Here is a 54,904-nt window from a genome sequence, read left to right on the forward strand (position 1 = left end):
CCCCCCCGGGCCTACTCAAAAAATAACACCGCCCCCCGCCCCCCCCCCCCCCCCCGCTCACGGGGGCGGTGCTCATCCCCGCCCACCCCCCCTTTTTTTGCCCCGGCCGGCGCGCGGCCCCCCGGCGGGGGCCCCGCGGCAAGTCACGGATGTACTGACAGTCGCGCGAGAAGCGCGCCGGAGCGACAGACCCCGACAAGCCGAAGCAGCAGATTGCTGCCGGCCCGGCCAAAACGCTCCCGATCAGGCTACCAAGCATGGGAAGGCGGGATTTTGTCCCGCCTTTTTGCTGTTTGGATTTAGACCGACGATTGGCGAAACCGGCGACACGGCGTCCTTCTCCCCGTCTCTATACGGGGAGAAGTGCCCGGCAGGGCGATGAGGGGCAGCGCGACGTATCAGGACTGCCCTTCGCCAAGCCAAGCACGATATCACGACGAAGGCTGGCGCTGCCCCTCATCTGGCTGCCGCCATCTTCTCCCCGTATAGAGACGGGGAGAAGGACGCCTTCGCCGAAGATTCCGCCAATCGCCAATGTTGCTCAGCCCAACGTTGCTCAGCAAGATTGGCGAGTTGCACTCAACCTACCCACTCCAGCGGCACATGCCCCGGGTCGGCCTCGACCCGTTGCAGCCAGGCGGCCACCGCCGGATAGGCGTCGAGCTGAAACCCACCCGTCTCGGCCGTATGCGTATAGGCATAGAGCGCGATGTCAGCGACGCTGAGCGCATTGCCGGCGAAGAAGCTGCTCCCGGCCAGGTGCTTGTCCATGACGCCGAGCGCCTTGTTGCCGCGCTCCAGCGTCACCGCCAGCCGATCGGGTGTCGCGTCTTTCGCGCGTTCTGGAAAGGTCAGCAGCGCCCTGCGCACGGCGATATAAGGCTCGTGGCTGTATTGCTCGAAGAACAGCCACTGGTAGGCCAGCGCGCGTTCATATCTGTCCGCCGGCAGAAACCGCGTGCCTTCGGCGAGGTAGAGCAGGATGGCGTTGGATTCGGCCAGCCGGCGGCCGTCGTCGAGTTCGAGCAGGGGCACCATGGCGTTCGGGTTCTTGGCGACATAGTCGGGCTTGCGCGTGTCGCCGGTATGCGAGCTGACCTCGACATTGGTGAAAGGGATGCCGAGCTTGGCCATCAACAGGCGCGGCTTGTAGCAATTGCCGCTGTCGATCATTCCATAGAGTATCATCGGTGCTCCCCCTTGCTCGCAACCACCCGTCTCAGGGCTGATCCAGCCTCAAGCCTCTATCTCGGCAGCGGCGGCTTCATCCAGTGATTTGTTTTGGCGTAACCATCAGCGTCGCTGATGCATTTATCCGAACAACGGAATGACGTTGCTATCCCTGCCGAGCAGCCTGTCGGTCGACAGCGGCTCCTCGTCGAACAGCATGCCGGCCAGCGCCGGCCGGGCGAGGTAAAAACCCTGCAGCAGGTCGACGCCGCCATCCAGCGCGACGCGCAGATGCGTGGCGTTCTCGACGCCTTCGACCAGCACCTTGGCGCCACGGTCGTGCAGCGTCGAAACCAGCGGCCGGAAAAACCGCTCGGCGGCGGCATGGCGGCAGAATTCGGCGAACCAGGTGCCGTCGATCTTGACGATGTCGGGCTGCACGAGGGCGACCCTTTCTTCCGTCGAATGCCCGGTGCCAAAATCGTCGATGGCGATGCGGACGCCGTCGCGCCGCATCTCACGCGCCAGGCTGACAAGCACCTTGTCGCCGGCCGCCTGCTCGGTGATCTCGCAGACCAGCATGCCGGGATGCAGGCCGAAATCCGCCAGATGCCTGGTCATCAGCCTGATTTCGGCCAGCGCCCGTGCGGGGTCATCGTTGATCAGCGGATTGTAGTTGAAGAACAGGTCGAGCCCGTCGACGCCGATGTTGCGGAAGTTGCGCAAATGCAGCACCCGGCACATGGTTTCGACAAACAGCCGATCCGCAGTCGGCACATCTTCGAAGAAGATTTGCGGCGCCATCGGCCTGCCTGCACGATGCGGCTCGATCAGTCCCTCGACCGCGACGGCGGCGAGAAACCTGCCGCGGGGCGCGAAGACCGGCTGGTAGGCGCTCCTCAGCCGGAATGCGCCGTAGACGCCATATTCGATGCCGACCTCGTCGGCAAAGATCGCCTCGCCGACCTTGCGCCGCATGTCGGCTTGCCCGGTCACGATGCCACCCTGCGGCCAAAGGCCCGCATCGGCCGTCGCGATGGCGAAACGGCCGCAGAAACCTTCTCCGTATCGGCCGACACCGCAGCCGCCTGCCCGCTCTTTTCGAAGACGCGGAAGCTGGTCGGCGCAAGCTCGGGGCGCGCCAGCACATAGCCCTGCACCATCGAGGCGCCCGACTTTTCGGCGAGCTCGAGCTGCCAGCCCGTCTCGATGCCCTCGAACACCGTACGGATGCCTTGCTCTTCGAAGCTCGTCACCATGGCGGTCAGCAAGGCGAAGCCGGCACCGGATTCCATCAGCGTCATGATCCAGTCGGCATCGAACTTGACGATGTCGGGCCTGAGTTCCTTGATGCGATTGATGTCGGACTCGTCGGCGCCGTAATCGTCGACCGCAATGCGCAAACCATTGCCCCTGAGCGCCTCGACGAAATTGTAGAGCGTTTCCTGCGATGCCGATTTCTGCTCGGTGACCTCGCAGACGACGCGGCGCGGATCGATGTCGGCCTCGTGCAGCACCAGCCGCATGTCGCGCAGCGCCTTGTCGGCGATGCTGCGGTCGGTGAACACCGATGGATCGAAGTTGATGAAGATCGAGGCGTCTCGCGGCAGGCAGGCGCCGGCGTTCAGAAGGTGCAGCGTCCTTGTCAGCGCCTCGATATGCAGGCGGTCGACCGCCGGACAGCTGTTGAAGAAACTCGTTGGCGGCTGCGGCTCGCCTTCGCGGAACGGCCGGATCAGCCCCTCGAACGCGACGACGGAAAGCTTGCCCTTGTTGAAGGCGAAGATCGGCTGGAACGCGCTTTGCAGCGTATAGACCCCCCAGACACCGCTGGCGGTGCCGTCATCATGGCGGATGATATGGGCAAGCCCGATGCTGCGCGTCACGGTTCCTCGCTGTGCGAGACTGGCGGACCGGCTACGGTCCTGCCGTTCAAGCTTTTACCGATCGTTGATGAATTTATTGTTGCCAGCATTGCGCGCTGGCTCATTCGACAATGCCTGCGCTGGGCTTGCGCTTGGCAAAACGATGCGACATGAGAGGCGCCGCGGCGCCTTCGCCGCGCCGGTCCTTTCTGGAGATATTTCTCATGGCCTTTCTTGCCGACGTCCTTTCCCGCGTAAAGCCTTCCGCGACCATCGCAGTGACGCAGAAGGCGCGCGAGCTGAAAAACGCCGGCCGTGACGTGATCGGGCTGGGCGCCGGCGAGCCGGACTTCGACACCCCCGACAACATCAAGAACGCCGCGATCGAGGCCATCCGCCGCGGCGAGACGAAATATCCGCCGGTCTCCGGCATCGTGCCGCTGCGCGAAGCGATCGCGAAAAAGTTCAAGCGCGAGAACAATCTCGACTACCGGCCGGACCAGACCATCGTCGGCACCGGTGGCAAGCAGATCCTGTTCAACGCCTTCATGGCGACGCTGAACCCCGGCGACGAGGTGATCATCCCGCGGCCCTACTGGGTGAGCTATCCCGAAATGGTGGCGATCTGCGGCGGCACCTCGGCCTTTGCCGACACCTCCATCGACAACGGCTTCAAGCTGACGGCGGCCGTGCTGGAAAAGGCGATCACGCCGCGCACCAAATGGCTGTTGATGAACTCGCCGTCCAACCCGTCGGGCGCCGCCTATACCGAGGCGGAGCTCAAGAGCCTGGCCGACGTGCTGTTGAAGCATCCCCATGTCTGGGTGCTGACCGACGACATGTACGAGCACCTGACTTATGGCGACTTCGTCTTCAAGACCATCGCCGAGGTCGAGCCAAAGCTCTATGAGCGCACGCTGACCATGAACGGCGTGTCGAAGGCCTATGCCATGACCGGCTGGCGCATCGGCTATGCGGCAGGCCCGGTGCCGCTGATCAAGGCGATGGACATGATCCAGGGCCAGCAGACCTCCGGCGCCTGTACCATCGCCCAATGGGCGGCGGTCGAAGCGCTGAACGGCCCGCAGGATTTTATCCCGAAGAACAAGGTGATTTTCCAGGGCCGGCGCGATCTCGTCGTCTCGATGCTCAACCAGGCGCGCGGCATCACCTGCCCGTCGCCGGAGGGTGCGTTCTACGTCTATCCCTCCTGTGCCCAGCTGATCGGCAGGAAGACCAAGAGCGGCAAGGTGATCGACAGCGACGAAACCTTCTGCTCGGAACTGCTCGAGGCCGAGGGCGTGGCGGTCGTTTTCGGCTCGGCTTTTGGCCTCGGCCCGAACTTCCGCATCTCCTACGCCACGTCGGAGGCTCTGCTCGAAGAGGCCTGCACGCGCATCCAGCGCTTTACTGCCTCGCTGGCCTGAGACGTTTCAGCCGCCATACTGCTCGTCGCTGACCTTCTCCAGCCAATCGACATGCACACTCTCGAGTGCCTCCTGCATGGCGATGTGGGTCATCGCCGATTTGGGCGCGGCGCCGTGCCAGTGCTTTTCGCCGGCCGCAAAGGAGATGACGTCGCCGGCCCTGATCTCCTGGATCGGGCCGCCCCAGCTTTGCGCGAGACCGGCACCGGACGTGACGTAGAGCGTCTGGCCGAGCGGATGCGTGTGCCAGTGGGTGCGGGCGCCGGGCTCGAAACTGACCAGCGTGGCGCGTAGCCGCGCCGGCGCCTCTTTCTCGATGATCGGCGTCTGCAAAACCCGGCCGGTAAAATATGTCTCCGGCGCAACGATCGTCGGCACGCTGCCGCAGGCAATAATCTTCATCGTCGCAAGTCCTCGATCCAATCCAGTGTCTAGAGCCTACCACTTTCGTCCGACGCCGGCTGCATGTCCTGCCGGCTGCGGGCAAGGCGCGGCCAAAACAGGCCGGTGCGCCTGCGGTAGGCGTCGTAGGCGTCGGCCAACCTTGTCCGCGAAAATTTTCGTTCTTCGTCCAAGGCTGCGATCACATAGATCGTAACGATACCGGCGACCGGCACCACCGCCCAGACCGACCAGGTCGCGATGCCCCACCCGATCCAAAAGATAATGTAGGATGTGTAGAACGGATGCCGGACATGGAGATAAGGGCCTTCGGTCACCAGGCTGTCGGGATTGTCCGGATCGAATGCGAACCGCAGCCGCGCCTTGCGGGAGACCGAGATCGCCCACCAGAACAGCGCCGAGCTTGCCAGTTCGATGGCGAGCCCGCCGATCTTCGCCGCCACCGGCTGCCGCTCGATCCAAAGCAGCGCAAGAAAGAACAGCGCCGTGCCGACCACGACGGCCGAAATGATCATGGCGCCTTGGGACATGCTCGGCGACTGGAAATGCGCGCGCATCGACCAGGCATATTGGCCGAGCGTGGCGATGCTGCTGATCGAGACGAGAAGGTCGAGCGTGGATTCCATCATCAGGGTCCCGGGGTTAGCTGTGGTGGATTCGTTCATCATACCCGGCAGAAACCGAGAAATCATTTCTTAACCACCGTTCTAAACAACATGGTGACCTCGGCATGCGATGTTGACCTGGAGACAATCCCAAGGTCCAACCAGATATGGCCGTTTCCCACCGCACGATCCGCACGCCGCAAGCGGATTTGCGCCTCAGCCAGTCGTCGGGACCCGGCATCCCGCTTGTCCTGATCCACGGCTCGGGCAGTTCGCGCGCCGTATTCGCCCGCCAGTTCGACAGCCCGTTGGCCGCTGCCCATCGGTTGATTGCTTTCGACCTGCCCGGCCATGGCGAATCCTCGGACGCCCGTGATCCGGCGACGGACTACACCATCGCCGGCCTTGCCCAATCGGCGGCTCAGCTCCTCGATGCCTTGGGCATCGGCCGCGCCGTCGTCTTCGGCTGGTCGCTTGGCGGGCACGTGGCAATCGAACTCGCGAGTTTTCACCGCGCCATCGGCGGGCTGATGCTGACCGGCGCGCCGCCGGTATCGAAGGGTCCTTTCGGCATGCTGCGCGGCTTCCACGCGCATTGGGACATGCTGCTGGCGTCCAAAAAGACGTATTCCGAACGCGATGCCGAGCGCTTCGAGACGCTGTGTTTCGGCGACACCGCCGATCCGTCCTTCCGCCAAGCCATCCTGCGCACCGACGGCCGGCTGCGCGCCGCGGTGACGCGCGGCATGCTCACCGGCAAGGGCGCCGACCAGAGACAAGTGGTCGAGCAGGCGGCGATTCCGGTCGCCGTCGTCAATGGCGAGAACGATCCGTTCGTCCGGCTCGGCTATTTTGAGACGCTCGCATACGGCTCGCTGTGGGAGCATTGCCACGTCATCTCCGGCGCCGGGCATGCGCCTTTCTGGGAGCGTGCGGACCTGTTCAATCGGTTGCTCGCGCGCTTTGCCGAGACGGTGGCGGTGCAGCGCGTCGACGCACCCCCGCTGGCGTCGCGCCTAGCCGGCACCGGCTGAACCCAGCCCCTCAACTTCAAATCCCTTCAACTTCAAATCCCTTGCCCTCCCGGCCTGCCCGTGGGACGATGCCCTTTGGGTAGGTGGCAAATTGAAAAAAGCCTCGCCCGCGACGGCCGACAGGCCGGCCGCCGCTCACAGGGAAACGCCTGAGTGGAGGTCAGCCATGGGTACTCGCGCCGGAGGACGACGCACGGGACCGAAATGCATTGCCATAGTCGGTCCCTTCGCCAGCGGTAAGACGACACTTCTCGAAGCCATACTCGCCCGTACAGGCGCCATTCCCCGCCAGAATCCCGTTTCGTCCGGAAATACCGTTTCCGATCATTCGCCCGAGGCGCGCGCTCACGGCATGAGCGTCGAGGCGACCTTCGCCACCACCGAATTCATGGGCGAGCCGTTCACCTTCGTCGATTGTCCCGGATCCATCGAATTCTCCTTCGAAGCCGAGCCGGTGCTGGCCGCCTGTGACGTCGCCGTGGTCGTTGCCGAGGCTGACGAGAAGAAGATCCCTGCCCTGCAGCTGATCATGCGCAAGCTCGACGATCTCGGCGTGCCGCGCATGCTGTTCCTGAACAAGGTCGACAAAGCGATAGCAGGCGTGCGCGACACGCTGAAGATGCTGCAGCCGGCAAGCTCGGTGCCATTGCTGCTGCGCCAGATCCCGCTGCGCAAGGACGGGGTCGTCATCGGCTCGATCGACCTCGCTTTGGAGCGCGCCTACATCTATCGCGAATATGCCGAGAGCGAGGTCGCCCAGATCCCGAGCGACGACAAGGCGCGCGAGCTCGAGGCGCGTTTTTCCATGCTGGAGACGCTCGCCGACCATGACGACCGCCTGATGGAGCAATTGCTGGACGAGATCGAACCGCCGAAGGACGCGATCTTCGACGATCTTGCCGCCGACCTGCGCGACGGCATAGTGACGCCGGTGCTGATCGGCACCGCCGAGAAGGGCAATGGCGTGCTGCGCCTGTTGAAGGCGATCCGTCACGACGCACCCGACATCGAGGCGACGCGCCAGCGTCTCGGCGCGCCCGACGGCAATGCCACCGTGGTCCAGGTGATGAAGACCATCCACACCGCGCATGGCGGCAAGCTGTCGGTCTCGCGCATCCTGTCCGGCCAGGTCGCCGACGCAGCCGAGCTGTTCCTTTCCACCGGCGAGACGGCAAAGGTCTCCGGCATCTACAAGATGCTCGGCAAGGACCAGGTCAAGCTGATTTCGGCCAAGGCCGGCGACACGGTCGCGCTCGGCAAGCTGGACGCCGTCAGGACCGGCCAGACGCTGAGCTCGACCAAGGGCGGCATCAAGCCGCTGGTCACGCTGGCGCCGCCGCAACCGGTCTTCGCCTTCGCGCTGCGACCGAAGGAGCGCAAGGACGAGGTCAAGATGTCGGCGGCCATCCAGCGCCTGGCCGAGGAAGATCCCTCGCTCAACCTGCATCACAACCAGGATTCGGCCGAAACCGTGCTGTCCGGTCATGGCGAGATGCATCTGCGCGTCGTGCGCGAGCGGCTGGAAGGCAAGAACCAGATCCCGATCGAAGGCCATGTGCCGGCCGTGCCCTATCGGGAGACGATCCGCAAAGCGACGCAGCAGCGCGGCCGCCACAAGAAACAATCGGGCGGCCACGGCCAGTTCGGCGATGTGGTGCTGGAGATCAAACCGCTGCCGCGCGGGTCAGGCTTCCAGTTCACCGATACGATCACCGGCGGCGTCGTGCCGAAGACCTACATCCAGTCGGTCGAGACCGGCGTGCGCGATTATCTGAAATCCGGCCCGCTCGGCTTCCCGGTCGTCGATGTTGCCGTCAACCTCTCCGACGGCTCCTACCATGCGGTCGATTCCTCCGACATGGCCTTCCAGATGGCAGCGAAGCTGGCGATGAAGGAAGGCATGGCCGCGTGCTCGCCGGTGCTGCTCGAGCCGGTAATGAAGGTCGAGATCGTCACGCCGTCGGATGCGACGTCGAAGATCATCGCGCTGATCCCGCAGCGGCGCGGCCAGATCCTCGGCTACGACGCGCGGCCCGATTGGCCGGGATGGGACGTGGTCGAGGCGACCATGCCGCAGGCCGAGATCGGCGACCTCATCATCGAGCTGCGTTCGGCCACAGCGGGTGTCGCCAGCTACCGGGCCGTCTTCGACCACATGGCCGAACTCACCGGCCGGTTGGCCGACGAAGCGCTGAACACCAACGGCAAGGCCGCCTGAAACGGCAGCTGGCGGCCAGAACACAAGGGACACACAAGGAAACGGCGCCCGGACCATCCGGGCGCCGTTTCGTTGCGGACCGTCTTCGTGGGAGGCGAAACGGCAGGTCCGCCGCATACTTGCCGCCGGTGCCCGGCGGCGGAGGAAGGTTCGGACGCGGTAGCCGCCTGAGCCCGGATCGTCCGAGTGATGCCCCCATCCCCCGGACGAACCACACCGCGTCCTATGTTCTGCTTAATCGATTTGGCGCGCCCGCGGCATGTTACCCGAGGTTACATGTCACTGTTACGCGGCCGTTCCGGCCGATTTTCTGGCGATGTGTTGGTTTCAGGCAACAAAAAAGCCGGATCAATGAAGACCCGGCTGAGTTTGATTGGAAGTGCCTGTTAAGGCTAACCTCCAGAGGGGAACACTCGAGAGCGCTAATGGGAGGAGAACGCGCTCAGGAGATGATCTATATATGTGCTCTTCATGCCCAAGAAACAAGCATCTATTTTGCAACACACACATGCAAAAAGGCGTCGGCTGTGGTCTAATCCGTCCCGAAGCCCAATAGGACCAGTTGAATCGCTGAAATGCAGCGTGCGGCAAGGGAAAAATCGATCTGCAGCCGCGAATCAGCAGCGATTCCTGCTCGGAAAGTCGAAAAACGCAGGATGACGTAGAATCGTGCAGCACGCGTTTGTTTTTTCGGCAGCCAGACCTTGCTGGTGCATGTCGCCTAAAAGCCCGCCATCGAGCTTGACCTGAGGGTGCAGCGGTTTGGTTTACATGCCAAGGACAAGACCTGAAGCGCGTCGCAGGAGACCGTTCAAGGGCGCGCCTTGGAGCATGATCCCGGTCGAACAGGAAGATAGAGCTCCAACCCGATTCTATCGGGATGGAACAGGCTCTAGGTAAGGAGACCTCCATGCGGGCCGCTTCGGCGATCGCCGGCAGCGTCATCTTCCTTGCTGCAGCGCCCGGCGTGGTCGCCGGACTGGTGCCTTGGCTGCTGACCGACCGCTATCGCCTGCCCTGGTCGAGACTGCCCGGTTTCGTTCCTGTGGGCTGGCTGCTGGTTATCGCCGGCACAGCCATACTGCTGCATGCCTTCGCCCGGTTTGCCCTGGAGGGCCTGGGTACGCCCGCCCCGGTCGCGCCGACCGAAAGGCTGGTCGTCGGCGGCATCTACCGCCATGTCCGCAACCCGATGTACGTCGCCGTGCTGTCGATCGTCCTCGGCCAGGCGCTGCTGTTTTCGAGCTGGACGGTCGCTGCTTATCTAATCATCGCCGCGGCCGCCATGATCTCCTTCGTGAAACTATATGAGGAACCGACGCTTGCCCGCCGCTACGGCGACGAATACGAAGCCTACCGCCGCGCCGTACCAGGCTGGCTGCCCCGCCTGACACCTTGGCGCGGCTGAAGCAGCCTCGAAGGCTGCGTCACCACGGCAGCGGGCCGTCCTCGTTCGAGAACGTGCCCGTCGGACCGTTCGCGTCGAGAAGCGCGAGGCGCACGGGCTCCCGCGCGGCCTGTTCGACGGTGCGCGGACCTTCGAAGTTGTTCAGCTCCGTCGCGGTGTAGCCCGGGCACGCAGCGTTGACCTTGATGCCGGTCTCCTGGAGCTCGATGGCGAAGGCGAGCGTCATCGCGTTGACCGCCGTCTTCGACGGGTTGTAAACGGCGCCAAACGAAGTGCGGTACGGAAAGGCCGGATCCGCGTTCAATGTCTGCGAGCCGGCGCCGCTCGATACGTTGACGATACGTGCCGCCGGCGCCTCACGAAGGAGCCGCAGCATCGCTTGCGTGACGGCGATGACGCCAAACACGTTCGTCTCGAACACCGCGCGTACGTCGTCGAGAGAGGCAACACTCGGGCGGCCCGAGTTGATGATCTCCTCGAGTGGCCTGCCCGGCTTTCCCGCATGGGAGATGCCGGCATTGTTCACCAGCACGTCGAGGCGGCCGAGTTCGATACGGATGCGCTCTGCCGCGGCGGCGATCGACGCCTGGTCGGTGACGTCGAGCTGCAGGGCGTGGGCATCCCCTCCGATGCTCTTTGCGGCTGCCTCCGCATGCTCGAGCCTGCGCGATCCTACGAGCACGGTGAGGCCGTTCGCCGCGAGATCCTTGGCGATCTGAAGACCGATGCCCTTGTTGGCCCCGGTGACCAGGGCGACGGGTTTGTCCTGCATGGTAATCTCCTTCTGTGCACCGACGTGTGGCCAACACCGCCTTGCCGTGCTAGATACAAGTCAAACGGAACCACGTTCCATATATATCCGGAACAAGGTTCCGTTTGCAAGAGGCAATTTGATGGACGAAAAAGCGCCGAACGGCAAAACGAAAGATCAAGGCGATGGTCTGGAACCCCGCGACCGCGCGGATCGCCACGTGCGCGCCGACGCACGGCGCAACATCGACGCGTTGCTCCGGGCGGCCATGGCGGTGTTCGCGACCTCCGGCGTGGAGGCTCCGGTGCGAGAGATCGCGGAAAAGGCTGGCGTCGGCGTCGGCACCGTCTACCGCCACTTTCCACAGCGCTCGGACCTGATCGTGGCCGTCTTCCGCAACGAGGTTGACGCCTGTGCGGACGCCGCGCCGATCCTGGCCAGGAAGCATGAGCCGGGTGAAGCGCTGGCCCTGTGGATGCAGCGCTACGTGGATTTCATCACGGCAAAACGCGGCCTCGCGGCAGCCTTGTACTCAGGCAATCCGGCCTTCGAGACTTTGCCTGCCTATTTCAACCAACGGCTCCGGCCCGCGCTCCAAACATTGCTAGAGGCAGCGGCCGCGGCCGGCGAGGTGCGCGCCGATATCGAGCCGGGCGACCTGTTGGGGGCGGCCGCCAGCCTTGCCATGCCGGCACATGGTGGCGGCCCTGCCCAGGCGCGGCGCATGGTTGCCCTACTCGTCGACGGTTTGCGCTACGGCGCCAGCACGCGGGCGGATACGCGTTCCTAAATCAGAACGACCAGCTGCGCGCCTTGGCGATGATGAAATCGCGAAAGACATGCAGCTTCGCCTGGTTCTTCATCGCGTCGGGATAGGCGAAATAAGTATCGAAGGACGGCACCTCGGTCTCGGGCAGCAACTGCACCAGCCCCGAATCCTTGCTGACCACGTAATCGGGCAGCATGGCGATACCGGCGCCGCCCTGCACCGCCCGCTTGATCGATAGGATGTCGTTGATCTGCAGCGTCGGCACCCTTTGCCCGCCTTCGAAATCGCCGACCGTCTCCAGCCAGTTCAGTTCCGACAGGTGCGCCGGCACCGGCACGCCGAAGGTGACGATGCGATGGGCCTTCAGCTCGGCGATCGAATTCGGCTTGCCGTGTTTGTTCACATAGGAGGGCGCCGCGTAGAGATGGAAATGCACGGTGAACAGACGGCGCTGAATAAGGTCCGGCTGCTGCGGCTGGCGCAACCGGATGGCGCAGTCGGCCTGGCGCATCGTGAGGTCGAGTTCCTCATTGGCCAGGATGAGCTGCAGGCTGACCTCGGGATAGAGCTCGATGAACTCCTGCACGCGCTCGGTCAGCCAGCCGGCGCCGAGGCCGACCGTGGTCGTCACCCTGAGCACGCCGGAGGGCCGGTCCTTGGTTTCGGTCAGTCGCGACTTGATGGTTTCGAGCTTCATCAGCACGTCGTGCGCCGTGCGGAACAGCATCTCGCCCTGCTCGGTCAGCACCAGGCCGCGAGCGTGGCGGTTGAACAGCGGGACGCCGACATCATGCTCGAGCGCGCTGACCTGCCGGGAGATCGCCGATTGCGACAAATGCAGTGTTTCCGCCGCATGCGTGAACGACCCCGCTTCCGCTGCGGCGTGAAACACGCGTAGCTTGTCCCAATCCAACGCCATGATTTCCCCTCGTCCTGTTTTCTGGCGTCCGCCTGTTATGGCGTCTGAATGAAAAATCAGGCTTTTGCGCGGCTCTTCTCAGCCGCTTGTCGAACAATCACTCCGCCGCTTCGCGGTGAACCTCGATCCCTGCCAGATATTTTTCCGCCTCGAGCGCGGCCATGCAACCGAGCCCGGCAGCCGTCACCGCCTGGCGGTAGATATCGTCGGTCACGTCGCCGGCGGCGAACACGCCCGGCATGTCGGTGCGGGTCGAATCCGGCGCCGTCCACAGATAGCCGTTCGGCTTCTGCTTCAGCTTGCCGGCAAACAGCTCGACCGCCGGCGCGTGGCCGATCGCCACGAACACGCCGTCGACCACCAGATGCATCTCCTGCCCAGTCACCACGTTGCGCAGCTTCAGCCCTTCGACCGAAGGCGGCATCGGCGCCTTGCCGGGCCGGCCGGTGACCTCGTCGACCACCGTGTCCCAGATGACGCGGACATTGTCTTTCCGCAGCAGCCGCTCGCGCAGGATGCGCTCGGCGCGGAAATCGCTGCGCCTGTGGATGACGGTGACGCTCTTGGCCAGGTTGGAGAGATAGAGCGCTTCCTCCACCGCCGAATTGCCGCCGCCGATCACCGCGACATCCTTGCCGCGGTAGAAGAAGCCGTCGCAGGTGGCGCAGGCCGAAACGCCAAACCCCATGAAGGTCTGTTCGCTCGGGATGCCCAGCCATTTCGCCTGAGCGCCGGTGGCGATGATCAGCGCGTCGGCGGTATAGATCGTGCCGGAATCGCCCTTGGCGCGGAACGGCCGCACGTTGAGGTCGACCTCGGTGATGATGTCGTTGACGATGTCGGTGCCGACATGCTCGGCCTGCCTGAGCATTTCGCTCATCAGCCATGGACCCTGGATCGGTTCGGCGAAGCCCGGATAGTTTTCGACGTCGGTGGTGATCATCAGTTGCCCGCCCTGCTGCAGGCCGGCGACCAGCATCGGCTTGAGCATGGCGCGGGCGGCATAGATCGCCGCCGTATAGCCGGCAGGGCCGGAGCCGATGATGAGAACAGGCGCGTGCTTGGTGATCATGAAAAGCCTCTGCGGGGGAGCAGCCATGGATTGTGGCATGAACTCTCGTCGATTGTTGCGCGTAATGTAAGTGTTGCCTGCGACGCCAGCAAGGCAAGTTGCCGTTCGTCCCCGGAAAGCTTCGGCGCCGGCGACGGCGACAAGCAACCCGCAGCAAGATGATGCGAAAATCCTCGATCCAGCGGATGAAATAGACAGCAAAGTCGTTTAACTACAAAGTCGCGAAAGATTCTTTCGCGTCACCACGGAAGCCGCACGGAAGCCACCATGCCGATCAAGGCCGATCTCGATGCCCTCGACTGGAAGATCCTGCGCGAGCTTCAGCAGGACGGACGCATGACCAATGTCGAACTGTCGGGCCGCGTCGGCATTTCGGCGCCGCCGTGCCTGCGCCGCGTCCGGCGGTTGGAAGAGGCCGGCATCATCCGCGGCTACCGCGCACTGCTCAACGCACCGGCGCTCGGCCTCGACGTCGTCGCCTTCTGCCTGATCGGCCTGCATCACCAGGCCGACGCCGAGCTCAAGACCTTCGCCGAGCGAACCCGCGGCTGGCCGATCGTTCGCGATGCCTGGATGGTGTCGGGCGAGTCCGATTTCCTGCTGCATTGCGTAGCGAGCGACCTCGGCACCTTCCAGACCTTCGTCATCGAGGAACTGGCCTCGGCCCCAAATGTCGATACGGTGCGAACCGCGCTGACCATCCGGCGGATCAAAGACGAAGGGCTGGTGGCGTTTTCGGCTTGAGAGACCAGGCAAGGCGCCTGAGAAACAAAAAACCGGAAACAAAAAACCCGCCTCGGGAGCGGGTCGTCGGTGGGAATCATCACCATACCCAAATTAGTAGCATAGCTGCCGGCACAAAGCAAGAACAAAATGTGGCGACCTCGATGAATTTGCCGATCTCCCCCCTTTCGGGGGAGATTGCAGCTTCGCCCACGGCATCAACTCCGAATGCCCGATCACCCCGCGTCGCAGAGGCGCTCTTCGACCATTTCGCACAAATGGTGATAGAGGCACAGATGCCCCTGCTGGATGATCGGCGTCGAGGTCGAGGGTACGTTGAGCAGGATGTCGGAGAGCGGCTTCAGCTTGCCGCCGGTGTCGCCGGTCAGGCTGATCACCGTTATGCCCATCATGCGCGCCTGTTGGGCGGCGGCGAGGATGCTTGGCGAATTGCCGCTGGTCGAGATGGCGAGCAGCACGGCGCCCGCCGAGCCATGCGCCTCGACCTGGCGTGCAAACACCGTGTCGAAGCCGTAATCATTCCCCCAGGCGGTCAGCACTGCCGCGTTGGCCGGCAGCGCGATGACGTTGTAGGCCTTGCGCTCCCTGAGGAAGCGGCCGACCAACTCGCCGGCGATGTGGATGGCGTCGCTGGCCGAGCCGCCATTGCCGGCTATCAGCAGCACCTTGCCCTGCGAAAGCGCGGCGACGACGGCGTTGACCGCCCGCTCCATCTCGCTGGTCAGGTCGCGCTCCACCATCGCCGAAATCGCAGCCGCCGAGCGGACCAGGTAATCGTTCAGTTCGGACATGAAACCCTCAGTTCCCGGCGCGCAATCTGCCGATGGTGCCGGTCGTGCTCTTGCCGGCGACGAGATCGACCAGCACGACGCGCCCGCCGGCCTTCTGCACGACATCGGCGCCAACCACCTGATCGACCGTATAGTCGGCGCCCTTGACCAGTATGTCGGGGCTCAGCGCCTCGATCAGCGAAAGCGGCGTATCCTCCTCGAAGATGACGACGGCGTCGACCGAGGCAAGTGCTGCCAGCACGCAGGCCCGGTCATGCTGGTCGTTGACCGGGCGTCCCGGCCCTTTCAGCCGGCGCACCGAGGCATCGCTGTTGAGGCCGAGCACCAGCCGGTCGCACTGGCTGCGCGCCGCATGCAACAGGCTGACATGGCCGGCATGCAGGATATCGAAACAGCCATTGGTGAAACCGACGCTCAAGCCCTCGTCCTTCCAGGCCCCCACCAGCCGCGCCGCGGCGGCGGCATCGAGGATGGCATCCTTGTGGGCAACCGGGCCGTGCGAGCGAAACAGCGCACCGGTGAGTTCCTCGATCGTCAGCCGCGCCGTGCCGCGCTTGCCGACGACAACGCCGCCGGCTGCGTTGGCGATGGATCCGGCCATGACGCGATCGGCCCCTGCCGCCAGGGCCAGCGCGAAGGTCGCGATCACCGTGTCGCCGGCGCCCGAAACGTCGAACACTTCGCGCGCCTGCGTGGCGATATGGCGGGCGTCGTCCGCACCGACGACGCTCATGCCCTTTTCGCTGCGCGTCGCGACGACGAAATCGAAACCGTGCGCCGAAATCAGCTGGCGCGCCGCCGCCTCGATTTCGTCGTCGGCAAACACTGCGCGCCCGACCGCCTCGCCGAGTTCTTTGCGGTTGGGCGTGATTGCCGTCGCGCCGGCATAACGCGCATAATCGCTGCCCTTCGGATCGACCAGCACCGGCTTGCCCGCTTCCCGGCAAATCGAGATCAGCTCGCCGGCGACGCCGCCGAGCAGCACGCCCTTGCCATAGTCGGACAGGATGACGATGTCGGCGCGCGCCAGCGCTTCGCGAAAATGCCCGACCAATGTCGCGCGCTCGGCATCGCCCAGCGGCTTGATTTCCTCTTCGTCGAAACGCAGCACCTGCTGGTTGAGCGCGCTGAACCGGCTTTTGGACGAGGTCATGCGATCGGCATCCTGCGCCAGCCCGCCGGTGTCGACGCGAAATTCGCCGAGCATGCGCATGACGTTCTTGCCGGCCTCGTCAGCGCCGATCCCCGAGACCGGTATCGCGGCAGCGCCGAGCGAAACGATATTGGCGACGACATTGCCGGCGCCGCCCATGGCCAGCGTTTCGCCGCGCCCGTGCAGCACGGGGATCGGCGCTTCCGGCGAAATGCGCTCGATCACGCCATTGACGAAACGGTCGAGGATGAAATCGCCGACCACCAGCACGGTGGCGTTGCCGAAGCGCGAGATGGCGCGGTGAAGAGGTTCGGGTGAAGGAAGCTTGATCATGTCAACGCGCGGGAGAGCCGATTTCAGTGACAGGGAAACTCGATTGGCAGGGCCGGCCGTTCAAGGCGATGCCGATATACCGCAATTTCAGCCGACGCAACGGTAGGCCTTCGACCGATCGCGGCGGCGAGACAGTGCGTCAGCTTTTCTGCAACGCGACATGCATGCCCAGCCCGACGAGCACCGTACCGCCGGCGCGCCGCATCAGGCGCTGCGCCCGGCTCGACTGCCGCAGCCTGGCGATCACCGCGCCGGCCAGCACCACGCAAACAATGTCGGCCGACGAGAACATCAAATTGACGATCGTTCCAAGCACGACGAACTGCAGCCAGACCGGAAACGCTGCCGAGGCATCGATGAATTGCGGCAGGAACGCCATGAAGAAAATCGCCGTTTTCGGGTTGAGCACCTCAACGGCAACGCTCTCGAAAAAGGCGCGGCGGGCAGATTTCGGCTGAATTCCCGGCAAGACGGCATCGCCTTGCGCCTTGGCGCGAAACAGCGAAACACCGAGCCAGATCAGATACAGCGCACCGACCAGCTTGACTGCCATGTAAAGCACCGGCACGGCATGGAAAAGCACCGACAGGCCAACAGCGGCGGCGAAGACATGAACGTAGCCGCCAAGATGGATGCCGAGCGCCGCCATCAGGCCGGACCAGCGGCCGCGCGCCATGGTTTGCGCGGCGGCATAGAGCATGGCGGGGCCGGGGATATAGGCGAAGATCGCCGTGGTGGCAAAAAAGGCGACAAGCAGTTCGGTTGACGGCATTGCCTTGCTCCTGTCGCCGGTCGGCCGGCAGGCCGACTGAAACGTGACCTTTGCGGCGCCACTATGGCGCTCATCCGGCCGCCCGCCACCTGCTTTGTCGACAGCCCGGCCCGCCTCCCCTATAAGGCCAGAATCCCACAAGGGCTACAACCGGCACAAGGTACCAGAGGCTTTCATGATCATCGTCACGGGCGGCGCCGGCATGATCGGTTCCAACATCGTCGCCGCGCTCAACGCCGACGGTTTCAGCGACATCCTCGTCGTCGACGACCTCACCTACGGCCACAAGATCGCCAACCTCGCCGATCTCGAGATCGCCGACTATCTCGACAAGGACGATTTCCTGGCGCGGATGGAGGCCGGAGACCTCGGCCGCATCGAGGCCGTCTTCCACCAGGGCGCCTGCTCGACCACCACCGAATGGAACGGCAAGTTCATGATGGAGGTCAACTACACCTATTCGAAGCGCCTGCTGCACGCCTGCCTGGCCCTGCGCGTGCCCTTCCTCTATGCCTCGTCCGCTTCGGTCTATGGCGGCGGCGCCGAGTTCCGCGAGGAGCCGCAATACGAACGCCCGCTCAACGTCTATGCCTATTCGAAAAAGCTGTTCGACGACTATGTCCGCCGTACCGTATTCGATACGGATCATTCGCCGGTGGCGGGCCTGCGTTATTTCAACGTCTACGGACCGCGCGAGGCGCACAAGGGCGCCATGGCCTCTGTTGCCTTCCATTTGTTCAACCAGGTCGAACGCGGCGAAAACCCCAAGCTGTTCGGCGCCTATGACGGTTTCGGGCCCGGCGAGCAGAGCCGCGATTTCATCCATGTCGGCGATGTCGCCGACGTCAATCTGTGGCTGTGGAGACGCGGTTCGAGCGGCATCTTCAACTGCGGCACAGGCAAGGCCCAGCCCTTCCGCGCCATTGCCGAAACGGTGATCGATACGCTCGGCCAAGGCCAGATCGAGTTCATCGAGTTTCCCGACCACCTCAAGGGCAGCTACCAGAGCTTTACGCAAGCTGATATGTCCCGCTTGCGCGCAGCCGGTTACAATGGCCAGTTCCGCACAGTGGAAACCGGCGTCAGAGACTATGTCGAATGGCTGAAAGCCCAACGATCCTCGTGATCGGCCCACGCTGGGTGGGCGACATGGTGATGGCCCAGTGCCTATTCTCGGCGCTGAGGGAGCTTCATCCGGATGCCGCCATAGACGTGCTGGCGCCGGCCTGGGCAGCGCCGCTGGTCAAGCGCATGCCCGAAATCCGCCAGCAGATCGACGTGCCGCTGAAATCCGGCGCGTTCGAATTCCGCATCCGAAGGCGCTTCGGCCGCCTGCTGCGCGGCCGCTACGACATGGCCTTTGTCCTGCCGGGAAGCTGGAAATCGGCGCTGATCCCGTTCTTTGCCGGTATTCCGCGCCGCGTCGGCCATCTCAAGGAAATGCGCTATGGGCTGCTGACCGACATCGTGCCGTTGCCCGATCGCCTGAAACGGCGCACCGCGCAGGCCTATTTCAGCCTTGCCCGGGGCGGCGCCTTCCGGGCCCCGAAGCTTGCGGTCGATCAAGCCAGCCAGGCGGCACTGCTCGGCCGTTTCGGGCTGACGCCGGGGAAATTCGTGGCACTGATGCCGGGCGCCGAATTCGGCCCGGCCAAGCGCTGGCCGAGCGAACACTATGCCGGGCTTGCCCGCGAGATGATGGCGAAAGGGTTTGGCGTCGCACTGTTCGGATCGAAGAACGACGCCCAGGTGACGGCTGAAATCGCCGCGCTGGCGCCGGGCGCCGTCGATCTCGCCGGCCAGACAAGGCTCGAGGATGCCATCGACCTGATCGCGGCGGCGAGGCTCGCCGTCTCCAACGACAGCGGGCTGATGCATGTCGCCGCCGCCGTCGGCACGCCGGTCGTCGCCGTCTACGGCTCGACCTCGCCTGAGAACACGCCGCCGCTCGCCGAGCGCCGCGAACTGGTCTGGCTCGGCCTGTCCTGTTCGCCCTGCCACAGAAAGACCTGCCCGCTCGGCCATCTCAACTGCCTGAAGACGCTGGAGGTCGAACGGGTCGTGGCTGCGGCGGAGCGGCTGCTGGAAATGCCGGCCGCCGCATGAAGGTGCTGATCGTCAAGACGTCGTCGATGGGCGACGTCATCCACACCTTCCCGGCGATCGAGGACGCGCGCCGCGCTCGGCCGGATATCTCCGTCGACTGGTGTGTCGAAGAGGCATTTGCCGGCATCGTGGCGCTGCATCCAGCCATCCAAACCATCCACAGCGTGGCGATCCGGCGCTGGCGCAGGAAGCTGCTCGAGCCCGGCACATGGCGGGAAGTGGTCGGCTTGCGCCGCGCCTTGAGAGATTGCCGCTACGACCTCGTCCTCGATGCACAAGGCTTGCTGAAATCGGCTCTGGTGGCACGGCTGGCGGCAGCGCCGATCGCCGGGCTCGACCGCTCGAGCGCCCGCGAGCCTTCGGCGAGCCTGTTTTATGGCCATCGCTACGCCGTGCCGCGCGGCCTGCATGCCATCGAGCGCACGAGACGGCTGTTCGGGCTGGCGCTCGGCTACGAGCCGGATTTTTCCAGGCTGGAATCGGGCATCGTGCCGCCAGCCGGTAGATCGATTTTTGTCGGCGAAAAGACCGCCTTCCTGCTGCACGGCACCAGCCGCGAGGACAAGAAATGGCCGGTCGCGGACTGGATCGAAACCGCCCGCCTGCTGGTGGGCACGGGAATGACGCCGGTCACCACCTGGTCGAACGACCGGGAAAAGGCGGTTGCCGAGGCGATCGCCGGCGCCGTTGCGCAGACCGTGGTGTTTCCCAGGTCGCCGCTTGCCGAGATCGCCGCTGTCATCGGCGGCTCGGCGCTGGTCATCGGCGCCGACACCGGCCTGACCCATCTCGCCAGCGCTTTCGGTCTGCCGACGGTGGCGGTGTTCCTGGCGACGGAGCCCGGCCTGACGGGGCCACGCGGGCCATTCTCATCGACGCTGCTGGCGAGGCCCGGCCGTAGCGTCACGCCGCCGGAGGTGATGGCGGAAGCCGAGAGATTGCTGGCGCTTAAATTACAAGGCGCTGCATAGGACCTTTTCAGAATTCGCTCTGGCGAGTCGAATAGCGTGGTTTTCGAGAACCGGAGCGGAGCGTACTTAAAGTACGTGAGCACCGGAAGCGCAGAAAACCGCGCTAGTCGGCCGCCAGAGTAGAATTATCAAAAGGTCCTAGATGAACTGCACCTGGACGATCTCGTAGCCCCTGGCGCCGCCCGGCGCATTGACCTCGATGGCATCGCCGACTTCCTTGCCGATCAGGGCACGCGCGATCGGCGAGGAGATCGAGATGCGGCCGGACTTCACGTCTGCTTCCTGGTCGCCGACGATCTGGTAGGTCTTTTTCTCCTCGGTATCCTCGTCGACCAGCACCACGGTGGCGCCGAACTTGACCTTGTCGCCGCTGAGCTTGGTGACGTCGATCACCTCGGCCCGCGCGATCAGGTCCTCGAGTTCGTTGACCCGGCCCTCATTGAGGCTCTGTGCCTCTTTTGCCGCGTGATATTCGGCATTTTCGGAGAGGTCGCCATGCGAGCGCGCTTCGGAAATCGCCTCGATAATACGCGGCCGCTCCTGTTGCTGGCGCCAGCGCAGTTCTTCCTTCAATGACGCGAACCCCTCGCCTGTCATCGGGACCTTGTTCATAATGCCTGACCTTTCCTGCCGCCGCCCCCGCAATCGGGAGCGACCTTGTCGATGGTACAAAAAGAAAACGGTCCGGCAGCCTCGCTAACGGAACCGTCTCACCACAATCTTGCAAGATATAGCAATCTTCGCGGGTTTTTCACGTCCAAAAAGTCGGATTTTGAAAAATCATCCACCGATGGCGCGGCTGACCTAACGTCAAGGAGCGCATCACGTGTACCGTGAGGCCAATTCCGGTTCGGGGCAGCATGTGCAGCATAGCAAAAAACCGGCTGCGATCGCCGCAGCCGGTTATGAGCAGCGTTCCGGAGGTCGGATTAGCTCCTCATGAAGTGATCGATCTGCTCAGAAAGCATGCCGTATTCGCGAGATCCCTTGCCCGTGCGCTTCTCGATTTCGCGGAGCTGTTCCTGGGCGCCGGCAAGATCGCCGATCTGCAAGTGCGCCTCGCCGAGATATTCGCGCACCAGCGTGTAATTGGGGTCGATGCGCAGCGCTTCCTCGTAATAGCCGAGGCCGACGGTGATGCGGCCGGAATGGCGGTGCGAATAGCCGAGATAGTTGAGGATGCGCGGGTCCTGCTTGTTGGCGGCGAGGCTGAGCACGGCGATCGCCTCGTCATAGCGTCCATCCATCGCCAGCGCGCGACCGGCATCATAAATGCTGTCGTCGTCCAGCATGCCTTGCTTCGGCGAGACACATTTCTTCTGCTTCTTGTCCCAAACCGCCCCCTTCTTGCACTGCGTCTGGCCGCCATCGCTGCCGCCCCCTCCGCCTTCACCGGCCGAAAACGCCGGAGCCGCAATCAGCGGTAGGGCGGCGATGGCCATGGCGTAAGTCAGCAATCGTCTGCGCATTACACTCTCCTTTGAACCTGACAATGCAACACTAACGCCGGGCCGAAGCCGTTTCGTCCCCGGAAAATGCCATCCTATCTCAAAACCGCGATCTATCCCAGGAATGCCATCTTATCCCGGGAACAGAGGGCATCGGAAATCATGCTTTACGATTAACGCCGACGCGCAAGAGAACGTGACGAGCGCTGCAAATCCGCTATCATCGGGCCGACCGAGCACGAAGCAGGGAGACGGCCGGTGCAGCAACGCGTTGAACGAGACTGGGAGCTTTCGATCGGTCCCGACACCGTGCGCCTGTTCATCCTCAAGGCGAAGGCGCTCAGCGCCGCCGTCAACGAAGACTATGCCGACGGCGCCGAGCACGAGGTGGAGCTCGACGGCAACGCGCACGACAACCACCATCATGACGGCCTAGCCGAGGAAAGTTCCGAAGATCTCACCGAGGAGGAACTGCGCGAGCTGATCGACGATCTCAATGTCGACGAAGCGGCCGAACTGATTGCGTTGGCCTGGGTCGGCCGCGGCGACTATGACGCTACGGAATGGACGGACGCGCTGACCGCCGCCCGCGAGCGCGCCAACAAGCGCACGGCAAAATATCTGCTCGGCATGCCGCTGCTGGCGGACTGGCTCGAGGAAGGCCTGGAAGCGATCGGCGCGTGACGGCGCGGTTACCGATTGTGATCGGCCGCCCCCCTCGCCCAAGGCAACTTCCCGGCATTCCGGCCGTTGCGACGTAATGGCGGCGTTTGGCTTTTTCAGATTGGGCAGATTGCTGCTGGCCGTTGCGGCTACGCCGCTGGCGGGACCCGTTTTAGCCAAAGCGCCCGAGCTGCCGCAAACTGCACCGGTTCCGCAGCTCAACCAGCAAGTCACTCCGCCGCCGCCAACCGAGATCCCGGTCCCCGAACCGCGCCCGGAGGACGCCCCGGCGGCTGAGCCGCCCCAGGCCACTCAGCCGCAAAATGGCCAACCCAGGACCGAGCAGCCGGAGCCGCCACCGATTGCACCGCAGCCGCCCGAAAAGCCGGCACGGGCTGAGCCGCCGGCAAGCCCACCAGGCGCGCCACCAAACCCGGCCGAGGCAGACAAAAAGGCGGAGCAAAAAATCCTTCCAGATCCTCGATCGGCCGCCATTGCCGGGAAAGAAATGCCGGGCGAGGAGTTGGCCTGCCGCAGGCGGCTGAAGTCGATGGGCGTCGATTTCGAGGAGCGCAAGCCCGAGCATGATACGGCGGTCGGTTGCTCGATCCCCTACCCGATCGTGCTGAAGACGCTCGGCAAATCCATCGCCGTCGGCCCGGAGCCCGAGCTGAATTGCCAGATGGCGGAAGCGGCCGCACGCTTTGCTGCGTCCGTCATCCAGCCTGCCGCAAAGGCCGAGTTCGGCACGGATATCAAATCGATCGGCCAGGCCTCCGCGTTCGTCTGCCGGCCGCGCCACGCCGGCGGCAAACTGTCGGAGCACGCCTTCGGCAACGCGCTCGACATCGCCAGCTTCACGCTCTCCGACGGCAAAGAGATCGATGTCGGTCCAGCGCCGCCACAGAAGGACGCGAAATTCCTGGATACAGTGCGCAAGGCGGCCTGCGGGCCGTTCAAGACCGTGCTTGGCCCCGGCAGCGATGCCGATCATTCGCTGCATCTCCACTTCGACCTCGAACCGCGCCGCAATGGCGGCACGTTTTGCAAATGATGTCGGGCGCCGATGGCGGGCGCCGCAATTTGGCCGCAGGCGTGAACGGCGCCGCTGATTTTTCCTTTACTCTTCAGGTTTAGAGTCTGTGCCATCTGGGGACAGGAACCCTTCCGATGGCCGGGCTACTTCGCGCTACGCTTGCCGCTGCGCGGCACACAGAATGCGCGCGCATAGCCGGCCGGCTTGCCGCCCTGCTTGCCATTGCGGCGGTCTCGGCCTGCAATACCGGCAGCGTGCTGTCGCTGCAGCCGGCCGTCGATGTCGGCAGCCAGACCGCTGCCGTCCCGCCCAATTCCGACCCACAATATTCCGGCCCCCAAGATTCCGGCCCGGAATATTCCGGCATGCAGCGCCTCGTCCCGTCCAACCCCTATATGACGGCCGCCTATCCGCGCATGGATAACCCGATGTCGCCGGCCGAACAGATGCCGGCCGCAGAGATCGATTGCCGCAAGGAACTGAAACGCCTCGGCGTCGTCTACACCGACGTTGCGCCGATCCATGAAGGCCAGTGCGGCATCGACTATCCGGTCAAGGTCTCGGCCATCGGCAGCGTCGAGATGAAGCCGGCCGCAACGCTGACCTGCGACATGGCCGCTACTTTTGCCGGCTGGACCAGGAACGAACTCGTCCCGTCGGCCCGCTGGCGCTATTTTTCAGGCGTCAAGACCATCCACCAGGGCTCGAGCTATTCCTGCCGCAGGATTGCCGGCGAAGGTGTTTTGTCGGAACACGGCAAGGGCAATGCGCTCGACGTGATGAGCATCGAGCTCAACAATGGCGACGACATCGACGTCCGCAAGCCCGGCCTGTTCGCCTTCCGCACACGCGGCTTCCTCAACAATGTGCGCGCCGACGGCTGCCAGTACTTCACCACCGTGCTCGGCCCCGGCTACAATTACGACCACCGCAACCATTTCCATTTCGACATCAAGAACCGCAAGAACGGCTATCGCGCCTGCCGGTGATTGCGGCCCCTGCCCAAGACCTGCTGCGCCGATTAAGATGGTGCGCAGACGCTTGGGTGGTGCCTCTTGAGCCAACGAAGCCTTCGACGACGTGCAACGACCTGGCTGGTGGCATGCTGTGCCGCTTATCTCTCGCTCGCCTATTTCGCCGCGCCTGAGTTCTGGACGTTGCGGGACCGCAATTTTCGCAGCCGCCAATTCGAGATGGTGACGCATACGCCGCAAGGCATTCCGGGCGATCCGATCAATGTCGGCCTTGTCGGCACCAAGAAGGAGCTTGTCCATGCTTTTGCCGTCGCCGGCTGGGATACGGCAGACGCGGTCACGCTGAAGACCGCCATCGAGATCGGCGAAAGCGTGCTGTTTAACCGCCCCTATCCCGACGCGCCGGTCAGTCGGCTGCTGTTCGAAGGCCGCGCCCAGGACCTCGCCTTCGAAAAGCCGGTCGGCGACAGCGCCGACCGGCGCCACCACGTCCGCTTCTGGCAGACCGATGCGACCGGAGACGACGGCCGGCCGCTTTGGCTTGGCTCGGCAAGCTTCGACCGCGGCGTCGGCCTCAGCCATGACACCGGCGCGATCACCCACCACATCGGCCCCGACATCGACGCCGAGCGCCATGCGCTGATGCGCGACCTCTCCGCCGCCGGCATGCTGATCTCGACCAGCGAGACACCAGGCGTCGGCGCCACAAAGACCGGGCGCAACGGCGAAGGCGATCCCTATTTCACCGACGGCAAGGCCATCATCGGCGTCCTGCTGCAACTGCCGTAGGCGCGCAATCGGCCTTCCCGTCTGACAACCATTTCGTCCCGACGGGCTCAGGGCACGGTGATCACGATCTTGCCAAACGGTCCCGTCTCCAGGCGCTCAAATGCCTGCGGCACCTCGTCGAAGCCAAACACCTTGTCGATCACCGGCTTGATCGCGAGCGTCTCGATCGCCTGGTTCATTCGCTCGAAAGCGCGGCGGTGGCCGATCGATATGCCTTGTACGACGATCCGGTTGCGCAGGAACGGAATGATCGGGAAACTGAGCTCCATGCTGCCGAGAAGGCCGATGAGCGACAGCCTGCCGTCGGCGCCCAGCGCATTGAGCGAGCGCCGCGCATTGTCGCCGCCGACCATTTCCAGCACATGCCTGACGCCGGCCCCGTTTGTCAGTTCGCGCGCCGCCTCGTCCCATGCCGGCTGGCTGCGATAATTGATCCCCTTCCAGGCGCCGAGCGCCTTCGCCCGCTCTAGCTTCTCGTCGCTGCTCGAGGTGACGATGGCGCGCAGGCCGAAGGCAGCGGCAAATTGCAGCGCAAACAGCGACACGCCGCCGGTGCCCTGGATGAGAACGGTTTCGCCCGGGATCGGCTTGGCCGCCTCGACCAGCGCGAACCACGCCGTCAGCGCCGCGATCGGCAGCGTCGATGCCTCGACGTCGCTGAGCGACGGCGGCGCCGCCACGGCGGCATCCTCATGAAAAAGCACATGCTCGGACAGCGTCCCGGGCAGTGACGAACCCAACGTATGCTTGTGCAGCACGGGCGGCGCGTCGCCGTCCGGCCAGTCGGCGATCACCTGGCCGAGCACGCGCTGCCCGATGCCAAAGCGGCTGACCTTGCCGCCGACGGCCACCACCTCGCCCACCGCGTCCGATGTCGGCACGAACGGAAAGCTGAGGTCCGGTATCAGCACGCCATCGACGATCATCCTGTCCTTGTAATTCAGCGATACCGCTGTGACGCGTACCAGAAGATCGTGCGGCCCGGGTTGGGGCAGCTTTCCCTCAGCCGGCTTCAGCCTGGACAGGCCGAAACCGTTCATCTGCCAGGATCTGTTTTCGGTGCTCATTTGGTTCGCGCTCCGTGGTTGATGGTTGCGCGAGACATTTACGCCGTTTCACTATGGAGAAAAGTGCTTCCATGTGGCATGTTCTGCAACAGATTAAGGAGCAAAACTCTATAATAGGAGCGCTTCATTGGAATCGGCCAATTTGCAAGGCATCGTCGCATTCGTTCATACGGTGGAGGCCGGCAGCTTCACCGGCGCCGGCGCACGGCTGCATGTCACGAAATCGGCGGTCGGCAAGTCGATCGCACAGCTGGAACAGCGATTGGGCGTTCGCCTGCTCAACCGCACCACCCGCAGCCTCAGCCCGACCAGCGAGGGCCTGAGCTATTACGAAGCCTGCGTCAGGGCATTGGCCGAGATCGAAGCCGCCCAGTCGCTGTTGGCATCGCGCAAGCAGGTGCCTTCCGGCCGGCTGCGCGTCGACCTGCCTTTGGCTTTCGGCCGCCGGTGCGTCGCCCCGCTGCTGTTCGGCATTTCCAAAAAATTCCCGGATCTGACGATGGAAATCTCTTTCAACGACCGGCGCGTCGACCTGATCGAGGAAGGCATCGACCTGGCGGTGCGTATGGGCGACCTGGACGACAGCTTGTCGCTCGCCGCGCGCCGCATCTATGCCCAGCGTTCGGCCATCTGCGCCGCCCCCACTTATCTCGACGCCCATGGCAGGCCGCAATCGATCGAGGACCTGGCCAGGCACAGCCTCATCGGCTACGGCCGCGACGGCACGGTCCATCCTTGGACCGTCAGGCATGCCGACGGCCGCCTCGAAAAGTTCGCGCCCAAGGCGCGGCTGGTGCTCGGCCATGGCGAACCGATGCTCGATGCGGTACTGGCCGGCTGCGGCATCGTCTATCTGCCGACATGGCTGACGGCCGACAGCATCAGGCGCGGCGAACTCGAAATGGTTCTGTCGGACTGTCTTGTCGAAAACACCGTGGTGCATGCCATCTGGCCGGTAACACGCAACCTCGCGCCAAAGGTGCGCGTCGTCGTCGACGCCCTGATCGAGCATTTTTCCGCGCCGCCCTGGGATGCCGCATGAGGTGCCGCCTGATTGCCCGGCTCGCTAAATTTAAAAAGCGCGACCGTTCTATTTTCGAAAACCGCGCGGCAATGCTATGGACCCGGCATGCTTTATGCTGAAATTGCCATCGTGGTCGTCCTCATCTGCGTGAACGGCCTTCTGTCGATGTCCGAGCTCGCCATCGTCTCGTCGCGCCCGGCGCGCCTCAAGACGATGATCGACCGCAACATCAAGGGCGCCGGCCGGGCCCTGGCGCTCGGCGCCAATCCGGGAAAATTCCTGTCCTCGGTGCAGATCGGCATCACTTTGGTCGGCGTCCTGTCCGGCGCCTTTTCCGGCGCCACGCTCGGCGAGCGGCTGGCCACCTTCCTGGCGTCGGCCGGCATCCGCGAAAGCCTTGCCGACCCGCTCGGCGTCGGCATCGTCGTTGCCATCATCACCTATGGCTCGCTAGTCATCGGCGAACTGGTGCCCAAGCAGATCGCATTGCGCGACCCCGAACGGGTAGCCGTCAGGGTCGCCCCGGCAATGACCATCCTCGCCAGCGTCTCGGCGCCGCTGGTCTTCCTGCTCGACTTTTCCGGCCGCGCCCTGCTGTGGCTGCTTGGCCAGCACGGTCAGAGCGAGGATAAGGTCACCGACGAGGAGATCAAGATGCTGGTCGCCGAAGCCGAGCACCACGGCACCATCGAATCCGACGAACGGCGCATGATCGCCGGCGTCATGCGGCTCGGCGACCGTGCCGTGCGCGCGGTGATGACGCCGCGCACCGAGGTCGACTGGATCAATCTGCAATCCGACGAGGCGGCCATCAGGAAGCTGCTGATGGACACCCAGCATTCGCGCCTGCCGGCCGGCGACGGCGGCGTCGACGCCATGATCGGCGTCGTCCAGACCCGCGACGTGCTGGCGGCGATGCTCGGCGGTCGCGCCCTCGACCCGCGCCGGCACGTGCGCACCGCTCCGATCGTGCATGACCAGGCCGACGCGCTGGACGTGCTTGCGACGCTGAAGGAATCCGACGTGCCGATGGCGCTGGTGCATGACGAATACGGCCATTTCGAAGGCATCGTCACCCCGGCCGACATTCTGGAAGCGATCACCGGCGTCTTCCGTTCGGATCTCGACGCCGGCGAAGAGGAAAACGCCGTCAAGCGCGAGGACGGCTCATGGCTGCTCGCCGGCTACATGCAGGCCGACGAGATGGCGGAGGTCCTCGGCATCGACCTGCCTGAGAACCGCGATTACGAAACCGTCGCCGGCTATGTGCTGTCGCATTTGCACCACCTGCCGGCGACCGGCGAATGTGTCGACGCGCAAGGCTGGCGCTTCGAGGTCGTCGACCTCGACGGCCGCCGCATCGACAAGCTCATCGCCACCCGCCTGCCCGGCGGCCACCGCGAGGTCGTACGGTAACGATCGACGCGACTTATGGGCTATATGCTCGCGGCGACACCGCTCTCACAGTCAAAGTTGATTGGGAATACCGCGTATGGTCGACCACCTTTTCGCCGACCCATATCTCGCTGCCGTCTACGACGCCTGGCACCCGAGATCTGCGCGCGACGACTATGATTTCTACCTGCCCCGCATTCTAACAGCAGACGCGGTGCTTGATGTCGGATGTGGAACGGGCACCCTCCTTCACGAGGCACGCCTGGCCGGACATTCAGGGCGGCTCTGCGGCATCGACCCAGCACCCGGCGTGTTGAATCGCGCACGAACGCGCACGGATATCGAATGGGTCCTCGGCGATCTCCAATCGGCGGGCTGGACAGCCGAGTTTGATCTCATTGTGATGACGGGGCACGCATTCCAGGCCCTTGTCAGCGACGAAGACCTGGGGGATTTCATGGCGGCTGCGCAACAGGCCCTTGTGCCAGGCGGATGCTTTGCGTTCGAAACGCGGAACCCTTCGGTGCGGGCGTGGGAACGCTGGACACCCGAAAATGCGGTCGTCGTTGAGCTACCTGACGGGTCTCTGGTGCAGATCACAACAGAGGTGATCATGCCGTTCGACGGACAGACGGTGACATTCACCCACAGGTTCGGCGGAAAGCATCCGAGCCTTCCGCAAGTTAGTCGCAGCACCTTGCGATTCCTCGACATGGACGCCTTATCGAGCCTGCTGGGGAACGCGGGGCTACGGATCGAACAGCAATTCGGCGGCTTTGACGGCAGCCCACTTGGCCCTTCGAGCCCCGAGATCATCACGTTCGCGACGAGATGAAAAGGAGCATCCGCTCTCCAGCCTGCAAGGAACGACAACTCGCGGACCCATTGCGGACGTGGAGCCGTATTTCGCGGCGACTGCCGCCGACCGTAGGTCAGAGCCAGCTTGGCAATCGCAGGATTTGGCGATCAATCGATTGCCTCGATGCCTTGCGCCTTCAGCCGTTCGAGATGGTCCTTCATCTCCTTCAGCCGCTCGGGGGAGTGGCCCTGCCACTCGGTGACCTCGCCCGTGATCCTGAGCGGCTCGCGGCAGCGATAGGACTGCGTCGGATTGCCGGGAAATTTCTTGTCCGTAAGATTGGGGTCGTCCATGATCGGGCCGGTTGGCTCCACGATATAGATCCTTTCGCGTCCGTCACCGGCGGCCAGCTCTGCACCCCAGATTGCCGCATCCAGAGTGCCGGTCAGATAAACCCAGGCTGCCTGCTTTCGCGCGCCGTAATTGGAGCTGTAGCCGGCTTCGATCAGGTCTCCGGGTTTAAGGTCGGCCCGGGTGCCGTGGTAGAATTGGCGCGGCTTGTCAGAGGCTGTCATCGGCTCGCTACTCATCCTCGCTGTCTCAGGCATCATGGTTTCGTGGCGCGCACTATTTCATGCACGTCATCGAATCAAGTGTCTGGCCGCGCGGTTATCGAACGTCCGCGCTCAGCACTCCTGACACCCGTTCCGATCGTCCCGCCCGATGCACGCTATCGGTTGGCTGCCGGCGCGGTTATTATCGGCGCCCTGTACCGTCGCTATGGTGGAAACATGGATCTGCAAACCTTCAGGGATTCGATTGCCAAACCACAGCCGCCAGCCGGCTTGAGCCCTGCCCTGCAGGCGCTGTGGTGGGATGCAAAGGGCGATTGGGCTAAGGCGCACGAGTGCGCACAACAGCGCGACGATACGGCGGGCATGCACGTGCATGCCTATCTCCACCGCAAGGAAGGCGACCAGTCGAATGCGGAATATTGGTATCGCCGCAGCAACGCGGCGCCGTCGACCTTAACGCTTGACGAGGAATGGCAAGAGTTGGCACGTACACTTTTGCAGCAAAGCTGACGCCTGTTCGCCAAAAATAGCCAGTCTTGCAACCACTCGCCGGGGTTTCAGCTGGCGCCCTGTGGCTTGTCCCTGCCGTTCCATTCCGCATTGCGCGCCCGCGCCTCTTCGGCGATCAGCTTGAACTCCCGCATCTTCGCAGCCTCGATGGCGAATGCGCGGCTTGGCAGGACGCCGGGGTCCTCCTGACTGTTCTGAAACTGAAAACGGGCCTCCAGTTCGGCCCATATTCGCTCGGGCGCCGTATCCTTGCTGGCAAGCAGCGCGACGACCAGCGCCAAAGTCTCGCGCTGCGCGTTCAGCCGCCCTTCGATCTCTTCATTCGGCAATTCGGACATGCGGGTCGCTTCCAGTTTCTGGCTCAACGGCAAAATCGCGCCCTTGTTCCGGAATTCAGCGTCCGCGCGGTCGGGCTGAGCAGCAGATGCTGGCGATCGCTGATTTTTTTCCTCAGTCCTATTGACTGCTGAAGCGAATTGTCGAGACCGCTCGGAAACAGCTGAGAAGGCTTGGCGTTGTTGGCATCCGGCATCTCGAGTGGACGCTATGAAACCTTCTGATTTTTAAGCCGTTATCGCCGGATGCCCGAGGCTCAATTCAAGCCGAAATCGGTTGACGGCGCCCAATCGCGCGATCTCGAGAAGTCGCGCCATGAGAAGCAATCGACCGTCGAAGTCGCGTCCGAGGTCGTCGGCGAGCCCTCGCCGCCGCCGGATTTCATCGAACCCGATCCGGAGTTGACACCTGAAGAGGCCGAGCAGGCGCGCAAGAGATATCTGCTGAAGCGCTTCTGGATCAGCGCGCGCGGCTATTGGGGCAGCAGTGGCGACAGGGTCGCTTGGCCGTTGACGATCGGGCTGTTGGTCCTGATCGTCACCAATGTTGGCTTCCAGTATGGGATCAATGTCTGGAATCGCGCAATTTTCGACGCCATTGAGCAACGCGATGCCCACACCGTATATTGGCTGAGCGCCGTTTTCGTGCCACTCGTGCTCGGAAGCGCCAGCCTCGTGGTGGCCCAAGTCTTCTTTCGCATGAAGATACAGCGCCGCTGGCGTTCCTGGCTCACCACTGCGGTCATCGCACGTTGGCTCGCAAGCGGCCGCTACTATCAGCTGAACCTCGTCGGCGGCGACCACAGCAACCCCGAAGCCCGCATCGCCGAGGATTTGCGGATTGCCACCGAATCGCCCGTCGATTTCATCGCCGGTGTCATCGTCGCATTTCTGTCGGCCTCGACCTTCATCGTGGTGCTCTGGACGATCGGCGGCGCCCTGACCCTGACGATTGAAGGTTCGACCGTCACCATTCCCGGCTTCCTGGTCATCACCGCAGTGCTCTATGCCGCGATCACGTCCACCTCGATGGCGGTCATTGGCCGCCATTTCGTCCACCTCTCCGAGGAAAAAAATCAGGCGGAAGCCGAGTTCCGCTACACGCTGACGCGCGTGCGGGAAAACGGCGAGAGCATCGCATTGCTCGGCGGCGAGGAGGAGGAGCGCAGCGGCATGGACAAGACATTCGCCCATGTGCTCAGGCAATGGGCGCTCCTTGCAGGCCAGCACATGCGCACGGCGCTGGTGTCGCAGGGGTCGAGCCTGTTTGCGCCTGTCGTGCCGGTCTTGCTTTGCGCTCCAAAGTTCCTCGAAGGCAGCATGACACTTGGACAGGTCATGCAGGCTGCCTCGGCGTTTGCCATCGTGCAGGGCGCATTCGGATGGCTGGTCGACAACTATCCCCGTCTCGCAGACTGGAACGCCTGTGCACGACGCATCGCCTCGCTGATGATGTCGCTCGACGGGCTCGAGCGGGCGGAGCAGAGCAACACGCTGGGACGCATAAAGCGGGGCGAAACCGAAGGCGATGCGATGCTCAGCCTGAACAATCTCTCCGTGTCGCTCGACGACGGCACCGCCGTGGTCAAGGAAACCGAGGTCGTGATCCAACCGGGCGAACGGGTGCTCGTGGCCGGCGAATCCGGCTCGGGCAAGAGTACGCTGGTGCGGGCCGTCGCAGGTCTGTGGCCGTGGGGTAGCGGCAGCGTCAATATCCGCGCCGACAGGCGGTTGTTCATGTTGCCGCAACGGCCGTACATCCCCACCGGGACGCTTCGCCGCGCAGTCGCCTATCCAGGCGCCGCCGACAACTGGACGCTGAATAAGATCAAGGCTGCCCTCGACAAGGTGGGACTCGACTACCTCAACGATAGGATCGAGGAGGACGCGCCATGGGACCAGACCTTGTCGGGTGGCGAAAAGCAGCGGCTCGCCTTCGCGCGTCTTCTGCTGCACCGCCCCGATATCATCGTGCTGGATGAGGCAACGTCGGCACTCGATGAGAAGAGCCAGGACAAGATGATGGAGATGATCATTCGCGAATTGCCGAAGGTCACCATCATAAGCGTAGCGCATCGCGCCGAGCTGGAAGCCTTCCATAGCCGCAAGATCACATTGGAGCGGCACAAGGGCGGCGCAAAACTTGTCAGCGACATCGAACTCGTCCCGCGCAAGGACAGACGGAACTTGCTCATGCGCCTTCTGAGGCAACGGCGCGCCAACGGAAAGCCAGCGCGACCTTGAGCAAAGCGGCGCTGCCCCAAACAAAAAAGTGAAGTCCGCCGGTCAGGACCCGGCGGACCTCGCCTGTTCGAGTCACTGCCCGCATCTGGTCCTGAAAGCACCAGCCGTGATACCTTGATTCCGTGCACCTGCCGCCGTCGGAACGTCGGATGGCACGAGCGCATTCCTGTTCGTGGTGCGACGCCGAGGCCGGCTGCGAAACGCCCCGAGGGCAGGAAAATGGCCGGATTGGCGTAAAAGACCCGGATTTGATTTCAAAGCCCAGATTGATTTCGAAAGCAAAGGGACCAGCAATGACAATCGCCAAGAACACGATCTGCCTTTGGTACGACAAGGACGCCGAGGCTGCGGCCCGCTTCTATGCCGAGACTTTCCCCGACAGCTCGGTGAAATCCGTCCACCGCGCTCCCAGCGACTACCCGTCCGGCAAGGCGGGCGACGTGCTGACGGTCGAGTTCACGGTCGCCGGCATCCCCTGTCTCGGCCTCAATGGCGGGCCCGCGTTCAAACACAACGAAGCCTTCTCCTTCCAGATCGCCACCGACGATCAGCAGGAGACCGACCGCTACTGGAACGCCATCGTCGGTAATGGCGGCCAGGAAAGTGCGTGCGGTTGGTGCAAGGACAAATGGGGCATCTCCTGGCAAATCACGCCGCGCGTGCTGACCGAAGCGATGGCCGCCGGCGGCGATGAAGCAAAGCGCGCATTCGAAGCGATGATGGAGATGAAGAAAATCGACGTTGCAGCCATCGAGGCGGCGCGGCGCGGCTGATAGTGCTGGGGTGACCCGAAGCGGAAGTCGGTGCATCACCCCTGATGAGGAGGTCATCGATAAGATCAGAGCGGAGCGGCTGGGAATGCCGCCGTGCCCATCATGTCCAGGCAGGCGTGCGATGGTGTTGAACTGCGCTGAGTTTTACGACGCCGAACTGCGACGGCACAACGAGCTCTTCAGGGCTGCGGTCAAGGCGGGAACGCGCGATCGCGTGCTCGATATCGGATGCGGTTCGGGACAATCCTCTCGCGATGCTGCCCGCGTCGCGGTGGAAGGCAGCGTGCTTGGCGTGGACGTATCGGCGGAGATGCTCGAGATCGCCCGGAGGCGTAGTGCGGAAGAGGGATTGCGAAACGTCGCCTTTGAGCGCGGCGATGCGCAATTGCTGGTGTTGCCGCCTGCCGGCTTCGATCTGTGCATCAGTCGGTTTGGCGTGATGTTCTTTGCCGATCCGGCGGCGGCGTTCGCCAATATCGGCCGGGCGATGCGACCAGGGGCACGTGTTGTATGGATGGTATGGCAGTGCCGGGACCGCAACGAGTGGGCGACTGCCATTCAGCGGGCAATTGCGCCGGGGACAACCATTTCGGCGGGCGCCGCCACCCCGTTTTCGCTTGGCGACCCCGCCATCACCGCGGAGATCTTGCGTGCATCCGGTTTTGTTTCGGTCGACTTTGCCGAAGTCCATCAGCCGGTCTTCTACGGCCAGGACGTCGATGCGGCCTATGACGCTTTGCTTGGCCTGCAACTGGTGAAGGATCCGCTCGCCCGCGCGGATGTGGATGTCGACGCGGCGCTGCGGCGGTTGCGCGATCTGCTCGACGCGCACTTGACCGCGGACGGTGTGCTTTTTGACTCGCGTGCCTGGATCATCACCGCAGTTCGGGCGAGCCGATAGTAACCGCTCGATTTGATCTGTAGACGATCCTGTTCTCTCGGCCTTCCCGTCAGTCCAGTTGCGGCGCGACTTCTGAAAGCAGCCAATCCCGGAAAGCCTTGACTTTGCGCTGACGGATCGCCTCTGGCGGGTAGACGAGATAGAAGCTGGAGGGGGATTTCAGGGCGTGGCTGAAGGGGCGGACAAGTCGCCCGGCGGCGAGGTCGGCCGCAACGAGCATGGTCCGGCCGAGCACCACCCCCTCGCCTTGTGCGGCCGACTCCATGGCAAAGGTGGCAGAGTCGAAGGTAATCCCGCTCTGCGGGTCCACGCCCTCGACCCCGGCGCTTGCCAGCCAGGTCGCCCAGTCGATTGGAAAGCTGTCACGGATCAGCGTGTGATGTCTGAGGTCCTGAGGCGTACGGAGCGGGTATGCGCCCTCAAGAAGCTTTGGGCTGCACACCGGAAACACCTCCTCGCCGGTGAGGAACTCTGAAGTGAGCCCCGGATAGTTTCCGCTGCCATAACGGACGGCGACGTCGATGCCGCCGCCGAGGAAGTTGGTCAGCTTCCCGCTCGTCGAAACCCGCACATCGACGTCGCCATGCGCTCGGTGAAAGCGGTAGAGGCGCGGCACCAGCCATCTCCCCGCGAAGCCATCGGAGGTACTGACGTTCAATGTCGAGCTCGAATAGCGAGCTGTTGCGGCAGCAGTGGCGGTGGCCAACTGGGCGAGCACCTCGCGCACCGCCCGCGCATAGGGCTCGCCAACGGCTGTCAGGCTCACCGAGCGCGTGCCGCGCTCGAACAGCTGCACACCGAGCTGATCCTCAAGATTCTTGATCGCCCGGCTGATGGCGCCGTGGGTGACATGAAGCTCCTCTGCCGCCTTGGAGAAACTCAACAGGCGCGCCGCGGTCTCGAAGCTCGGCAAGGTGGTGAGAGGAGGCAGCTTCCGGGGCATGGATCGATACCTATGTGTGAGCAACGCTCACACATAGTCGCCGATAAGTCGTTTGTCGTCCAGGCCGGGAGGCGGCATGTTTGCTCGCGTAATCAGTCATTCACCGCCGCTGCAAAAGGTGAGTTTTGTGTGACTGATACTCTCGCTGACCGAAGGTCGCGGGGCAACTGCTGAAACCAAAACTGCCGCCACTCTGGGAGAGCACCATGACCGCCAAACGAGTTGAACCCATCGTCGACGTCCTGACCGGCATGGCCGGCCGCATCCTCGCCTCGAGCCGCCGGCGCCGGACCGAGCGACAGATTGCACGCCTCTCGACCCGCCGGCTCGAAGACCTCGGTTTTGCCCGCGACTGGGACGGCTCGGTCTATCGGCCGTCGGACCACCGCTAGCCTGAACGAAAGCAACAGCGGACAGGCTCTTCGCCAAAGATGCTGTCGCAAGGAATTAACGGAGAACGGACATGGCCACCATCCACCCATTCCTCTGGTTCAACACCGATGCGGAGCAAGCCCGCGATTTCTATCTCTCGGTCTTCAAGAACAGCAAAGCGCTCCAGACCATCGAATACACCGACTGGGTGTCCGGAACCAACAAGACGGTCCCGCATGCCACCTTCGATTTCGAGCTCGAAGGACTGCACCTTACTGCGCTCAATGCCGGGCCGCAGCCGCCCTTCAACGAGCGGCTCTCGCTCTACATCGAGACCAAGGACCAGGCCGAGACCGACTACTACTATGAGGCGCTCACCGCCGGTGGCGGCAGGGAACAACCCTGCGGCTGGCTCACCGACAGATACGGCGTCTACTGGCAGGTCATCCCGGAAATCCTGCCGCGGCTCAGTGCCGATCCGGATCGCGAAAAGGCCGACCGCGTCCGGCAGGCGATGTATGGGATGCGCAAGATCATCATCGCCGAGCTCGAAGCCGCCTACGCCGGCAAGGCCTGACTCGCCCACCGCAATCGCAACGAATGGAGAACCCCCATGACATCGCTCGTGGACAGGAAAGTCATCGTCGTCGGCGGCAGCTCCGGCATCGGTCTCGGCGTCGCGGAAGCTGCTCTCAACGGCGGAGCGAAGGTCGTGATCGTCGGCCGGTCGCCCGAGAAACTGCAGGCTGCCGAACGGACGCTCAATGCAGGTAATCGCGTGACAAGCGTGGTCGCCGACATGACCGACGAAGCAGACGTCGCCCGCCTTTTCGAAGAGGTCGGTCCCTTCGATCACCTCGTATCGACCGCCGGAACACTGCCGCCCGGCGATCCCATCGGCGGAACCGACATGGAGGCTGTGCAAGGCTTCGTCGATAACAAGCTGATTGGCGCCGTGATGCTCTCCAAGCATGCTGTGCGCACTCTGAAGGCCGGTGGCTCCATGACCTTCACCTCGGGAATAAACAAGGATCGGCCGCCGGTGCCGGGAGGCTCAGTCGTCGCCGCGATTGCCGGTTCATTCAGCTACTTCGCCCGCGCCCTGGCGCTCGAACTGGCTCCGACGCGCGTCAATGTCGTGTCGCCCGGATGGGTCGACACACCGATGTGGGATATCGTTGGAGAAGCCAAATCCGGCTTCTTTGCCGACATGGCTGCCCGGTTGCCGTCGAGAAAAATTCCGACCGCTGCGGACGTCGCCGCCGCCTACCTCTACCTCATGGAAAGTGACCTCACGACCGGCGAAACGCTTCGCATCGATGGCGGCCATCACCTGATCTAGCCGCCATTTGCACGCCGCCTGAATGGGTTGAGCCGGCATGACCGCTAGATCGGCGCACTCCTGCCGAAGGCGGCGAGCGCCGGCGGTGTCATGCCGGCGTAGCTCAATCGGGGTTTACATCGGCAGCCAGGTCCCTAGTTTTAGCGTTTCGCGCCGCGCACCTAAGTGCGTGGATGATCGAGGACGGGACCGTGAGCTTTGGCCGGCCCCTCGAAACTTTCAAAGGATGGCTATCATGACACAGGCCAAGAATGGCGACACCGTGCGCATCAATTACAATGGACGCCTGGCAGACGGCACCCAATTCGATTCTTCCGGCAACGAACCGCTGCAATTCACGTTGGGTGAAGGACAAGTGATCCCTGGTCTTGAAACCCATGTCGAGGGCATGGAGGTGGGCGCGAAAAGCACCGTGACTGTTCCCGCCGAGGCCGCCTATGGCCCCCACCGCCCCGAAGCGGTCATGACCGTCGACCGCGCCCGCGTGCCAGACAACATCAACGTCGATATCGGCACTCGATTGCAGGTCAGAACCTCAGAAGGGCGCCCGATGCCGGTAACAGTCGTCGGCGTGGACGACACCAGCGTCAAGCTCGACGGCAATCATCCGTTGGCGGGACGGGATCTGGTGTTCGACGTCGAGCTGGTCGAGATCGTTCAGGCGGCGTAGCGTACGGCAAAGGCCGTGGTGGCTATGACTTCGGGTGACGCACTTCCGCCGGGCGGTTTCGGCGGTGCGTCACCTGTCGGAGGGAAAGACCGCGACGGCGGAAATCGTGTAGCTTGCAGCAACCCATAGAGACATTCGGCATCTGGAATGTCCAAGTCAGCATCGCAGTTTCGAGGACCCGTGGAAGACCTCGCTTGACAGCCGACTTCTCGTGACAGCAAAGTCTCGTGATGCGGGCGATTGGCTGGAATAGAATTGCGCGTGCCGGGGCAATCGTGCTGATGATCGGCACAAACGTTCCTGGGCCGGCGCGTTCCGACTCGCTCCTTCTCACAAGCCCGTCCCAGCCAGCCAATGTCGGCGATGCGATGCTGGCGGCTGCCAACTATCATGATTCCGGCGACTATGATCGCGACCTTGCCGCAGTGGCGAAGCAGGCCGGCGACTGGGTCGTCAAGCGCGCAATGGAGGTCCCTCGCCCCGCACTGGTGCTCGATATCGACGAGACGGCTTTGGCCAACTGGGAAGTGATCACACGTGACAATTTCGGCCGCCCGATCGGCGGCGCCTGCGACATCGCAATCGACGGTCCCTGTGGCTGGGCCGCCTGGGACCAGCTTGCGAAGGATCCGGCCATCGACGCCGTGCTGGAGGTTTTCCGGCAGGCGCGAACGGCGAAAGTCGCGGTGTTCTTCATCACCGGACGTCCGGAGGACCAGCGTCAGGCAACCGAACAGAACCTGCAGTCGGCCGGCTATGCCGGCTATGAGCAACTTTACATGGTCCAGCCAGGGGCCAAATATGGCTCCGCCGCAGATTTCAAGGCACCCATAAGGGCCGAAATCGAAAAGGCCGGCTACACAATAATTGCCAATGTCGGTGACCAGCCATCCGACCTGTTCGGCGGGCATGCCGAGAAGCTGTTCCTGCTGCCAAATCCGTTTTACCGGGTTCGCTGACGGCCGGAACGGCACAAGCCCGGATCCTCGGCTCCTTGCCGAGCACCTACTAAGGTATCAAGACAACTTTGCCGGTAGTGCCGCGCTCGTCCAGCAGGCGATGCGCCTGACTGGCCTGGTCGAGCGGGAAGCGACCGCCGTTGATCACTTTAAGCTCACCACTTGCCGCCAGATTGAAGAGCTCCGACAGGCCATCACGGAGCAAGTCTGCAGAGAGCAGCGGCAGCAGTGCAAAACCTCTCAACGACTGGTTGCGGACGATCATCGCCTCCATCTGCGGGGCGCCGAGCGCATATCTGCCAAGTGCGGCAAAGACCAACTCTCCGCAAGGCGCCAGAGCCTCCAGCGCAACCGCCGTCAGCGGGCCGCCGACAACGTCGTAGATGATGTCGACGCCAGCGCCGCCTGTCGCTGCCCGGACGCGCTCCGGCCAATCCGTGTTGCTGTAGTCGACGGCAGCGTCGGCCCCCAGCGACAAAGCATGATCGAGCTTGGTCTTGCTGCCGGCCGCCGCGACGACACGGCCCGCGCCGGCGCGCTTGGCAAGCTGGACAAGCAGCGAACCGACGCCGCCCGCGGCAGCGCCGACCAGCACCGATTTGCCGCCGGGCGGGCTTCGCCGCGATAGATGCAGCGCCGTCAGTCCTTGCACCATCAATGCCGTCGCGTCTCCGAACGAGAGCGAATCCGGCAAGGGCACGGCCAGGCTTGCGTCGATCGTCACATAATCGGCATAGCCGCCAAACGGGCGGCTCGAGGCGAACAACGGCGCGGCGACGCGCGTGCCGAGCAAGGAAGCGTCCACCCCCTGCCCGAGCGCCTCGACGATCCCGGCGGCCTCGACGCCAGGGATCATCGGCAGTTGCGGCGTCACCGCATAGCGATCCGCGCGCATCAGCACTTCGAAGAAATTCACCCCGGCCGCATGAACGCGGACCAGGACCTCGCCGGCTTGCGGCTCGGGCTTCGGCACCGCGACTATGTCGAGAACGTCGGGCCCGCCGAAACGGTTCAGTTGAATGGCTCTCATCGCATGCACCGTTCATAATTGGCATCGGCCGCTGTTTGCCACTATTCTGCCTGGCTTCGACTACACACCGATTTGTCGGCTGCTGACCGGGAGGTGACCATGGCCAAGCTGATCAAGAGACTGCCGATGCTGCCGGCAGAGCGCGCGCTGAAAGTGATTTCAGGCCGCTGGAAGGCGGTCATCCTGTACCATCTCTTCGACGGACCCCGGCGGCTGTCGGCGCTGCAGGCGCTGATGCCCGGCATTACCCAGAAAGTGCTGATCCAGCAGCTTCGCGAAATGGAAGAGCACGGCCTCGTGCGCCGCGAGATCTTTGCCGAGATCCCCTCGCGCGTCGAATATTCGGCGACGCGGCTCGGGCTCAGCCTCGAGCCTATCCTGCTGGCACTTTGCCAATGGGGCCAGCATCACGCCGACGAGCTGAATGAGATGGACCGCCTTGCCGATTGCATCATCAGGCCACGGCAAGCGCAGGACGCCCATGCCGTGTGAACAAAAAGGGCGGCGCATGCGCCGCCCCAATGCTTGGGAGAATTAACCCTTGGGAGGACTGTTCGAACCTGTGCTCAGGCCGCCTTGACTTCCTCGGCGACGGCATCGGCCTGACGCGCCGTCTTCAGCACCCTGGCCCACCATGCAATGTCGTTGACCAGCGCGGTTGCCGCCTGGTTGAGGTGCTCGAACTCATCGAGCTTCTTGTCGCCTTGCTTGACGGCAAGGAAATCGGCCCAGGCGATGTGTACGGCGGACTTCACCGGCGCCATCTGCAACTCGACCGCATGCAGCCTCAGCTGCTCGACCGCGCGCGCGCCACCGACGCTGCCATAGCCGACGAAGCCGGCCGGCTTCTTGTTCCACTCGTTGGCGGCGTAGTCGATGGCATTCTTCAGCACGGCCGTCGGGCCATGATTGTATTCGGCGGCGGTGAAGATGAAGCCGTCGAATCCGGCGACCTTCTTTTGCCAGCGCTGCGCCACTTCGTTCTGCGACGGCACCCAGGCGGAGGATGCGACCTCATCGAAGAACGGCAGCGGGAAATCGCGCAGGTCGACGACTTCGACGTCGATGTCGGCGTGCGACTTGGCGATCTTGGCAATCCATTGGGTCGGGACGTCGGCAAAGCGGGCCGCGCGGGTCGAACCAATGATGATGGCGATTTTGGGTTTTGACATAGAGGGGGCTCTCCTTACGGGAATACTGGTATCGTTTAGATACCTGAGCTATATGAGTAACTGGCCGCTCAATGTGCAAGGAGGCACTTTTTTGTTACCAAGGCACCCGCACCGCACCGAGGACTGCCGCGCCATCTCGGAAATCCTGCAGCGCGTCGGCGACAAATGGACGGTGCTCGTCGTCGGCAAGCTCGGCAACGGGCCGCTGCGTTTCAACGAGCTGCGCAGCGCGGTCGGCGGCATTTCGCAAAAGATGCTGACCACCACTTTGCGCGGGCTCGAGCGCGACGGCTTCGTTACCCGCACGGTGTTCCCGACCATCCCGCCGCGGGTCGACTACGAATTGACCGATCTTGGCTACGAGCTGCTTGTGCCGGTCGATGCGCTCGGCGAATGGGCACGCAAGAACACCGAGCGCGTCAAGGCCGCGCGCGAAAAATTCGACGCCATGCACAGTTGATCCCTTGCGCTGCAAGGGTTTGAACCTGTCGGGGATCCTCCGGATGAGCCCTACTGCTGTAACTGCATCTTGCTCTTCGGCAGCTTCTCGATCCGGTTCCATTTCGGGTTGGGACTGACCACCTTGCCGCCAATCGTGCAGGTCGTGGTCGTCTCCTTGCGGCAATTGCTCACCGTCGTGCCGCTGGTGTCGCATTTCGTCGCCGAGCAGATCTCGCACTTGGCCGCCTGCCCGTTGATGGTGCGGTTTTCAGACGTGCAGGTAGCGCCTGGATCGCCTTTTTTGACCTCGGCAAAAGCGCTTGCGGACGACAGGCAGAGCAAGGCTGCAAAGGCACCGGCCAGGGCAGCGTTCAGCATGTGTTGACGCATTGTCTTTCCTCCCAAGATCCCGTCGATGGCGCTGCAGGCGCGCATGCGGGAACCCGTTGGTCAAAAACCACGCGGGATCGCTGCCCGCATCCCCCGCGCGGGAGAGACGGCTGTTTAAATCCGTTTGCTGGAATCAGGCCGGGTCAGCCTTCGGCCGGAACCGCCTTCGGCTTGCCTTCGCCGTCAAGCGCCACCATGACGAAGTCGGCATGGGTGACCTTCTCCATCAGGTCGGAGAGATAGCGCTGCGCCCAGGCCTCGACCTTGAGCGTCATCGAGGTGCGGCCGACGCGTTCGACATGCGTATAGATGCACAGCGTGTCGCCGATCTTCATCGGCTTGGCGAAGGACATTTCCTTCACCGCCGCCGTCACCACGCGGCCCTTGGCGCGCTCGGCGGCGCGGATGCCGCAGGCGAGATCCATCTGCGCCATCACCCAGCCGCCGAAGATATCACCCGCCGCATTGGCGTCCGAAGGCATGGCCAGCGTCCTGAGCGTCAGATCGCCGATCGGCCGCCCGTCCGCGTAATGCACCATTTGGCCAATCCTCTCGAAGCCGATCGCCCGATCCCGTATCGTCATGGCACGGATAGGTCAACGCCGCTGAATGGTGGCAACCAGTAGGATTGCATTCCATGGCCGAGGTGAGAAAGCTGGCGCGCCCCGAGAGCTTACCTAGGCGCGCTTCACAAAGCGGGCCACGGCGTCGGGACGTAGGCGTAGGCGTTGCCTTCGCGGATGACATGACCGATGCCTGGGAAGGGCAGGTGCATACCCGCGACGAGCAGGCCATCCGCTGACACCATGTCGAGCACCTTCTTGCGTGTGGCGATTGCGGCCTCCTGGTCCACGTCGAAGGCGATTGCCCATTCCGGATGTGCAAATTGCAGCGCGGAGGCGTGGATTACGTCAGTCAAGAGCAGCAGGTTGGCGTCACCAGAGCCAATTCGAAGCGCGAGATGCCCCGGCGTGTGTCCAGGCGCAGGCAACGCCCTGATCTCGGGCGCGATCTCGACTTCGCCTTCGATCTTCCGGACCTTGCCATGGTAAGGCACCAGCGATTTGCGCGCTATTTCGAAGTACGGTTTCATCTGGTCGGGCGCCTTGGACCGGATCCCGTCATCGTGCCAGAAAGTGAATTCCGGCGCGGCAACCACGACCTCCGCTGCCGGGAAGGCGGCCGTGCCGCCAATACCGACAAGGCCGTTGGCATGGTCGGGATGGAGGTGGGTGATGATTACCGTGTCGATTTCTTCCGGCCTGACGCCGGCGGCGGCGAGCGCCTCAGGTATATGTCCCAGTATGGGCCCCATCGCCGATGCCGTGCCGGTATCGATCAGCACCCGTCTGTCGCCTTTGGTGACAAGGTAAGCATTGACCGAGGTCGGGAGTGGTTTTGGCAGGAATGCCTTTGCCAGCAGCGCTTCAGCGGCAGCCGGATCTGCGGAAGGGAAGAGTTCGAGGCCGAGGTTGAGATAGCCGTCGCTCAGTGCCGTGATCTCGAGGTCGCCGAGCATGAACCTGTGGGCGGTCGCAAGCGAAGCCGGAGACGGGGCGGCGATAGCCGCAGCGTTGCTCCCAAAGAAGCTGATCGGGGAAAGTAGCAGGGCTCCGGCACTAAAAGTACCGAGCCCGAACGTTCGACGGTCGATATTCATGGTCTTGTCCTTCGAATTGCTGATGAAGCTAGGCGCAGACTACGGGATCGCTGCCAGGGCGGATGCCGACCGCTCGGACCGCTCCATGGAAGTGGAAGACCGGTCGGCACGGTTCATGGCGAACTCCTTGCGACATCAATAATGCGCCTCATAAACAGCGGGAATAGCGATGGGATGCAGTTCACTGCTGCGGATTATGCAGCAATCAAACGGCTAAGGCTGCTGGTTTGGCCGTCCGCTGAACGACCTCGCCGAGCCCTGGCTTCGCCTACTGGACAGGCTTCCGAGGCTCGAGCGCTCGGCGCAACGTCGGCGCCTCTTGCTCGATATGATCCCACAGACGGTTCGAGATCGGCCCGTGCGGCCGGTCGCGGCGGCGCGCCACCACCAACTCCTCGGTACGGCCTGGCAGATGACGGCCGGACGCTCCACGCGAACGCATGGAATGGCCGGATTGCTGGACTAGCCGGACGTTGAATGTGGATCAATTCGGGCTGAAAAGAAGCAAGGTTCTGGCTCCATGACGGCGGCAGAGCCGATGGTCCCGCCAGCGCAATTCCTTTCTCTGCCCGTTTCGGACCGACGCTTTTCAGAACGCGAAATCCGCGGACTGAACGACATCGGCTGGGAGCCAGGTTTCATGAACCTGCAGGATCTCGGGCCCGCGGCTGTAGCCGCGATCGCGGACCACCATCGTCGTGACCCGGCCATTGTTCGGTTCATCGGAGTCCTTCGCGTCGCGTTGCCATTCGTGGTAGTTCACGACCGCCAGGTCGGCGCTTTGATGGCTGATCCGGATGTCGCGTATTTTGATACGGAAGGCCGGATTCGATCCGTGGATGCTCTTCATGTAACCTGCGAAGTCTTTTTTCCCGAACGCCCTGCCGCCTGGCATGATGGCGACCAGATCGTCGCTGATCCGGTCGAGCGCGTTCTTCTTGAACGTCGCGTCGTCGCCAGGGCATCGGCCCGCCACCCAGTCGGTGAAGAATTCGTGGATGTCGTGGATCGTCGCCTCGATTTCCTTCGTTTGAAGGGACATTTTTTCCTCCTGTCTCAAGATGATGCTGGATCAGCGCTTTACGCCGTGGCTTGCCCCGACCGGACGCTGCTTGAGGACAGCCCGTACCACGCGAGCCACAGGCACATGAGAAGCGAGGAAATCAGCCAGATCGGACCCCCGATGCCGATCCCGAGCTGCTCACCGAGTGTCCACCCGGTTGCCGAAAGGATACCGAACGCCGAGCCGACGATCGCGGCCCATCGGGGCAGTATCCCGACGTTATCGCGGGCGTCGTGATACGCGACAAGCGCTGTCGCCAAGGCCAGCGCCCAGAATCCGTTACCCATGCCGCCGGAAAACGCCCACCAGGTCATGAAGGCGTTGGTGTCACCCCGGTCGGCCGCGACCGCGACCACCGATGCCTCGGCGACTGCGGTGGAAAACGTGGTCAGGGCGCCGAGAGCCATCACCATCCAGGCGGAACTCAGCATCGGCGAATGCCGGACCCGGGGGTTGAGCGCCAGGTTCAGGAACGAAGCGCCGGCGATTAGGAACAGCGCCGCTGCCGCCGTCCAATGGACCGTAGCCCATCGCCCATGGCCCTCGGCGATATTCTGCATCTGAACAGACAAATCCGCGTCCGGTGGCCCGTGAAAGACGAGCGCAGCCGCCAGCAGCAGCGTTCCGGTTGCGAGCCAGACACCGCCGGGCCCGCCCATGCTGTTATTATTCGTTTGCATCGGGAAAACCTCCTGTGGCCTTTGCTATGAAGTTTAGACCCGCGCCACGGTTGCCCGCTTCGGCGTAAATACCCACGCAGCGAGAAATTTTGGCTTGGGTAGGATTACCCAGATACGCCCATGCCGATCAGGCCGTGCTCGACCGCAAAGGCCGTGGCTGCCGCGCGCGTGCGCACGTTCAGCCGCGTCAGGATATCGCTAACGTGACGGTCTACCGTCCGCTGGCTCAAACCGAGCTCGCCGGCAATTTCCGGGTTGGTCAGGCCTGACGCGATCAGGCGCAGAACCTGCGTCTGTCTGGGGGTGAGAGCTTCGCTGCCTGTCGCCGTCATGGTAGCCCGCAGCTTGCCGGCAACGGCTTCGTCGGCGCGCGCGCCGAGCTCGCGGAAAAGTCTTATCGCTTCGTCCAGTTCGGTCTGCGCCGCTTCAGTATCGCCGGTTGCGAGACAGGCCCGCGCTGTCAGCACCCGCATCCGGGCAAGATGATAGGGCGCCCGAAGGTCCCAGAGGATCTCCACTGCGCGCCGGATATGGGCCAATGCCTCCGCGGCTCGACCAGCATGGATTAGCACCCGCGCGGTAGCCTCGGCGGCTGCGGCGCGGACTGCATCCGCGGAATATTGGCGCGCGCAGTCGCGCAGTGTTTCGCACAGTTCCCAGGCGTCATCGGCCGAACCGACAGCGAGAGTGATTTCCACCGCAGCCGGCAAGAGGCGGAGTTTGCCCGGCATGTCGTCGACCGACTGCAGTGCGCGGCGGATCGCCGAAAGGGCCGGCTGCTCGTGCCCCTGCTGCAATCGCATAAGCGCCAGCCCCGGCTGCGGATCGAACCCGAGCCTGCTCGCTGCGCGATAGGCGGCATCGGCCTCGTCCCATTGGCCGCGGAGGCGAAAGACCTCGCCCTTCTGGTAGAATGCCGGACCGGCGTGGTGCTTCGAGGGCCCCTGCTGAAGGCGGATGCTGGCGACACTGGCCTCGCGGCCGGCCTCGTCCCAGTGGCCGTCGAGGATCAGGATTTCGGCCCGGTGGATCAGGCATCGGCCGGTGAAGGCAACGATGTCGGGCTGTCCCGCGCACCATCCGATCAGCGCCGATGTCCATTCCCTCGCCCGGCTCGTGGCATGAAATTTCTGACAGATCTCGATCACGCTGCAGTAGACCAGCCCGGTAACGATCGGCGAGAGCCGGCCCGAGGTGACCGAAACCATCGCCTCGTCCAGCAGTTCGAAGCCGCGCACATAGTCGCCGCGCAGGATCAATATCCGGCCCTGAAGGTGGCGCGCGATAGCCAAGAGGTCCGGATCTTCGCAGCGCTGTCCGATCTCCGCGGCACGTGTTGCGTGCGCGAATGCTTCGTCCGGACTGTCGGCGGCGAGGCATTGTTCGACCATTGGGAGCTGAAGGTAACCTTGTTCCGCACATTCCGGCGCATGATCCGCGACCAGCCGGTTGGCGCGGGTCAGCCATCCGCTGCCTTGGGCGAATTCGCCGCGAAACATCAGGGTGAGCCCGATCCAGAAGCCGCAACGCGCTGCGGATCGTTCGCGTCCGTTCCGGAGATGCTCTTCGAAGGCCCTCTCGTAGTCCCGAACGAATTCCTCCTCGCGCCCAAGCATGTAGGCGGCTTCCCCGAGGCGCTGGAGCTCGGCGCCGCCAAGTTCACTGCGGCGGTCTCTGTCTGACAGTTCGCGGTGAAGCCTGGACCAATCTCCGCGATTGGCTAGCTCCGCATACGGATCCGATGCAACTGCACCGTCTTCCGGCGACTTGTCGGGTGATCGGTCGGAGGGCGCGGGCATATCCTCAGAATAGCACATATCTTGCTGAGGAGGTGGCGGCAGGTTACCGATGTGGCAGAAGTTCGTTTCGGGCTCAATCGAGCCGTTCATCGGGTCCGCCGCCGAGGAGCGGGAAGGGTCGCACCTCTGCCGTCTGCAAGGTGTTTGTCCAGCGACTGTTGTGTGGCGAAACCGGCTAAAATCCCTGTCGTGTGAAACGTGTCATGGCCGCTTAGGGTGTCATTTCGCCCTCTACCGGAACCGCCCCCAACGTCGGCGCCTCTTGCTCGATATGATCCCACAGACGGTTCGAGATCGGCCCGTGCGGCCGGTCGCGTCGGCGCGCCACCACCAACTCCTCGGTACGGCCTGGCAGATGGCGACCGGCAATGGATTGCAGGCGTCCGTCGCGCAGCTCTTCCTCGATCAGGAAGCGGGGCATGTGGCCCCATCCGAGGCCCTGCAGGATGATTTCCTTCTTCATGCCCTGATCGGCCACCATGCATTGAGGCGCACCTTCGACCATGAAGTAGTCTTTTTGTGGTGAATGGCGGGCCGTGTCGCGCATGACACATTGGGTGAACGCGTGCATCTGATCCGGCGTGATTGGGTGCTTGATGCGCTCCGGCAGAAAGCCCGACGCCACTACCGGAACGAAGGGCACCTTGCACAGATCGATCCATTCCACCCGCGGATCGCTCTTGTCGATCCAGTGCAGGATCAAATCAGCTTCGTCATCGAAGAGGCGCTCCCACGGGCCGCCCACCGCCTCGAAGTGCAGATGCAGGCGTGTGCCCGGACACTGGGCGAAGAACCGTCCGAGCATGCCCAGTGCCTGCGGGCGCGGGCACAGGTCGCCGATCACCACATGGATCTCGGTTTCTTCGCCCATTGACAGCTGAGCAGCATGAAGCCGCAAGCCCTCGAGCTCGCGCAGCAGCGATTGTGCCCTGCGATGGAACGACAGCCCTGCCTCGGTGGGGCGCACGCGATAGCCGCCGCGATCCAAAAGAACGAGGTCGAGTTGCCGCTCCAGCTTTGCCACGGCGGCGAACACAGCCGGGTGCGAGCGATGCAGCATTGCCGCCGCAGGTTGAAAGCCGCCGGAGCGGACCACGGCATCGAAGCATTGCAGGTCGGTGCAGGGTGAATTCGGCCATGTCAGCTTCTATTACAGAGATAGTCCTATCTTTGTAATATCATCAAAAGCGCGCCGCAGCTAGGCTTTGCCACATTCAACGCTTCAAAAAGGAAGGTGTATTCACCATGAATGAGCTGGATTTCGTGACCGTCGGCGATGGCACACGCATCGCCTACCGCATCGACGGCGAGGCCGGCAAGCCTGTGCTGATGCTGTCGAATTCCATCGCCACCACACTGCGGATGTGGGACATGCAGATCGACGAGCTGTCGAAGCATTTCCGTGTTCTGCGCTACGATTTTCGCGGCCACGGAGGGTCAAGCGTTCCGGCCGGCGCTTATTCGCTCGATCGGCTTGGCCGCGACGTGATCGAGTTGCTCGATGCCCTGGGCATTGAACGCGTACACTTCCTCGGTCTGTCGTTGGGCGGCTTCGTCGGGCAGTGGCTCGGCATCCACGCGCCCGAGCGGATCGAGCGCTTGATCCTGAGCAACACCTCGTCCTACCTCGGACCGGCAAAGCAGTTTGACGAGCGGATTACCGCCGTGCTGCAGGCGCCGGACATGTCGGAAACCGCCGAGATGTTCCTGGGCAACTGGTTTCCTGCGCGTATGCTGGCGGCCAACGAGCCCGTCATCGAAGAATTTCGCGCCATGCTGCTGGCCATCGACCGGCAAGGCTTGGCTGGCCTGTTCGCGGCGGTTCGCGATGCGGACCTTCGCCGAACCGTAACGCTGATTTCCAGGCCAACGCTGGTGATCGCCGGCCGGCACGACACGGTGACAGCCGCCAGCCATAGCGAGCTGATCGCGGCGACGGTGCCCGGCGCGAAACTGGTTGTCCTGCCCGCGGTCCGCTTGTCGAACGTCGAGTACCCTGCCGAATTCATGCAGGCCGTACTCGGTTTTCTGCGCTGAGCCGGAGCACGACGGGATGCTGAGCGAACCCCCGTTTCGAATATCACCCGCATGGACCGCAACCTATGATGCGCCAGCGCGCAGTGCAGGCTAGACTGGACAACATCGATAGCGAATGACGGCTGATATGGAACTTGGCTTTCGCCCATTAACGCCCGATCTGTGGCCCGCGCTGAAGGACCTGTTCGGTGACAGCGCCGTCTGCAGTCGTTGTTGGTGTATGTACGGGCGGATCGGTCGTTCTTATCGAAAGCGGCCCGGCGAAGAAAACAAGGCAGCGTTCCGGCAAGCCGTCCAGCATGGTCCGCCTCCGGGTTTGCTTGCTTTCGACGGCGATATGGCCGTCGGCTGGTGCCAGGTGACGCCGCGGGATGCCCTGCCCTGGCTCGATCGGCTGTGGCAGCTCGAGCGCGTGGATGACAGGCCGGTCTGGTCCCTGTCCTGCCTCTACGTGCGAAAACAATACCGCCGGCGGGGCGTAACATCCCAGCTGATTGCAGAGGCCCTGGAAGTCGCAAGGCGCGCAAATGCTCCGGCACTCGAAGCCTATCCTTTCGACGCCGACGTATCGCCGAGCGCTTCCGGCAGCTGATATGCCTCCACCTTCGCGCGCGCCGGGTTCAGGGTCGTCGCTCGCAGGACGCCGGCTCGCCCGATCATGCGCTATGATTTCAAGCAGTGATGGGTCTGCCTGCTTGTCGATGGCAGAACCGCTTCAGGTCGGGTCCCGGTCGCTTTTTTCACAAGCGATGCCGGATGCTCCGATGACGGCGGCGGTCTGCGGCGTCTAGGCTGAGCGAAAATTAGGGCCATCTTTATCCACCATGCAAACCTATGACTTCATCATCGTCGGCTCCGGCTCGGCCGGCTCGGTCCTGGCCGAAAGGCTGTCGGCTTCCGGCCGCTTCTCGGTGCTGGTGCTCGAGGCCGGCGGCAGCGACCGCCGCTTCTACGTCCAGATGCCGCTCGGCTATGGCAAGACCTTCTTCGACCCGGCGGTCAACTGGAACTACAAGGCCGAGCCGGATCCCGGCCTGGCCGGCAATGCCGACCACTGGCCGCGCGGCAAGCTGCTCGGCGGCTCGAGCTCGATCAATGCCATGGTCTGGATCAGGGGCGCGCGTGAGGATTTCGACGCTTGGGCAGCGGCCGGCAACCCGGGCTGGGGTTTCGACGACCTGCTGCCCGCGTTCAAGGCGCTGGAGGACAATCAGGCCGGCGCCGACCAATGGCGCGGCGTCGGCGGGCCGCTGCATGTCACCGACTGCTCGACTTCCGTCCATCCGCTCACCAAGCGCTATTTCGCCGCCGCCAACCAGGCCGGCCTGCCGATCAACCCGGACTTCAACGGCGCCTCGCAGGAAGGCGTCGGCGTCTACCAGATCACCACCAGGAACGGCCGCCGCATGTCGGCGGCGCGCGCCTTCCTGCGCCCGGCGATGAAGCGCAAAAACGTCCGCGTCGAGATCAACGCGCTGGCAACAAAAATCCTGTTCGAAGGCAAGCGCGCCGCCGGCGTTGAGTATCTCCAGAATGGCGCCATGAAAACCGCCCGCGCCGGCCGCGAGGTCATCCTGTCGGGCGGTTCGGTCAATTCGCCGCAACTGCTGCAGCTTTCCGGTGTCGGCCCGTCGGCGCTGCTTGGTGCGCTCGGCATTCCGGTCGTGCATGCCAACAAAAATGTCGGGGCAAACCTGCAGGACCACGTCGGCATCAATTACACCTTCAAGGGCAGGCTCCCGACGCTCAACCAGATCCTGCGCCCGTGGTGGGGCAAGCTGCTGGTCGGCATGCAGTACGTGTTTTTGCGCTCAGGCCCGCTGTCGCTGTCGATGAACAATGCCGGCGGCTTCTTCCGCACCGATCCGGCCACGGCACGGCCCAACATGCAGCTCTATTTCCAGGCGTTTTCGACGGTCATTCCGAAGAGTGGCGAACGGCCGATCCTGACGCCCGACCCATGGCCGGGCTTTTCCATCGGCCTCTCAAATTGCCGTCCGTCGAGCCGCGGCGAAATCATGATCCGCTCCGCCAATCCGCGCGATTATCCCAGAATCGTCGCCAACGCCTTTTCGACCGAGGCAGATGTCGCTGAAATGCTGGCGGCGGTGAAATTCGTCAGGAAGATCGCCTCAATGCCGGCGATGGCCGAGATCATCGAGGAGGAGGTTTTGCCGGGTCCGTCGATCACCTCCGACTCTGATTTGATCCAGGATTTCAGGAAGCGCTCGGGCACCGTCTATCACCCGGTCTCGACCTGCCGCATGGGGCCAGACGCGGCGCGCGCCGTCGTCGATCCGCGCCTGAAGGTGCACGGCCTCGAATCCCTGCGCGTCATCGATGCCTCGATCTTTCCTGACAATATCACCGGCAACACCAACGCCGCCGCGATCATGACCGGATGGAAGGGCGCCGAACTGGTTCTGGAGGATCAAAAATGAAAATCACCGACGTCAAGACCTGGGTGGTCGGCAATCCGCCGCCCGGCATCGGCGGCAAGTATTTCATCTTCGTCAAGCTCACCACCGATGGCGGCGTCGTCGGCTATGGCGAAGCCTACAACGCCACTTTCTCGGCTCATGTCACGGCGAAGATGGTCGAGGACATGGCCGAGCGCTATCTGATCGGCCGCGATCCACACGACATCGAGAATTTCTTCCGCCGCGCCTATTCATCCGGCTTCACCCAGCGCCCAGACGTGTCGGGCATGGGCTGTTTCTCGGCGCTCGAAATCGCCTGCTGGGACATCATCGGCAAGGAGGCCGGCAAACCGGTCTACAAGCTGCTTGGCGGCCAGGTGCACGAAACGCTGCGTTCCTATACCTACCTCTACCCGCACAGCGGCAGCGTCCACTCGGAGGATGCGCGCGGCAAGAACGTCTACAACGATCCCGATCTGGCTGCAGCCTGCGCGCTCGAATATGTCGAGCAGGGTTTCAACGCGGTCAAGCTCGACCCGGCCGGCCCCTACACCGCCTTCGACGGCCACCAGCCGCGCCTCGTCGACATCGACCTCTCCGCTCGCATGGTCAAGGCGATCCGCGAGGCGGTCGGCACCAGAGCCGACATCCTGTTCGGCACGCACGGCCAGTTCACCGCTTCGGGTGCGCTGCGCCTCGCCCGCGCCATCGAACCCTATGATCCGCTGTGGTTCGAGGAGCCAGTGCCGCCCGACATGCCTGAGGTCATGGCTCAAGTGGCGCGGGGCACTTCGATCCCCATCGCAACAGGGGAAAGACTGACCACGAAATTTGAATTTGCCCGGGTCATCGAGAACCGTGCGGCGACCATTCTTCAGCCCGACCTTGGCCGCTCCGGCGGCATTCTCGAAACCAAGAAGATCGCCGCCATGGCCGAGGCCTATCACATCCAGGTCGCGCCGCATTGCTATTGCGGACCGATCGTCGGCGCCGCCAACATCCAGCTCGCGGTGACGCTGCCCAACTTCCTCATTCTGGAATCGCTGAAGCAGTGGGGCGGTTTTCACGAGAAGCTGCTCAAGAAGAAAATCGAATGGCAGGACGGCAACGTCATCCCGTCGAAGGAGCCAGGCCTCGGCGTCGAGCTCGACGAAGCCGTCTGCGAGGCGCATCCCTGGACCGGCAAGGACCTGCATTTGCAGATGATGCAGACGCCGTTGATGCCGTGATTGTCGAGCGGGCGACAATGTCACACGATTTCAACGTGTTGGACGTGGGATCGCAATCACCTCCGAAAGAACTTGAATCGATCCCTCAACGGCTTGATTCAATATCTCAGCGTCAATGCGCCGGGCAGGATTTCGAAGGTCGCGGGTATGCGACCGGGCGATTCGCCGTCTATGTCGATCAGCGCGGCGTTCTTTTGCACATCGCCGAGCGGCTCGACAACCACTTTCTTGCCGCGCAGGATGGTGATCGCCGGATGGTTGCGGTGCCGCCCGCCATAGAGCAGGCGGATGTCCCAGATCAGCTTCAGCTTGCCGGCGGCGCGCAGGATGACGATGTCGAACTCGCCGTCGTTAAGCTCGGCGTCGGGCGCGATCATCATGCCGCCGCCGAAGAATTTGCCGTTGGCCACCGCCACCAGTGCCATGCGCGCCTCGACCGGGGCACCGTCGTCGATGGTGATCGCAACGTCCTGGAACCGGTAACGGAGGAACTCCCAGACCGTGCGCCAGTAGAACAGTGCCTTGGCCGAAACCTTGCCCTTGCGCTTGTCGGCGTTGACGGCACGGTCCGTGGCGCCGGAAAGCCCAAGACTGGCGATGTTGATGAAATGGCGGCTGGCCAGCGCGCCATGGTCGTCGACATAGCTGATGCAGCCGGCATCGACCTTGCGCCCCTTGGTCTCGGCAATCCGCTTCAGTGTCAGGTCGACATCGTTCGACAGGCCGAGCCCGCGGGCGAAGTCGATGCCGGTGCCGCAAGGCAGCAGCCCAAGTTCGGCCGTCCGGCCGCTTTCCCGGAAAGCCTTCAGCAGGCCGTCGGCGACTTCGCTGGCGGTGCCGTCGCCGCCTGCCGCGATCACCAGCTCGAAGCCGATGGCGGCAAGGTCGAGCGCCAGCCGTTCGGCATCGCCCTCGGCCTGCGTTTCACGCAGCTCGAAATCGCCGAAATGTCTTTTCAGCGAAGCCGCAACCTCGGGCCAACGCCGCTTGAGCCTGCCGCCGCCGGCGATCGGATTGAGAATCACCGCGACCTTCAAGCCTGCCTCCCCAAGGCCATCGAACACGCCTTCCAATCATTTGCCGGCATTGAAGCCTGCGCCGGCCCGCGGGGCAAGATCGAATGTCCGACAATGCGGTTTCGGCATCGACGGCAAATCCCGGCTGCCGGTAGGCGGCCGGCGACGAAGATCAGAATTCGCTCCATCGCTGGGTTCAGTCCCCGATAATCCCGCTATCCACAGGCTCGCGGCGGTTTCGCCAAACGCTTATCCGGCGTACGTTAAACCCATCTCAGGCGGCTACCGATCGCCACGCCGAAAGGCAAAGCGGAACGGCGGATTTCCTGAGGCCCGTACGGCCCTGAACGAGAACAGGCTTGCTTGTTGGAGGGATGGAAGCCGAGACCTACGGGGCCGCGGAAAGCGTGCGAACGCCAACGGCGGACCGATGCTGCCATGAAGGACGGCAAAAACCTTCGATGGCGCGCTGGGCAAAGCTCGCAAGAGCGGAGACCGGCGTGGTCCGGAACGGACGCTGCCCTCGGGTGGCGACTGGCAGGACCGTCAAAATCAAGGCCGGAATGGCGCGACATCTTTCGGGAGTTGCTGCCGCGACCGTGTCCTGATCTGACAGGGAGGCGCTGGGAGAAATCCCG

58 protein-coding genes and 2 pseudogenes are annotated in these 54,904 nt (G+C 63.4%); 32 read left to right on the top strand and 28 right to left on the bottom strand.

Annotation, left to right across the window (positions count from 1 at the left end; genetic code table 11):
* Window positions 1–579 precede the first annotated feature (579 nt).
* The 3 genes from NKI95_RS00005 to NKI95_RS00015 all read right to left on the bottom strand — a co-directional run bounded on the left by NKI95_RS00005 (window position 580) and on the right by NKI95_RS00015 (window position 3,056).
* A complete protein-coding gene (locus NKI95_RS00005; protein WP_352712978.1) occupies window positions 580–1,188 on the bottom strand; it encodes a glutathione S-transferase family protein in 609 nt (202 codons plus the stop codon).
* A 123-nt stretch (window positions 1,189–1,311) separates the two neighbouring features.
* Entirely contained in the window at window positions 1,312–2,166 is an 855-nt protein-coding gene (locus tag NKI95_RS00010) for an EAL domain-containing protein (protein WP_352712981.1), read from the bottom strand.
* On the bottom strand, window positions 2,163–3,056 hold the full coding sequence (locus NKI95_RS00015; RefSeq protein ID WP_352712984.1) for an EAL domain-containing protein: 894 nt from the start codon (window positions 3,054–3,056) through the stop codon (window positions 2,163–2,165). The genes NKI95_RS00010 and NKI95_RS00015 overlap by 4 nt, the downstream gene beginning before the upstream one ends.
* A 203-nt stretch (window positions 3,057–3,259) precedes the next feature.
* On the opposite strand from NKI95_RS00015, the gene NKI95_RS00020 reads away from it, so the two are divergent.
* A complete protein-coding gene (locus NKI95_RS00020) occupies window positions 3,260–4,462 on the top strand; it encodes a pyridoxal phosphate-dependent aminotransferase (RefSeq protein WP_352712987.1) in 1,203 nt (400 codons plus the stop codon).
* Between the two features lie 6 nt (window positions 4,463–4,468).
* Here NKI95_RS00020 and NKI95_RS00025 read toward each other — a convergent pair whose 3' ends face one another.
* Together NKI95_RS00025 and NKI95_RS00030 are read right to left on the bottom strand one after the other, a co-directional pair.
* Window positions 4,469–4,864 (bottom strand): (R)-mandelonitrile lyase, encoded by a 396-nt coding sequence (locus NKI95_RS00025; protein WP_352712989.1) that lies wholly within the window; start codon window positions 4,862–4,864, stop codon window positions 4,469–4,471.
* Window positions 4,865–4,893: 29 nt separating this feature from the next.
* Window positions 4,894–5,490, bottom strand: coding sequence for a methyltransferase family protein (locus NKI95_RS00030; RefSeq protein ID WP_352712991.1), 597 nt, complete (start codon window positions 5,488–5,490; stop codon window positions 4,894–4,896).
* Between the two features lie 146 nt (window positions 5,491–5,636).
* Between NKI95_RS00030 and NKI95_RS00035 the strand changes: the two genes are divergently transcribed.
* From NKI95_RS00035 to NKI95_RS00045, 3 genes are all read left to right on the top strand, one after another.
* Entirely contained in the window at window positions 5,637–6,503 is an 867-nt protein-coding gene (locus NKI95_RS00035) for an alpha/beta fold hydrolase (RefSeq protein WP_352712993.1), read from the top strand.
* A gap of 166 nt (window positions 6,504–6,669) precedes the next feature.
* The gene (locus NKI95_RS00040; RefSeq protein ID WP_352712995.1) at window positions 6,670–8,721 is read left to right on the top strand and encodes an elongation factor G; all 2,052 of its coding nucleotides are present in this window, start codon (window positions 6,670–6,672) and stop codon (window positions 8,719–8,721) included.
* A 910-nt stretch (window positions 8,722–9,631) separates the two neighbouring features.
* The gene (locus tag NKI95_RS00045) at window positions 9,632–10,129 is read left to right on the top strand and encodes a methyltransferase family protein (protein WP_352712997.1); all 498 of its coding nucleotides are present in this window, start codon (window positions 9,632–9,634) and stop codon (window positions 10,127–10,129) included.
* 19 nt (window positions 10,130–10,148) lie between these two features.
* On the opposite strand, the gene NKI95_RS00050 is transcribed toward NKI95_RS00045, so the two are convergent.
* Window positions 10,149–10,901 (bottom strand): SDR family oxidoreductase, encoded by a 753-nt coding sequence (locus tag NKI95_RS00050; RefSeq protein ID WP_352713000.1) that lies wholly within the window; start codon window positions 10,899–10,901, stop codon window positions 10,149–10,151.
* Window positions 10,902–11,022: 121 nt separating this feature from the next.
* Between NKI95_RS00050 and NKI95_RS00055 the strand changes: the two genes are divergently transcribed.
* Window positions 11,023–11,670 (top strand): TetR/AcrR family transcriptional regulator, encoded by a 648-nt coding sequence (locus NKI95_RS00055; protein ID WP_352713001.1) that lies wholly within the window; start codon window positions 11,023–11,025, stop codon window positions 11,668–11,670.
* A 1-nt stretch (window position 11,671) separates the two neighbouring features.
* On the opposite strand, the gene NKI95_RS00060 is transcribed toward NKI95_RS00055, so the two are convergent.
* Together NKI95_RS00060 and trxB are read right to left on the bottom strand one after the other, a co-directional pair.
* The gene (locus NKI95_RS00060) at window positions 11,672–12,568 is read right to left on the bottom strand and encodes a LysR family transcriptional regulator (protein WP_352713003.1); all 897 of its coding nucleotides are present in this window, start codon (window positions 12,566–12,568) and stop codon (window positions 11,672–11,674) included.
* 97 nt (window positions 12,569–12,665) lie between these two features.
* Window positions 12,666–13,640 (bottom strand): thioredoxin-disulfide reductase, encoded by a 975-nt coding sequence (trxB, locus tag NKI95_RS00065; protein WP_352713006.1) that lies wholly within the window; start codon window positions 13,638–13,640, stop codon window positions 12,666–12,668.
* 267 nt (window positions 13,641–13,907) lie between these two features.
* Between trxB and NKI95_RS00070 the strand changes: the two genes are divergently transcribed.
* Window positions 13,908–14,384, top strand: coding sequence for an Lrp/AsnC family transcriptional regulator (locus tag NKI95_RS00070; RefSeq protein ID WP_352713009.1), 477 nt, complete (start codon window positions 13,908–13,910; stop codon window positions 14,382–14,384).
* 215 nt (window positions 14,385–14,599) lie between these two features.
* Here NKI95_RS00070 and NKI95_RS00075 read toward each other — a convergent pair whose 3' ends face one another.
* From NKI95_RS00075 to NKI95_RS00085, 3 genes are all read right to left on the bottom strand, one after another.
* On the bottom strand, window positions 14,600–15,175 hold the full coding sequence (locus tag NKI95_RS00075) for a D-sedoheptulose-7-phosphate isomerase (RefSeq protein ID WP_352713011.1): 576 nt from the start codon (window positions 15,173–15,175) through the stop codon (window positions 14,600–14,602).
* A 7-nt stretch (window positions 15,176–15,182) separates the two neighbouring features.
* On the bottom strand, window positions 15,183–16,661 hold the full coding sequence (rfaE1, locus tag NKI95_RS00080; protein WP_352713013.1) for a D-glycero-beta-D-manno-heptose-7-phosphate kinase: 1,479 nt from the start codon (window positions 16,659–16,661) through the stop codon (window positions 15,183–15,185).
* Window positions 16,662–16,800: 139 nt separating this feature from the next.
* Window positions 16,801–17,433: a LysE family translocator gene (locus NKI95_RS00085; RefSeq protein WP_352713016.1), complete on the bottom strand. Its 633-nt coding sequence runs from the start codon at window positions 17,431–17,433 to the stop codon at window positions 16,801–16,803.
* A gap of 175 nt (window positions 17,434–17,608) precedes the next feature.
* On the opposite strand from NKI95_RS00085, the gene rfaD reads away from it, so the two are divergent.
* Genes rfaD through waaC form a run of 3 tightly spaced genes read left to right on the top strand, consistent with a single transcriptional unit; the run spans window position 17,609 to window position 20,510 of the window.
* The gene (rfaD, locus tag NKI95_RS00090; protein WP_352713018.1) at window positions 17,609–18,559 is read left to right on the top strand and encodes an ADP-glyceromanno-heptose 6-epimerase; all 951 of its coding nucleotides are present in this window, start codon (window positions 17,609–17,611) and stop codon (window positions 18,557–18,559) included.
* On the top strand, window positions 18,532–19,539 hold the full coding sequence (waaF, locus tag NKI95_RS00095) for a lipopolysaccharide heptosyltransferase II (protein ID WP_352713021.1): 1,008 nt from the start codon (window positions 18,532–18,534) through the stop codon (window positions 19,537–19,539). Before rfaD ends, waaF begins: the two co-directional genes overlap by 28 nt.
* On the top strand, window positions 19,536–20,510 hold the full coding sequence (waaC, locus tag NKI95_RS00100; RefSeq protein WP_352713022.1) for a lipopolysaccharide heptosyltransferase I: 975 nt from the start codon (window positions 19,536–19,538) through the stop codon (window positions 20,508–20,510). The genes waaF and waaC overlap by 4 nt, the downstream gene beginning before the upstream one ends.
* A gap of 138 nt (window positions 20,511–20,648) precedes the next feature.
* On the opposite strand, the gene greA is transcribed toward waaC, so the two are convergent.
* Together greA and NKI95_RS00110 are read right to left on the bottom strand one after the other, a co-directional pair.
* Window positions 20,649–21,122: a transcription elongation factor GreA gene (gene greA / locus NKI95_RS00105; RefSeq protein WP_023719113.1), complete on the bottom strand. Its 474-nt coding sequence runs from the start codon at window positions 21,120–21,122 to the stop codon at window positions 20,649–20,651.
* A 317-nt stretch (window positions 21,123–21,439) separates the two neighbouring features.
* The gene (locus NKI95_RS00110) at window positions 21,440–21,979 is read right to left on the bottom strand and encodes a tetratricopeptide repeat protein (RefSeq protein ID WP_352713025.1); all 540 of its coding nucleotides are present in this window, start codon (window positions 21,977–21,979) and stop codon (window positions 21,440–21,442) included.
* A 237-nt stretch (window positions 21,980–22,216) separates the two neighbouring features.
* Here NKI95_RS00110 and NKI95_RS00115 point away from each other — a divergent pair, with 237 nt between their 5' ends.
* The 4 genes from NKI95_RS00115 (at window position 22,217) to NKI95_RS00130 (ending at window position 25,420) form a co-directional block, all read left to right on the top strand.
* A complete protein-coding gene (locus tag NKI95_RS00115; protein WP_254819248.1) occupies window positions 22,217–22,642 on the top strand; it encodes a DUF3775 domain-containing protein in 426 nt (141 codons plus the stop codon).
* A 487-nt stretch (window positions 22,643–23,129) separates the two neighbouring features.
* The gene (locus NKI95_RS34405; RefSeq protein WP_502909092.1) at window positions 23,130–23,675 is read left to right on the top strand and encodes an extensin-like domain-containing protein; all 546 of its coding nucleotides are present in this window, start codon (window positions 23,130–23,132) and stop codon (window positions 23,673–23,675) included.
* Between the two features lie 116 nt (window positions 23,676–23,791).
* Window positions 23,792–24,646, top strand: coding sequence for an extensin-like domain-containing protein (locus tag NKI95_RS00125; RefSeq protein ID WP_352713030.1), 855 nt, complete (start codon window positions 23,792–23,794; stop codon window positions 24,644–24,646).
* A 66-nt stretch (window positions 24,647–24,712) separates the two neighbouring features.
* The gene (locus NKI95_RS00130) at window positions 24,713–25,420 is read left to right on the top strand and encodes an LssY C-terminal domain-containing protein (protein WP_352713032.1); all 708 of its coding nucleotides are present in this window, start codon (window positions 24,713–24,715) and stop codon (window positions 25,418–25,420) included.
* Between the two features lie 47 nt (window positions 25,421–25,467).
* Here NKI95_RS00130 and NKI95_RS00135 read toward each other — a convergent pair whose 3' ends face one another.
* A complete protein-coding gene (locus NKI95_RS00135) occupies window positions 25,468–26,487 on the bottom strand; it encodes a zinc-dependent alcohol dehydrogenase family protein (protein ID WP_352713034.1) in 1,020 nt (339 codons plus the stop codon).
* Window positions 26,488–26,614: 127 nt separating this feature from the next.
* Between NKI95_RS00135 and NKI95_RS00140 the strand changes: the two genes are divergently transcribed.
* The 3 genes from NKI95_RS00140 to NKI95_RS00150 all read left to right on the top strand — a co-directional run bounded on the left by NKI95_RS00140 (window position 26,615) and on the right by NKI95_RS00150 (window position 29,741).
* Window positions 26,615–27,529: a LysR family transcriptional regulator gene (locus tag NKI95_RS00140; RefSeq protein ID WP_352713037.1), complete on the top strand. Its 915-nt coding sequence runs from the start codon at window positions 26,615–26,617 to the stop codon at window positions 27,527–27,529.
* Between the two features lie 87 nt (window positions 27,530–27,616).
* Complete coding sequence (locus tag NKI95_RS00145) at window positions 27,617–28,927, top strand: hemolysin family protein (protein ID WP_352713040.1); 1,311 nt, start codon at window positions 27,617–27,619, stop codon at window positions 28,925–28,927.
* Window positions 28,928–29,003: 76 nt separating this feature from the next.
* Entirely contained in the window at window positions 29,004–29,741 is a 738-nt protein-coding gene (locus NKI95_RS00150) for a class I SAM-dependent DNA methyltransferase (protein ID WP_352468471.1), read from the top strand.
* 131 nt (window positions 29,742–29,872) lie between these two features.
* Here the strand turns inward: NKI95_RS00150 and arr are convergent, their stop codons facing one another.
* On the bottom strand, window positions 29,873–30,280 hold the full coding sequence (gene arr / locus NKI95_RS00155) for an NAD(+)--rifampin ADP-ribosyltransferase (RefSeq protein ID WP_502909093.1): 408 nt from the start codon (window positions 30,278–30,280) through the stop codon (window positions 29,873–29,875).
* Window positions 30,281–30,496: 216 nt separating this feature from the next.
* On the opposite strand from arr, the gene NKI95_RS00160 reads away from it, so the two are divergent.
* Window positions 30,497–30,790, top strand: coding sequence for a hypothetical protein (locus NKI95_RS00160; RefSeq protein ID WP_352714551.1), 294 nt, complete (start codon window positions 30,497–30,499; stop codon window positions 30,788–30,790).
* A 47-nt stretch (window positions 30,791–30,837) separates the two neighbouring features.
* Here the strand turns inward: NKI95_RS00160 and NKI95_RS00165 are convergent, their stop codons facing one another.
* Window positions 30,838–31,128 (bottom strand): hypothetical protein, encoded by a 291-nt coding sequence (locus NKI95_RS00165; RefSeq protein ID WP_352684358.1) that lies wholly within the window; start codon window positions 31,126–31,128, stop codon window positions 30,838–30,840.
* A gap of 243 nt (window positions 31,129–31,371) precedes the next feature.
* On the opposite strand from NKI95_RS00165, the gene NKI95_RS00170 reads away from it, so the two are divergent.
* From NKI95_RS00170 to NKI95_RS00180, 3 genes are all read left to right on the top strand, one after another.
* Complete coding sequence (locus tag NKI95_RS00170; RefSeq protein ID WP_352713042.1) at window positions 31,372–33,369, top strand: ABC transporter ATP-binding protein/permease; 1,998 nt, start codon at window positions 31,372–31,374, stop codon at window positions 33,367–33,369.
* A 299-nt stretch (window positions 33,370–33,668) separates the two neighbouring features.
* Window positions 33,669–34,142: a VOC family protein gene (locus tag NKI95_RS00175; protein WP_352468481.1), complete on the top strand. Its 474-nt coding sequence runs from the start codon at window positions 33,669–33,671 to the stop codon at window positions 34,140–34,142.
* Between the two features lie 121 nt (window positions 34,143–34,263).
* A complete protein-coding gene (locus tag NKI95_RS00180; protein WP_352714553.1) occupies window positions 34,264–35,043 on the top strand; it encodes a class I SAM-dependent methyltransferase in 780 nt (259 codons plus the stop codon).
* A gap of 49 nt (window positions 35,044–35,092) precedes the next feature.
* Here NKI95_RS00180 and gcvA read toward each other — a convergent pair whose 3' ends face one another.
* Window positions 35,093–35,986, bottom strand: a complete 894-nt coding sequence (gene gcvA, locus NKI95_RS00185; RefSeq protein ID WP_352713045.1) for a transcriptional regulator GcvA — start codon at window positions 35,984–35,986, stop codon at window positions 35,093–35,095.
* A gap of 206 nt (window positions 35,987–36,192) precedes the next feature.
* On the opposite strand from gcvA, the gene NKI95_RS00190 reads away from it, so the two are divergent.
* The 5 genes from NKI95_RS00190 to NKI95_RS00210 all read left to right on the top strand — a co-directional run bounded on the left by NKI95_RS00190 (window position 36,193) and on the right by NKI95_RS00210 (window position 39,329).
* On the top strand, window positions 36,193–36,378 hold the full coding sequence (locus NKI95_RS00190; protein ID WP_352713047.1) for a DUF1127 domain-containing protein: 186 nt from the start codon (window positions 36,193–36,195) through the stop codon (window positions 36,376–36,378).
* A gap of 71 nt (window positions 36,379–36,449) precedes the next feature.
* Window positions 36,450–36,935, top strand: a complete 486-nt coding sequence (locus tag NKI95_RS00195; protein ID WP_352713050.1) for a VOC family protein — start codon at window positions 36,450–36,452, stop codon at window positions 36,933–36,935.
* 36 nt (window positions 36,936–36,971) lie between these two features.
* Window positions 36,972–37,700, top strand: coding sequence for an SDR family oxidoreductase (locus tag NKI95_RS00200; RefSeq protein WP_352713053.1), 729 nt, complete (start codon window positions 36,972–36,974; stop codon window positions 37,698–37,700).
* Between the two features lie 235 nt (window positions 37,701–37,935).
* Window positions 37,936–38,370, top strand: coding sequence for an FKBP-type peptidyl-prolyl cis-trans isomerase (locus NKI95_RS00205; RefSeq protein ID WP_352456956.1), 435 nt, complete (start codon window positions 37,936–37,938; stop codon window positions 38,368–38,370).
* A 230-nt stretch (window positions 38,371–38,600) separates the two neighbouring features.
* Window positions 38,601–39,329, top strand: coding sequence for an HAD family acid phosphatase (locus tag NKI95_RS00210; protein ID WP_352714555.1), 729 nt, complete (start codon window positions 38,601–38,603; stop codon window positions 39,327–39,329).
* 49 nt (window positions 39,330–39,378) lie between these two features.
* Here NKI95_RS00210 and NKI95_RS00215 read toward each other — a convergent pair whose 3' ends face one another.
* Window positions 39,379–40,359, bottom strand: coding sequence for a quinone oxidoreductase family protein (locus tag NKI95_RS00215; protein WP_352713056.1), 981 nt, complete (start codon window positions 40,357–40,359; stop codon window positions 39,379–39,381).
* 99 nt (window positions 40,360–40,458) lie between these two features.
* Here NKI95_RS00215 and NKI95_RS00220 point away from each other — a divergent pair, with 99 nt between their 5' ends.
* Window positions 40,459–40,851 carry a winged helix-turn-helix transcriptional regulator gene (locus NKI95_RS00220; RefSeq protein WP_352713058.1) on the top strand — a complete coding sequence of 131 codons (393 nt, stop codon included), beginning with the start codon at window positions 40,459–40,461 and terminating at the stop codon, window positions 40,849–40,851.
* A 74-nt stretch (window positions 40,852–40,925) separates the two neighbouring features.
* Here the strand turns inward: NKI95_RS00220 and NKI95_RS00225 are convergent, their stop codons facing one another.
* A complete protein-coding gene (locus NKI95_RS00225; RefSeq protein ID WP_023678377.1) occupies window positions 40,926–41,531 on the bottom strand; it encodes an NADPH-dependent FMN reductase in 606 nt (201 codons plus the stop codon).
* A gap of 91 nt (window positions 41,532–41,622) precedes the next feature.
* Here NKI95_RS00225 and NKI95_RS00230 point away from each other — a divergent pair, with 91 nt between their 5' ends.
* Complete coding sequence (locus NKI95_RS00230; protein ID WP_023678378.1) at window positions 41,623–41,991, top strand: winged helix-turn-helix transcriptional regulator; 369 nt, start codon at window positions 41,623–41,625, stop codon at window positions 41,989–41,991.
* A gap of 50 nt (window positions 41,992–42,041) precedes the next feature.
* On the opposite strand, the gene NKI95_RS00235 is transcribed toward NKI95_RS00230, so the two are convergent.
* The 7 genes and pseudogenes from NKI95_RS00235 to NKI95_RS00265 form a co-directional block, all read right to left on the bottom strand.
* On the bottom strand, window positions 42,042–42,362 hold the full coding sequence (locus NKI95_RS00235) for a hypothetical protein (protein ID WP_023719143.1): 321 nt from the start codon (window positions 42,360–42,362) through the stop codon (window positions 42,042–42,044).
* Between the two features lie 143 nt (window positions 42,363–42,505).
* Window positions 42,506–42,901, bottom strand: coding sequence for an acyl-CoA thioesterase (locus NKI95_RS00240; RefSeq protein ID WP_023678380.1), 396 nt, complete (start codon window positions 42,899–42,901; stop codon window positions 42,506–42,508).
* Between the two features lie 149 nt (window positions 42,902–43,050).
* A complete protein-coding gene (locus NKI95_RS00245) occupies window positions 43,051–44,022 on the bottom strand; it encodes an MBL fold metallo-hydrolase (protein WP_352713061.1) in 972 nt (323 codons plus the stop codon).
* Window positions 44,023–44,290: 268 nt separating this feature from the next.
* Window positions 44,291–44,446, bottom strand: a pseudogene (locus tag NKI95_RS00250) (LysR family transcriptional regulator); the annotation flags it as partial.
* A 165-nt stretch (window positions 44,447–44,611) separates the two neighbouring features.
* Window positions 44,612–45,064, bottom strand: coding sequence for a nuclear transport factor 2 family protein (locus NKI95_RS00255; RefSeq protein ID WP_352713064.1), 453 nt, complete (start codon window positions 45,062–45,064; stop codon window positions 44,612–44,614).
* A gap of 38 nt (window positions 45,065–45,102) precedes the next feature.
* Complete coding sequence (locus tag NKI95_RS00260) at window positions 45,103–45,765, bottom strand: hypothetical protein (protein WP_352713067.1); 663 nt, start codon at window positions 45,763–45,765, stop codon at window positions 45,103–45,105.
* A 104-nt stretch (window positions 45,766–45,869) separates the two neighbouring features.
* Entirely contained in the window at window positions 45,870–47,057 is a 1,188-nt protein-coding gene (locus tag NKI95_RS00265) for a LuxR C-terminal-related transcriptional regulator (protein ID WP_352713070.1), read from the bottom strand.
* On the opposite strand from NKI95_RS00265, the gene NKI95_RS00270 reads away from it, so the two are divergent.
* A complete protein-coding gene (locus tag NKI95_RS00270) occupies window positions 47,040–47,447 on the top strand; it encodes a hypothetical protein (protein ID WP_352713072.1) in 408 nt (135 codons plus the stop codon). The two genes, NKI95_RS00265 and NKI95_RS00270, sit on opposite strands and share 18 nt — an antisense overlap.
* A 328-nt stretch (window positions 47,448–47,775) precedes the next feature.
* Here the strand turns inward: NKI95_RS00270 and NKI95_RS00275 are convergent.
* Window positions 47,776–48,703, bottom strand: a pseudogene (locus NKI95_RS00275) (LysR family transcriptional regulator).
* Between the two features lie 106 nt (window positions 48,704–48,809).
* Here NKI95_RS00275 and NKI95_RS00280 point away from each other — a divergent pair.
* The 4 genes from NKI95_RS00280 (at window position 48,810) to NKI95_RS00295 (ending at window position 53,250) form a co-directional block, all read left to right on the top strand.
* The gene (locus NKI95_RS00280; protein WP_352713074.1) at window positions 48,810–49,601 is read left to right on the top strand and encodes an alpha/beta fold hydrolase; all 792 of its coding nucleotides are present in this window, start codon (window positions 48,810–48,812) and stop codon (window positions 49,599–49,601) included.
* Window positions 49,602–49,716: 115 nt separating this feature from the next.
* The gene (locus NKI95_RS00285) at window positions 49,717–50,193 is read left to right on the top strand and encodes a GNAT family N-acetyltransferase (protein WP_352713076.1); all 477 of its coding nucleotides are present in this window, start codon (window positions 49,717–49,719) and stop codon (window positions 50,191–50,193) included.
* Window positions 50,194–50,425: 232 nt separating this feature from the next.
* The gene (locus tag NKI95_RS00290; protein ID WP_352713078.1) at window positions 50,426–52,042 is read left to right on the top strand and encodes a GMC family oxidoreductase; all 1,617 of its coding nucleotides are present in this window, start codon (window positions 50,426–50,428) and stop codon (window positions 52,040–52,042) included.
* Window positions 52,039–53,250, top strand: a complete 1,212-nt coding sequence (locus tag NKI95_RS00295; protein WP_352713081.1) for a mandelate racemase/muconate lactonizing enzyme family protein — start codon at window positions 52,039–52,041, stop codon at window positions 53,248–53,250. Before NKI95_RS00290 ends, NKI95_RS00295 begins: the two co-directional genes overlap by 4 nt.
* Before the next feature lie 98 nt (window positions 53,251–53,348).
* Here the strand turns inward: NKI95_RS00295 and NKI95_RS00300 are convergent, their stop codons facing one another.
* Entirely contained in the window at window positions 53,349–54,287 is a 939-nt protein-coding gene (locus NKI95_RS00300; RefSeq protein WP_352713084.1) for a diacylglycerol/lipid kinase family protein, read from the bottom strand.
* Window positions 54,288–54,904 lie beyond the last annotated feature (617 nt).

Origin of the sequence: Mesorhizobium sp. M0306, assembly GCF_040321655.1 — a bacterium.
GTDB lineage: Bacteria > Pseudomonadota > Alphaproteobacteria > Rhizobiales > Rhizobiaceae > Mesorhizobium.

Bases quoted from the DNA above. Each gene is read 5' to 3' on its own strand.
- NKI95_RS00005 (WP_352712978.1), bottom strand. From the start codon at position 1,188: ATGATACTCTATGGAATGATCGACAGCGGCAATTGCTACAAGCCGCGC.
- NKI95_RS00020 (WP_352712987.1), top strand. From the start codon at position 3,260: ATGGCCTTTCTTGCCGACGTCCTTTCCCGCGTAAAGCCTTCCGCGACC.
- NKI95_RS00025 (WP_352712989.1), bottom strand. From the start codon at position 4,864: ATGAAGATTATTGCCTGCGGCAGCGTGCCGACGATCGTTGCGCCGGAG.
- NKI95_RS00030 (WP_352712991.1), bottom strand. From the start codon at position 5,490: ATGGAATCCACGCTCGACCTTCTCGTCTCGATCAGCAGCATCGCCACG.
- NKI95_RS00035 (WP_352712993.1), top strand. From the start codon at position 5,637: ATGGCCGTTTCCCACCGCACGATCCGCACGCCGCAAGCGGATTTGCGC.
- NKI95_RS00040 (WP_352712995.1), top strand. From the start codon at position 6,670: ATGGGTACTCGCGCCGGAGGACGACGCACGGGACCGAAATGCATTGCC.
- NKI95_RS00045 (WP_352712997.1), top strand. From the start codon at position 9,632: ATGCGGGCCGCTTCGGCGATCGCCGGCAGCGTCATCTTCCTTGCTGCA.
- NKI95_RS00050 (WP_352713000.1), bottom strand. From the start codon at position 10,901: ATGCAGGACAAACCCGTCGCCCTGGTCACCGGGGCCAACAAGGGCATC.
- NKI95_RS00055 (WP_352713001.1), top strand. From the start codon at position 11,023: ATGGACGAAAAAGCGCCGAACGGCAAAACGAAAGATCAAGGCGATGGT.
- NKI95_RS00060 (WP_352713003.1), bottom strand. From the start codon at position 12,568: ATGGCGTTGGATTGGGACAAGCTACGCGTGTTTCACGCCGCAGCGGAA.
- trxB (WP_352713006.1), bottom strand. From the start codon at position 13,640: ATGATCACCAAGCACGCGCCTGTTCTCATCATCGGCTCCGGCCCTGCC.
- NKI95_RS00070 (WP_352713009.1), top strand. From the start codon at position 13,908: ATGCCGATCAAGGCCGATCTCGATGCCCTCGACTGGAAGATCCTGCGC.
- NKI95_RS00075 (WP_352713011.1), bottom strand. From the start codon at position 15,175: ATGTCCGAACTGAACGATTACCTGGTCCGCTCGGCGGCTGCGATTTCG.
- rfaE1 (WP_352713013.1), bottom strand. From the start codon at position 16,661: ATGATCAAGCTTCCTTCACCCGAACCTCTTCACCGCGCCATCTCGCGC.
- NKI95_RS00085 (WP_352713016.1), bottom strand. From the start codon at position 17,433: ATGCCGTCAACCGAACTGCTTGTCGCCTTTTTTGCCACCACGGCGATC.
- rfaD (WP_352713018.1), top strand. From the start codon at position 17,609: ATGATCATCGTCACGGGCGGCGCCGGCATGATCGGTTCCAACATCGTC.
- waaF (WP_352713021.1), top strand. From the start codon at position 18,532: ATGGCTGAAAGCCCAACGATCCTCGTGATCGGCCCACGCTGGGTGGGC.
- waaC (WP_352713022.1), top strand. From the start codon at position 19,536: ATGAAGGTGCTGATCGTCAAGACGTCGTCGATGGGCGACGTCATCCAC.
- greA (WP_023719113.1), bottom strand. From the start codon at position 21,122: ATGAACAAGGTCCCGATGACAGGCGAGGGGTTCGCGTCATTGAAGGAA.
- NKI95_RS00110 (WP_352713025.1), bottom strand. From the start codon at position 21,979: ATGCGCAGACGATTGCTGACTTACGCCATGGCCATCGCCGCCCTACCG.
- NKI95_RS34405 (WP_502909092.1), top strand. From the start codon at position 23,130: ATGCCGGGCGAGGAGTTGGCCTGCCGCAGGCGGCTGAAGTCGATGGGC.
- NKI95_RS00125 (WP_352713030.1), top strand. From the start codon at position 23,792: ATGGCCGGGCTACTTCGCGCTACGCTTGCCGCTGCGCGGCACACAGAA.
- NKI95_RS00135 (WP_352713034.1), bottom strand. From the start codon at position 26,487: ATGAGCACCGAAAACAGATCCTGGCAGATGAACGGTTTCGGCCTGTCC.
- NKI95_RS00145 (WP_352713040.1), top strand. From the start codon at position 27,617: ATGCTTTATGCTGAAATTGCCATCGTGGTCGTCCTCATCTGCGTGAAC.
- NKI95_RS00150 (WP_352468471.1), top strand. From the start codon at position 29,004: ATGGTCGACCACCTTTTCGCCGACCCATATCTCGCTGCCGTCTACGAC.
- arr (WP_502909093.1), bottom strand. From the start codon at position 30,280: ATGACAGCCTCTGACAAGCCGCGCCAATTCTACCACGGCACCCGGGCC.
- NKI95_RS00160 (WP_352714551.1), top strand. From the start codon at position 30,497: ATGGATCTGCAAACCTTCAGGGATTCGATTGCCAAACCACAGCCGCCA.
- NKI95_RS00165 (WP_352684358.1), bottom strand. From the start codon at position 31,128: ATGTCCGAATTGCCGAATGAAGAGATCGAAGGGCGGCTGAACGCGCAG.
- NKI95_RS00170 (WP_352713042.1), top strand. From the start codon at position 31,372: ATGCCCGAGGCTCAATTCAAGCCGAAATCGGTTGACGGCGCCCAATCG.
- NKI95_RS00180 (WP_352714553.1), top strand. From the start codon at position 34,264: ATGGTGTTGAACTGCGCTGAGTTTTACGACGCCGAACTGCGACGGCAC.
- gcvA (WP_352713045.1), bottom strand. From the start codon at position 35,986: ATGCCCCGGAAGCTGCCTCCTCTCACCACCTTGCCGAGCTTCGAGACC.
- NKI95_RS00190 (WP_352713047.1), top strand. From the start codon at position 36,193: ATGACCGCCAAACGAGTTGAACCCATCGTCGACGTCCTGACCGGCATG.
- NKI95_RS00195 (WP_352713050.1), top strand. From the start codon at position 36,450: ATGGCCACCATCCACCCATTCCTCTGGTTCAACACCGATGCGGAGCAA.
- NKI95_RS00200 (WP_352713053.1), top strand. From the start codon at position 36,972: ATGACATCGCTCGTGGACAGGAAAGTCATCGTCGTCGGCGGCAGCTCC.
- NKI95_RS00205 (WP_352456956.1), top strand. From the start codon at position 37,936: ATGACACAGGCCAAGAATGGCGACACCGTGCGCATCAATTACAATGGA.
- NKI95_RS00210 (WP_352714555.1), top strand. From the start codon at position 38,601: ATGCGGGCGATTGGCTGGAATAGAATTGCGCGTGCCGGGGCAATCGTG.
- NKI95_RS00215 (WP_352713056.1), bottom strand. From the start codon at position 40,359: ATGAGAGCCATTCAACTGAACCGTTTCGGCGGGCCCGACGTTCTCGAC.
- NKI95_RS00220 (WP_352713058.1), top strand. From the start codon at position 40,459: ATGGCCAAGCTGATCAAGAGACTGCCGATGCTGCCGGCAGAGCGCGCG.
- NKI95_RS00225 (WP_023678377.1), bottom strand. From the start codon at position 41,531: ATGTCAAAACCCAAAATCGCCATCATCATTGGTTCGACCCGCGCGGCC.
- NKI95_RS00235 (WP_023719143.1), bottom strand. From the start codon at position 42,362: ATGCGTCAACACATGCTGAACGCTGCCCTGGCCGGTGCCTTTGCAGCC.
- NKI95_RS00240 (WP_023678380.1), bottom strand. From the start codon at position 42,901: ATGGTGCATTACGCGGACGGGCGGCCGATCGGCGATCTGACGCTCAGG.
- NKI95_RS00245 (WP_352713061.1), bottom strand. From the start codon at position 44,022: ATGAATATCGACCGTCGAACGTTCGGGCTCGGTACTTTTAGTGCCGGA.
- NKI95_RS00255 (WP_352713064.1), bottom strand. From the start codon at position 45,064: ATGTCCCTTCAAACGAAGGAAATCGAGGCGACGATCCACGACATCCAC.
- NKI95_RS00260 (WP_352713067.1), bottom strand. From the start codon at position 45,765: ATGCAAACGAATAATAACAGCATGGGCGGGCCCGGCGGTGTCTGGCTC.
- NKI95_RS00280 (WP_352713074.1), top strand. From the start codon at position 48,810: ATGAATGAGCTGGATTTCGTGACCGTCGGCGATGGCACACGCATCGCC.
- NKI95_RS00285 (WP_352713076.1), top strand. From the start codon at position 49,717: ATGACGGCTGATATGGAACTTGGCTTTCGCCCATTAACGCCCGATCTG.
- NKI95_RS00290 (WP_352713078.1), top strand. From the start codon at position 50,426: ATGCAAACCTATGACTTCATCATCGTCGGCTCCGGCTCGGCCGGCTCG.
- NKI95_RS00295 (WP_352713081.1), top strand. From the start codon at position 52,039: ATGAAAATCACCGACGTCAAGACCTGGGTGGTCGGCAATCCGCCGCCC.